At 65.2% G+C, this 56,384-nt stretch carries 55 protein-coding genes, 2 tRNA genes and 1 riboswitch (2 of these 58 cut by a window edge); of the genes, 30 read left to right on the top strand and 27 right to left on the bottom strand.

Features of this window, described 5'->3' with window-relative positions:
• Positions 1-340, bottom strand: partial view of a prolipoprotein diacylglyceryl transferase gene (gene lgt, locus KF857_01400; protein MBX3110638.1) — the beginning only. The gene continues 518 nt to the left of window position 1, outside the view; the window shows 340 of its 858 coding nt (coding positions 1-340); its start codon is at positions 338-340; its stop codon lies beyond the left edge, outside the window.
• A 72-nt stretch (positions 341-412) separates the two neighbouring features.
• On the opposite strand from lgt, the gene KF857_01405 reads away from it, so the two are divergent.
• A complete protein-coding gene (locus KF857_01405; GenBank protein MBX3110639.1) occupies positions 413-1,492 on the top strand; it encodes an Mrp/NBP35 family ATP-binding protein in 1,080 nt (359 codons plus the stop codon).
• On the opposite strand, the gene KF857_01410 is transcribed toward KF857_01405, so the two are convergent.
• Complete coding sequence (locus KF857_01410) at positions 1,489-2,295, bottom strand: M48 family metalloprotease (GenBank protein ID MBX3110640.1); 807 nt, start codon at positions 2,293-2,295, stop codon at positions 1,489-1,491. The genes KF857_01405 and KF857_01410 overlap by 4 nt on opposite strands.
• A gap of 157 nt (positions 2,296-2,452) precedes the next feature.
• On the opposite strand from KF857_01410, the gene KF857_01415 reads away from it, so the two are divergent.
• From KF857_01415 to KF857_01450, 8 genes are all read left to right on the top strand, one after another.
• Positions 2,453-2,845: a type II secretion system protein gene (locus KF857_01415; protein ID MBX3110641.1), complete on the top strand. Its 393-nt coding sequence runs from the start codon at positions 2,453-2,455 to the stop codon at positions 2,843-2,845.
• 162 nt (positions 2,846-3,007) lie between these two features.
• Positions 3,008-3,508: a hypothetical protein gene (locus KF857_01420; protein MBX3110642.1), complete on the top strand. Its 501-nt coding sequence runs from the start codon at positions 3,008-3,010 to the stop codon at positions 3,506-3,508.
• The gene (locus KF857_01425) at positions 3,505-4,110 is read left to right on the top strand and encodes a hypothetical protein (GenBank protein MBX3110643.1); all 606 of its coding nucleotides are present in this window, start codon (positions 3,505-3,507) and stop codon (positions 4,108-4,110) included. The genes KF857_01420 and KF857_01425 overlap by 4 nt, the downstream gene beginning before the upstream one ends.
• On the top strand, positions 4,107-6,053 hold the full coding sequence (locus KF857_01430; GenBank protein MBX3110644.1) for a hypothetical protein: 1,947 nt from the start codon (positions 4,107-4,109) through the stop codon (positions 6,051-6,053). Before KF857_01425 ends, KF857_01430 begins: the two co-directional genes overlap by 4 nt.
• 12 nt (positions 6,054-6,065) lie before the next feature.
• A complete protein-coding gene (locus tag KF857_01435; GenBank protein MBX3110645.1) occupies positions 6,066-6,476 on the top strand; it encodes a hypothetical protein in 411 nt (136 codons plus the stop codon).
• 57 nt (positions 6,477-6,533) lie between these two features.
• On the top strand, positions 6,534-6,782 hold the full coding sequence (locus KF857_01440; GenBank protein ID MBX3110646.1) for a hypothetical protein: 249 nt from the start codon (positions 6,534-6,536) through the stop codon (positions 6,780-6,782).
• A 31-nt stretch (positions 6,783-6,813) separates the two neighbouring features.
• Positions 6,814-7,992: a tryptophan synthase subunit beta gene (gene trpB / locus KF857_01445; protein ID MBX3110647.1), complete on the top strand. Its 1,179-nt coding sequence runs from the start codon at positions 6,814-6,816 to the stop codon at positions 7,990-7,992.
• A gap of 58 nt (positions 7,993-8,050) precedes the next feature.
• A complete protein-coding gene (locus tag KF857_01450; GenBank protein ID MBX3110648.1) occupies positions 8,051-9,064 on the top strand; it encodes an aspartate-semialdehyde dehydrogenase in 1,014 nt (337 codons plus the stop codon).
• Positions 9,065-9,074: 10 nt separating this feature from the next.
• Here the strand turns inward: KF857_01450 and KF857_01455 are convergent, their stop codons facing one another.
• Together KF857_01455 and KF857_01460 are read right to left on the bottom strand one after the other, a co-directional pair.
• A complete protein-coding gene (locus tag KF857_01455) occupies positions 9,075-10,331 on the bottom strand; it encodes a hypothetical protein (protein MBX3110649.1) in 1,257 nt (418 codons plus the stop codon).
• A gap of 26 nt (positions 10,332-10,357) precedes the next feature.
• The gene (locus KF857_01460; GenBank protein MBX3110650.1) at positions 10,358-11,539 is read right to left on the bottom strand and encodes an aminotransferase class I/II-fold pyridoxal phosphate-dependent enzyme; all 1,182 of its coding nucleotides are present in this window, start codon (positions 11,537-11,539) and stop codon (positions 10,358-10,360) included.
• 97 nt (positions 11,540-11,636) lie between these two features.
• Here KF857_01460 and KF857_01465 point away from each other — a divergent pair, with 97 nt between their 5' ends.
• The 5 genes from KF857_01465 to KF857_01485 all read left to right on the top strand — a co-directional run bounded on the left by KF857_01465 (position 11,637) and on the right by KF857_01485 (position 15,956).
• Positions 11,637-13,436 (top strand): cellulase family glycosylhydrolase, encoded by a 1,800-nt coding sequence (locus tag KF857_01465; protein ID MBX3110651.1) that lies wholly within the window; start codon positions 11,637-11,639, stop codon positions 13,434-13,436.
• A gap of 99 nt (positions 13,437-13,535) precedes the next feature.
• Positions 13,536-14,597 carry a LacI family DNA-binding transcriptional regulator gene (locus KF857_01470; GenBank protein MBX3110652.1) on the top strand — a complete coding sequence of 354 codons (1,062 nt, stop codon included), beginning with the start codon at positions 13,536-13,538 and terminating at the stop codon, positions 14,595-14,597.
• A 9-nt stretch (positions 14,598-14,606) separates the two neighbouring features.
• On the top strand, positions 14,607-15,542 hold the full coding sequence (locus KF857_01475) for a DUF1559 domain-containing protein (protein ID MBX3110653.1): 936 nt from the start codon (positions 14,607-14,609) through the stop codon (positions 15,540-15,542).
• Between the two features lie 4 nt (positions 15,543-15,546).
• Positions 15,547-15,780 carry a hypothetical protein gene (locus KF857_01480; GenBank protein ID MBX3110654.1) on the top strand — a complete coding sequence of 78 codons (234 nt, stop codon included), beginning with the start codon at positions 15,547-15,549 and terminating at the stop codon, positions 15,778-15,780.
• 99 nt (positions 15,781-15,879) lie between these two features.
• A tRNA-Pro gene (locus KF857_01485) sits at positions 15,880-15,956 on the top strand.
• Positions 15,957-15,960: 4 nt separating this feature from the next.
• Here the strand turns inward: KF857_01485 and KF857_01490 are convergent.
• The gene (locus KF857_01490; protein MBX3110655.1) at positions 15,961-16,929 is read right to left on the bottom strand and encodes a hypothetical protein; all 969 of its coding nucleotides are present in this window, start codon (positions 16,927-16,929) and stop codon (positions 15,961-15,963) included.
• Positions 16,930-17,247: 318 nt separating this feature from the next.
• On the opposite strand from KF857_01490, the gene KF857_01495 reads away from it, so the two are divergent.
• The 4 genes from KF857_01495 to rplT all read left to right on the top strand — a co-directional run bounded on the left by KF857_01495 (position 17,248) and on the right by rplT (position 20,196).
• Positions 17,248-18,864 carry a hypothetical protein gene (locus KF857_01495; protein ID MBX3110656.1) on the top strand — a complete coding sequence of 539 codons (1,617 nt, stop codon included), beginning with the start codon at positions 17,248-17,250 and terminating at the stop codon, positions 18,862-18,864.
• 155 nt (positions 18,865-19,019) lie between these two features.
• The gene (infC, locus tag KF857_01500; GenBank protein MBX3110657.1) at positions 19,020-19,604 is read left to right on the top strand and encodes a translation initiation factor IF-3; all 585 of its coding nucleotides are present in this window, start codon (positions 19,020-19,022) and stop codon (positions 19,602-19,604) included.
• Complete coding sequence (gene rpmI, locus KF857_01505) at positions 19,561-19,755, top strand: 50S ribosomal protein L35 (protein ID MBX3110658.1); 195 nt, start codon at positions 19,561-19,563, stop codon at positions 19,753-19,755. Before infC ends, rpmI begins: the two co-directional genes overlap by 44 nt.
• Positions 19,756-19,848: 93 nt before the next feature.
• A complete protein-coding gene (gene rplT, locus KF857_01510) occupies positions 19,849-20,196 on the top strand; it encodes a 50S ribosomal protein L20 (GenBank protein MBX3110659.1) in 348 nt (115 codons plus the stop codon).
• A 64-nt stretch (positions 20,197-20,260) separates the two neighbouring features.
• Here the strand turns inward: rplT and KF857_01515 are convergent, their stop codons facing one another.
• The 5 genes from KF857_01515 to KF857_01535 are packed head-to-tail and all read right to left on the bottom strand — an operon-like array spanning position 20,261 to position 26,223.
• On the bottom strand, positions 20,261-22,411 hold the full coding sequence (locus tag KF857_01515; GenBank protein ID MBX3110660.1) for a hypothetical protein: 2,151 nt from the start codon (positions 22,409-22,411) through the stop codon (positions 20,261-20,263).
• A 15-nt stretch (positions 22,412-22,426) separates the two neighbouring features.
• On the bottom strand, positions 22,427-23,407 hold the full coding sequence (gene corA, locus KF857_01520; GenBank protein MBX3110661.1) for a magnesium/cobalt transporter CorA: 981 nt from the start codon (positions 23,405-23,407) through the stop codon (positions 22,427-22,429).
• A complete protein-coding gene (locus KF857_01525) occupies positions 23,392-24,897 on the bottom strand; it encodes a family 20 glycosylhydrolase (GenBank protein MBX3110662.1) in 1,506 nt (501 codons plus the stop codon). The genes corA and KF857_01525 overlap by 16 nt, the downstream gene beginning before the upstream one ends.
• Positions 24,898-24,940: 43 nt before the next feature.
• Positions 24,941-26,050, bottom strand: coding sequence for a radical SAM family heme chaperone HemW (hemW, locus tag KF857_01530; protein MBX3110663.1), 1,110 nt, complete (start codon positions 26,048-26,050; stop codon positions 24,941-24,943).
• Positions 26,047-26,223, bottom strand: a complete 177-nt coding sequence (locus KF857_01535) for a hypothetical protein (GenBank protein MBX3110664.1) — start codon at positions 26,221-26,223, stop codon at positions 26,047-26,049. Before KF857_01535 ends, hemW begins: the two co-directional genes overlap by 4 nt.
• Positions 26,224-26,291: 68 nt before the next feature.
• Between KF857_01535 and KF857_01540 the strand changes: the two genes are divergently transcribed.
• Positions 26,292-28,643 carry a M1 family metallopeptidase gene (locus tag KF857_01540; protein ID MBX3110665.1) on the top strand — a complete coding sequence of 784 codons (2,352 nt, stop codon included), beginning with the start codon at positions 26,292-26,294 and terminating at the stop codon, positions 28,641-28,643.
• Positions 28,644-28,646: 3 nt separating this feature from the next.
• On the opposite strand, the gene KF857_01545 is transcribed toward KF857_01540, so the two are convergent.
• The 9 genes from KF857_01545 to KF857_01585 form a co-directional block, all read right to left on the bottom strand.
• The gene (locus KF857_01545) at positions 28,647-29,099 is read right to left on the bottom strand and encodes a J domain-containing protein (protein MBX3110666.1); all 453 of its coding nucleotides are present in this window, start codon (positions 29,097-29,099) and stop codon (positions 28,647-28,649) included.
• Positions 29,096-29,743, bottom strand: coding sequence for a hypothetical protein (locus KF857_01550; protein ID MBX3110667.1), 648 nt, complete (start codon positions 29,741-29,743; stop codon positions 29,096-29,098). The genes KF857_01545 and KF857_01550 overlap by 4 nt, the downstream gene beginning before the upstream one ends.
• Positions 29,744-29,755: 12 nt before the next feature.
• Positions 29,756-30,643 (bottom strand): hypothetical protein, encoded by an 888-nt coding sequence (locus KF857_01555; GenBank protein MBX3110668.1) that lies wholly within the window; start codon positions 30,641-30,643, stop codon positions 29,756-29,758.
• Positions 30,636-31,910, bottom strand: coding sequence for a histidine--tRNA ligase (gene hisS / locus KF857_01560; GenBank protein ID MBX3110669.1), 1,275 nt, complete (start codon positions 31,908-31,910; stop codon positions 30,636-30,638). The genes KF857_01555 and hisS overlap by 8 nt, the downstream gene beginning before the upstream one ends.
• The gene (locus tag KF857_01565) at positions 31,910-32,548 is read right to left on the bottom strand and encodes a class II aldolase/adducin family protein (protein ID MBX3110670.1); all 639 of its coding nucleotides are present in this window, start codon (positions 32,546-32,548) and stop codon (positions 31,910-31,912) included. The genes hisS and KF857_01565 overlap by 1 nt, the downstream gene beginning before the upstream one ends.
• A 37-nt stretch (positions 32,549-32,585) precedes the next feature.
• Positions 32,586-34,682, bottom strand: coding sequence for a flagellar biosynthesis protein FlhA (gene flhA / locus KF857_01570; GenBank protein MBX3110671.1), 2,097 nt, complete (start codon positions 34,680-34,682; stop codon positions 32,586-32,588).
• Positions 34,683-34,757: 75 nt separating this feature from the next.
• The gene (locus KF857_01575; protein MBX3110672.1) at positions 34,758-35,921 is read right to left on the bottom strand and encodes a CofH family radical SAM protein; all 1,164 of its coding nucleotides are present in this window, start codon (positions 35,919-35,921) and stop codon (positions 34,758-34,760) included.
• 94 nt (positions 35,922-36,015) lie between these two features.
• On the bottom strand, positions 36,016-37,233 hold the full coding sequence (locus KF857_01580; protein MBX3110673.1) for an insulinase family protein: 1,218 nt from the start codon (positions 37,231-37,233) through the stop codon (positions 36,016-36,018).
• Positions 37,230-38,372, bottom strand: coding sequence for an insulinase family protein (locus KF857_01585; GenBank protein MBX3110674.1), 1,143 nt, complete (start codon positions 38,370-38,372; stop codon positions 37,230-37,232). The genes KF857_01580 and KF857_01585 overlap by 4 nt, the downstream gene beginning before the upstream one ends.
• 212 nt (positions 38,373-38,584) lie before the next feature.
• Between KF857_01585 and glnA the strand changes: the two genes are divergently transcribed.
• Together glnA and KF857_01595 are read left to right on the top strand one after the other, a co-directional pair.
• Entirely contained in the window at positions 38,585-39,994 is a 1,410-nt protein-coding gene (gene glnA, locus KF857_01590) for a type I glutamate--ammonia ligase (GenBank protein MBX3110675.1), read from the top strand.
• A gap of 141 nt (positions 39,995-40,135) precedes the next feature.
• Entirely contained in the window at positions 40,136-40,933 is a 798-nt protein-coding gene (locus tag KF857_01595; GenBank protein MBX3110676.1) for a hypothetical protein, read from the top strand.
• Here KF857_01595 and KF857_01600 read toward each other — a convergent pair.
• The 6 genes from KF857_01600 to KF857_01625 all read right to left on the bottom strand — a co-directional run bounded on the left by KF857_01600 (position 40,930) and on the right by KF857_01625 (position 46,386).
• Complete coding sequence (locus KF857_01600; GenBank protein ID MBX3110677.1) at positions 40,930-41,958, bottom strand: aldo/keto reductase; 1,029 nt, start codon at positions 41,956-41,958, stop codon at positions 40,930-40,932. The two genes, KF857_01595 and KF857_01600, sit on opposite strands and share 4 nt — an antisense overlap.
• A 60-nt stretch (positions 41,959-42,018) precedes the next feature.
• Entirely contained in the window at positions 42,019-42,741 is a 723-nt protein-coding gene (locus KF857_01605) for a PEP-CTERM sorting domain-containing protein (GenBank protein ID MBX3110678.1), read from the bottom strand.
• 132 nt (positions 42,742-42,873) lie between these two features.
• Positions 42,874-44,013, bottom strand: a complete 1,140-nt coding sequence (locus KF857_01610) for a hypothetical protein (GenBank protein MBX3110679.1) — start codon at positions 44,011-44,013, stop codon at positions 42,874-42,876.
• 8 nt (positions 44,014-44,021) lie between these two features.
• Positions 44,022-45,479 (bottom strand): hypothetical protein, encoded by a 1,458-nt coding sequence (locus tag KF857_01615; GenBank protein ID MBX3110680.1) that lies wholly within the window; start codon positions 45,477-45,479, stop codon positions 44,022-44,024.
• Between the two features lie 41 nt (positions 45,480-45,520).
• Positions 45,521-46,261 carry a hypothetical protein gene (locus KF857_01620; GenBank protein ID MBX3110681.1) on the bottom strand — a complete coding sequence of 247 codons (741 nt, stop codon included), beginning with the start codon at positions 46,259-46,261 and terminating at the stop codon, positions 45,521-45,523.
• A 49-nt stretch (positions 46,262-46,310) separates the two neighbouring features.
• Positions 46,311-46,386: transfer RNA gene (locus KF857_01625), tRNA-Arg, on the bottom strand.
• 67 nt (positions 46,387-46,453) lie between these two features.
• Between KF857_01625 and KF857_01630 the strand changes: the two genes are divergently transcribed.
• Genes KF857_01630 through KF857_01640 form a run of 3 tightly spaced genes read left to right on the top strand, consistent with a single transcriptional unit; the run spans position 46,454 to position 49,792 of the window.
• Entirely contained in the window at positions 46,454-48,625 is a 2,172-nt protein-coding gene (locus KF857_01630; GenBank protein MBX3110682.1) for an enoyl-CoA hydratase/isomerase family protein, read from the top strand.
• Between the two features lie 17 nt (positions 48,626-48,642).
• Complete coding sequence (leuD, locus tag KF857_01635) at positions 48,643-49,239, top strand: 3-isopropylmalate dehydratase small subunit (protein MBX3110683.1); 597 nt, start codon at positions 48,643-48,645, stop codon at positions 49,237-49,239.
• A gap of 46 nt (positions 49,240-49,285) precedes the next feature.
• Entirely contained in the window at positions 49,286-49,792 is a 507-nt protein-coding gene (locus KF857_01640) for a DUF192 domain-containing protein (GenBank protein ID MBX3110684.1), read from the top strand.
• A gap of 41 nt (positions 49,793-49,833) precedes the next feature.
• Here the strand turns inward: KF857_01640 and KF857_01645 are convergent, their stop codons facing one another.
• Together KF857_01645 and KF857_01650 are read right to left on the bottom strand one after the other, a co-directional pair.
• Positions 49,834-50,592, bottom strand: a complete 759-nt coding sequence (locus KF857_01645; protein ID MBX3110685.1) for a prepilin-type N-terminal cleavage/methylation domain-containing protein — start codon at positions 50,590-50,592, stop codon at positions 49,834-49,836.
• 65 nt (positions 50,593-50,657) lie between these two features.
• Positions 50,658-50,771: riboswitch (TPP riboswitch) on the bottom strand.
• Positions 50,772-50,840: 69 nt separating this feature from the next.
• The gene (locus tag KF857_01650) at positions 50,841-51,695 is read right to left on the bottom strand and encodes an alpha/beta hydrolase (protein ID MBX3110686.1); all 855 of its coding nucleotides are present in this window, start codon (positions 51,693-51,695) and stop codon (positions 50,841-50,843) included.
• Positions 51,696-51,790: 95 nt separating this feature from the next.
• Here KF857_01650 and gspE point away from each other — a divergent pair, with 95 nt between their 5' ends.
• The 6 genes in view from gspE to KF857_01680 are tightly spaced (at most 3 nt apart) and all read left to right on the top strand, a layout consistent with a single transcriptional unit that may run on beyond the window.
• Positions 51,791-53,377 (top strand): type II secretion system ATPase GspE, encoded by a 1,587-nt coding sequence (gene gspE / locus KF857_01655; GenBank protein ID MBX3110687.1) that lies wholly within the window; start codon positions 51,791-51,793, stop codon positions 53,375-53,377.
• Positions 53,378-53,380: 3 nt separating this feature from the next.
• Positions 53,381-54,604 carry a type II secretion system F family protein gene (locus KF857_01660; protein MBX3110688.1) on the top strand — a complete coding sequence of 408 codons (1,224 nt, stop codon included), beginning with the start codon at positions 53,381-53,383 and terminating at the stop codon, positions 54,602-54,604.
• Entirely contained in the window at positions 54,601-55,038 is a 438-nt protein-coding gene (gene gspG / locus KF857_01665; GenBank protein ID MBX3110689.1) for a type II secretion system major pseudopilin GspG, read from the top strand. Before KF857_01660 ends, gspG begins: the two co-directional genes overlap by 4 nt.
• Positions 55,031-55,549 (top strand): type II secretion system protein, encoded by a 519-nt coding sequence (locus tag KF857_01670; protein MBX3110690.1) that lies wholly within the window; start codon positions 55,031-55,033, stop codon positions 55,547-55,549. Before gspG ends, KF857_01670 begins: the two co-directional genes overlap by 8 nt.
• Positions 55,527-55,925 (top strand): hypothetical protein, encoded by a 399-nt coding sequence (locus KF857_01675; protein MBX3110691.1) that lies wholly within the window; start codon positions 55,527-55,529, stop codon positions 55,923-55,925. Before KF857_01670 ends, KF857_01675 begins: the two co-directional genes overlap by 23 nt.
• On the top strand, positions 55,922-56,384 hold the 5' portion of the coding sequence (locus KF857_01680) for a hypothetical protein (GenBank protein ID MBX3110692.1). 236 nt of this gene lie beyond the right edge of the window; only the first 463 of its 699 coding nucleotides appear in the window; its start codon is at positions 55,922-55,924; its stop codon lies off the right edge, out of view. The genes KF857_01675 and KF857_01680 overlap by 4 nt, the downstream gene beginning before the upstream one ends.

Genomic DNA, 56,384 nt, shown 5'->3' on the forward strand with positions numbered 1-56,384 from the left:
CAATGACCCCGACCAATCCACCGAAGAACGCCATGCCGCCTTCTTGGAGGCGCAACGGGAATAGAGGGTCTTCGCGCCAGCGGTCCATGTTTTGCACGACGAACCCCATGCGCCCGCCGACGAGGACGCCAAGGATGATGCCGAACGTCAGGTTCTCCAGTCCCTTGGCGTCGAGCCCCCGGACCTTGCCCGCGTCCATCGCCTTTTTCAGGCCCAGGTAGGCAAAGACGAAGCCCAGCACGTACGCCATGCCGTACCACCGGATCCCGACCTCGCCAAGGCCGCCGACGTGGAAGGGGCCCAGCATGAACGGGTTGAACTTGTTGACGAACGGCTGCATGAGCCGGGGCAGTTTACTGATATCGCCGGGCCCGGCCGTGCCGGTCCGCGCCAGGTACCTTGGACACACCCCATGTCCGTGACCGTCGACCAGGTGCTCGAGGCGCTACGCGCCGTCCAAGACCCCGACCTCCATCGCGACATTGTCACCCTCGGCTTTGTCAAGGACGTCGACATCCAAGGCCCCCGGGTGGCGTTCACTGTCGAACTGACCACGCCCGCCTGCCCGGTCAAAGACCTCCTCAAGGCCCAAGCGGAGGACTGCGTCCTGGCCTTGGACGGCGTGGAAGAGGTCGCGGTCGAGATGAGCGCCCAAGTGCGGCCCCGCGCCGCCCAACCGGAAGACCTGCTCCCCAACGTCCGCCAAGTCATCGCCGTCGCCAGTGGCAAGGGCGGGGTCGGCAAGAGCACGGTGACGGTGAACCTGGCCGTCGCCCTCGCGCAGTCTGGAGCGAAGGTCGGCCTGCTGGACGCCGACGTCTATGGACCCAGCGTCCCGCTGATGATGGGCGTCGCCGACGAGCGCCCCATGAGCCGCAACGCCAAGATCATGCCGATCGAACGGCACGGCGTGAGGATGATGTCGCTCGGATTCCTGCTCGAAGAAGGCCAAGCCGTCCTGTGGCGCGGGCCGATGGTCCACAGCACGGTGCGCCAACTCCTCGCCGACGTCATGTGGGGCGAACTTGACTACCTCCTCGTCGACCTTCCCCCCGGAACCGGCGACGCACCGATGTCCCTCGCCCAGTTGGTGCCGCTCACCGGGGTCGTCCTCGTCACCACGCCCCACAATGTCGCCGCCAACATCGCCGGCAAAGCGGCCGCCCTCTTCAACCGGCTCAACACGAGGATCCTCGGCGTGGTGGAGAACATGGCCGCCTACGTGTGCCCGAACTGTGGGGACGAGACCCGGCTCTTCGCCGGGCTGAGCGGCGCCGAGTTGGCGGCAAGCCTGCAGACCGAGTTTCTCGGGTCCGTGCCGCTCGACGCCGCAGTGGGTGGCGCGGCCGACCAAGGGGTACCGAGTGTGCTGGCCTATCCGGACCGGCCCCAAGCCAAGGCGTTCCGGACGATCGCCGGCGCCGTGGCGGCCCGGACGAGCGTCCTCGCCCTGGGCAAGGACAAGCAAGAGGTCACGTTCTCGCCGGTTTAGCCGCCGCCCGTCATCGTCGCCCAACCCTTCTGCCACGTGAAGGAAGAAGCCGACAGTTTGCGGGGCCGTTGGGGCGGGAAGGTGACGCCACTGTCCTTGATCCGTTTTTCGATCGCCTTGACCCGGTTGCCGCTGTCGGGGTGGGTGCTCAAGAACTCGGGCCCACCGCTTCCCTGCTTGGCCAGAAGGGTGAAGACGTCGGCCATGCCTTGCGGGTTGTAACCCGCCTCCACCATCAGATCGTAGCCGACCGAGTCGGCCTCCGATTCGTGCTTGCGTGAATAGGGCAGGCTACCGAACACGGTGTCTGCCGCCCCGGCAAGGTCGGCGATGGAGTCGTTGGCCCGGATGATCGTCAGGAGGGCGAGGATGCCGATCTTGCGCTTGAGGTTGTCGGCATAAGCGCTCGCCCAATGCTGGTTGCGGATGTGGGTCATCTCGTGACCCAGGATGCCCACGACCTCGTCTTCGGTCTTGAGCTTGTCGAGGAGGCCCGTGTAAAAGAAGATCGGCCCGCCCGGCAAGGCGAACGCGTTGACCTCCTTGCTGTCGACCACGTCAAACGTGTACTCGAACGGCTTCTCCTTCTTCTCTTTGGCGGGGATGAGGTCGACAAGGATCTTGCCGAGGCGGCGCAGTTCCTTCACCCGGCCGTCCGTCGCGGGCAAGACCTTTTCTTTCTTGCGCACTTGGGCGGCGGCGTCCTTGCCGATCTTGATCTGGTCCGCGATGCTCGGCCGCAAGGGGTCGGCCATGGCACTGGACGCGGCCAAAGCGACGACAAAGACGGACAAGACCCTCATGTTGACTTCGACGGCCCTTGGCGTCGATGAGTTTCCTCGTCCCGGACGCCGAACCCAGCAATTTTGGCGTAGGAGCGCGCCGGGCGACTGTGGAACCGGAAGAGTGTTGGTGCTCCTTTCCCGCGCTACGTGGGAGGACACGCGGGGAAATACACAGATGTACAAGCGAAACAGCAAGCGCAAGGGTTTCACTCTCGTCGAGATCATGATCGTCGTCCTGATCATCGGCATCCTGTTGGCCATCGCCGTGCCGAACTTCATCAAGGCCCGGCAGAACAGCCGCCTCCAGTCGGTCGTCGGCAACCTCAAGCAGATCGACTCGGCCAAGCAGCAGTGGGCCATGGACCTGGGCAAGACGTCCGCCGACGTCCCTGTCGCCGCAGACCTCTCTCCCACCTACATGACCAAGTGGCCGAGCGGCCCGGTCGGCGTCGCCGCCGACTATGTCGCCAACGCCGTGAACGCCGACCCCACCTTCAAGGGCCAGACGCTCACCGCCTTCCAGGACCCGGCCACCAAGGACGCCGCCATCGCGGCCGCCGGCCTCTAAGGCCCGGCTTCACCCCGCGACAAGAGCCCAGGCCCACCGCCTGGGCTCTCATGCTTCCCCGAGCGGCTTGACCATGCCCTTGACCGCTCAGGAGGACATGAATCGCACCTAAACTATCATTTCTCTTAGTCCGACCATTTGGCATGGAGTGGAACCGCCCAAATGGTGAGAGAGCAAACCTATCCCCGCCGGAACAAGCAGAGGGGTCACACCCTGATCGAAGCCATGTTCGCCGCGATGCTGGCGTTGACGTGCTGTCTGCTCTTTGCCGCCACCGTCCCGGTGGCGAACCGGAGCCGGGGCCGGGCCGAGTTCACGTCGGTGGCGACGAGCCTCGCCCAAAAGCAACTTGAGATCATCAAGGGGCTCGGCTACGCCAAGCTCAGCAAGGACGCCCTCTACAGTGCCGGCGTCGTCCAGAGCCCGACCGCCGTCGACCTCCAGGCCGCGGGGCTCACCGACAAGACCGCCTTGGGCTACGAGACCACGAACCTAGACTCGGGCCAGAAGGACACCGCCGCCAACGCCCTCCCCTCCGGTCGGTCGTTTGTCCAGCTGTCCGACGTCGACATCGACCTGCGTCAAGCCACGGTCCTCGTCTTCTGGAAGGACAACGGCCAGAACCGGTCGACCTCCGTGACCAGCCTGGTGGCCAACCTATGAAACGCCGTACCCTCCGTGGCCTTTCCATCGTCGAGTCGCTGGTCGCCAGCGTCATCTCGTCCATGGTCCTCTTCGTCGCCATCAGCGCCTATCTGGCCGGTATGGGCAGTTGGGCGCGTGGCGAATCGTGGATCGACGTCCAGCAGCAGAGCCGGAACAGCGTGCGCGTCGTCTCCGACAAGCTGCGCGAAGCGATGGCCGTCCTTGTCGACCTTGACGGCATGGGCCTGACCTACAAGCTTCCGGCCAAGGACTCCTCCGGCGCGTTTGTCGTCCCCCTGACCTGGGACGGCGTCACCCGCCGCATCTACTACAGCAACGGCAACCTGTACACCCAGGACGGCCTGACCGTCAACCAGGTCGCCACCGGCATCATCACCATCGACCCGTTCCTTGGCGCGGACAACGCCCGGACCGTCGTCATCAAGAACGGCGCCTACAGCGCGCCGTCATACAAGATCTTCTCCACTGACGGCTCAGTGAACCCGCGCAGCGTCATCGTCTGCGTCGTCACCAAGAGCCGCGGCAAAGGGGCCGAGACGATCCATGCCCGCCACAGGGAGACGATCTTCCTGCGGAACCTCCCCTCGATCACGAAATGAAACACCGCAAAAGACTTTCCCGTCGGCGCGGAAGCGCCCTCCCTGTCGTCTTCGGTCTCTTGGCCATCTTGGCCGTCAGCGTCGCGGTCTACCTCGACCGGGCCACCTTCGCCTACCGGAGCGCCAAGAAGAACGAGCACGACGTCCAGACAAGCCACCTTTGCGAATCTGGCGTCCAATCGGTACTGCGCTCGTTGTGGCGTCAGTTCAAGTCGAGTCAGAACTTCACCACCATGGACCAGTCGGTGGACGGCGCGACCGCCGAGAACCCGATGGCCTCGCAGACTGGCGAACTGGCCGGGATCGGCCGTTACGCCGCCGGTGTCATCTCGTCCACCCAGCCCAACGGCAGCTCCTACGAGCGCCTGGTCGTCATCCGGGCTGTCGGCTGGATCGACACAAACGCCAACGGCCTGCAAGACAGCGGCGAGGCCCGGCGCACCGTGGACGTGACGGTGGACTTCACCCTCGACCGGTCGAAAGTCTTCGACTACACCTACTTCGTCAACAACTTCGGTTGGATGACGGGCTTCGGCCCCAACGACCTCTACATCAACGGCGACGCCCGCAGTAACGGGGACTTCACGTTCAGTAGCGGGTCGGGGACGGTCAACGGGTCCGTCATCGCCAGCTACAACGACCGCCTCGTCCCCGGCGCGGCCGGCGTGGTCAATCTGGCCCCCTACAAGTGGACGACCAGCAACTACGATAGCCAGATCAACGGAGGCATCTCGGGGGCCAGTCGCATGCGCCAACCCTACGACCCCGCCGTTCACGGGGCCATCGGCTCGGCTGAGTTTGAGAAGTGGCGCGGCCTCGTGTACTACGACACCGCCTCGATCCAGGGCAACGACGTCTTCGGCGCCGCCATGCAGGACGTGAACGGCACGAGGGCCTGGTCGAACACAAGCGGGACGCCGACCTTCAACACGATCGACTCGACCCCGACGTCCACCCTGACCCTGCCCGACCTCAGCGATTTCGGCAGCGTCACCGACGCCGCCGACCCGGACGGCAAGCGGTTCGCCAAGAGCAAGGCCTGGACGGACACCAAGGCGACGTATGGCGACGGCACACCGAACCCGAACTATGCCGGCTCGGGCGGCACCGCCGACGAATACAACGCCGACGGCACCCCGAACGTGAACTACACCGGGGCGTACCTCGATGTTTACAACAGCTCGACCGGCAAGTGGGTCCGCGTCTCGTCCGGCGGGGTCGTCAACAACTCGGCCCTCCTCATCGGCACGTCGACCAAACCGATCCGGATCCACGGCCCCGTGACGGTGAACGGCGACGTGGCGATCGCGGGCTACGTGCAGGGTCAGGGGACCATCTACACGAGCAGAAACGTCCACGTAATCGGCTCGATCAAGTACAAGAACCCGCCCGACTTCCGTGGCAACGACATGCAGGCGGTCGAGAACTCGATCGAGAAGAAGGACATGCTCGGCCTTGCCGCCAGCCAGTCCATCATCATGGGCGACACCACCTCCTTCGGCAGTTATCCGCTGAAGTACATGACGCCGCCCTTCACCAAGCCCCGTTACGACGACAACGGCAACCTGATCCCGGCCTATGACGCGACCCAGACCGACTCATGGGGGATCAAGAAGTACCAGTCGATCCTTCAGTCCGGTAGCACCGCGTCGGCCTACAAGAGCGCGGCGGCCGGCGGGGTCAACCAGATCGACGCCGTCCTCTACACGAACTTTGTCGGCGGAGGAAACGTCGGCGTGGCCGGCGGCGGCATGACCTTGAACGGCACGATCATCGCCAAGGACGAGGCCATCGTCACCTGGAGCCTTCCGATCCGGATGAACTACGACCACCGGATCAAAGAGCGGTCGCTGAACCAGAAGCCGCTGATCGACATCGACCTGCCCCGCAGCCCGACCCTGATCCGCTACAGCTGGCGCGACCTTGGCCTGAGGCTGGACTGACCTAGGAGACACATGAAACGAACCTTACTTGCCGTCGTCCTCCTCGCCTTGGCGCCCCTGTGCTTCGCGCCGATCGAGGACAAGCCCCAAGGAGCCCAGTTCCACGGTGAACTGACGGACGCGCAGATGGAGGCCGCCCAACGCGGTGAAGTCGTCTCCGCGACCCCGTCGGGAGGCTCATCGGTGCTTGAAGACCAGAAGGCCGACATCCCGGCCGCGACGACCGACGCCGACGCCAGCAAGATCATTGCCAACGCCTCTGCCACCGAGGTCCTCAAGAAGGCGGAGGCAGACGTCAAGGACCAGCAAGGCGCGAAGGTGAGGCCGTTCATCGTGGGCGGCTCGGCCCTGCTCTTGGTCGGAGGGCTGCTCTTCGGGGCCAAGGTCTGGCTCGACAAGTCCGTGCCCGGCGGCAACGGCTGATTCGATCCTGGCCCCGACTCGGCGGGGCCAGACTGCCGTTTGTGGAACAGTCTCACTATGGACAGGACGCAAAAGCTTATCGTCGGAATCGTCCTGACTGTCGTCCCCACCTTCTTCACCCCTCTTCTCAACATCCCCACCCCTAGCCCTGACGGAGGCAAGGACGTCTTACAGCAGAAGCACACCCCCGTTCCCCCCGCGGCTGTGGCCATAGGCGCGGTCCTCCTCGTCTGCGGCGTGCTCCTGGGGGGCAAGGCCCTGCTTGACCGGACCGTGCCGCCGAGCCAAAGCGGCCCTCCGACCTGAGCCAAAGCCCTCGGAGGCGTAGAATGGCCCCATGTCTGCCGTGCTCCCCGAGTCGGGCCGGTTCGGCGCCTTTGGCGGCCGCTATGTCCCGGAGACCCTCGTGCCCGCGCTCGACGAACTGGAGTCGACGTTCCGCGAGGCTTGGGCCTCACCGGAGTTCCATCGGGAGTTCGAGACTTACCTGCATGATTTCGTCGGCCGGCCGACACCGCTCACCGACTGCCGACGGGTCTCCGAACTGACCGGGTACATCGTCAGTGCCAAGCGCGAAGACCTCAACCACACCGGGGCCCACAAGATCAACAATGCCCTCGGCCAGGCCCTCCTCGCCCTGCGGATGGGCAAGAAGCGCATCATCGCCGAGACTGGTGCCGGGCAACACGGCGTCGCCACCGCCACTGTGTGCGCCCTTTTCGGCCTCAAGTGCGACGTCTATATGGGCGAGGAGGACTGCAAGCGCCAGGAGCTCAACGTCTTCCGGATGAAGCTGCTCGGCGCCCGGGTCGTCCCCGTGTCCAGCGGCACAAAGACCCTGAAAGACGCCTTGAACGAGGCGATGCGCGACTGGGTCACCAACGTGCGCGACACCCACTACATCATCGGCACGGCGGCCGGACCCCACCCGTACCCGGCCATGGTGCGCGAGTTCCAGTCCATGATCGGTACCGAGGCTCGCGCCCAGTATCTGGAGAGACACGGCGTCCTTCCCGACGTGGGCGTCGCGTGCGTCGGCGGCGGCTCCAACGCCATCGGCTTCTTCTCCGGCTTTCTGGGCGACCCCACCCGATTGATCGGGGTGGAAGCCGGCGGCCATGGCGTGGCGACCGGCAGACATGCCGCCCCGCTCACTGCCGGGTCGCCCGGGGTGCTCCACGGGTCGTACAGCTACCTGATGCAAGACGAGGACGGCCAAGTGCTGCCCACCGAGTCTGTCTCCGCCGGGCTGGACTACCCAGGCGTGGGAGCCGAACACAGCTTCCTCAAGGACACGGGGCGGGCCGAGTACACCGCCGCGACCGACGAGGAGGCCCTGACCGCCTTCCGCTGGCTGGCCGAAAACGAGGGGCTGATCCCCGCCTTCGAGTCGGCCCATGCCTTCGCCCTCCTCTTGCGGCCCGGGATGTTTGCCCCCGGCACAAGGGTCTTGGTCAACCTGAGCGGCCGTGGAGACAAGGACATGGAGCGGGCGAGCCAGTTGCTGAAGCTCTAGGCCCCTACCGCGGGTGTCCTATGCCCCGGGGTGCAAACCGGCCATCATCAGGCCCGCAATGTCCAAGCCCCTGAACGTGGCCGTGCTCGGCGCGACCGGCGCTGTCGGCCAGGAGTTTCTCCGCCTTTTCGTCGACCGGAAGTTTCCCGTCGGCAAACTCATTCTGCTGGCCAGCCCCCGGTCAGCCGGCGTCCAGATCGAGCACGCCGGGGAGAAACACACCGTCCAGGCCGTTTCGGCCGAGTCGTTCCAGGGCGTCGACGTCGCGTTCTTCTCCGCTGGCGCGGGCCGGAGCCGCGAATGGGCGCCGGTCGCCAATGAGGCGGGCGCCTTGGTCGTGGACAACTCCAGCGCGTTCCGCATGCACCCCGACGTGCCGCTGGTCGTGCCCGAGGTCAACTGGGACGCCGTCAAACCGTCCGACCGCCTCATCGCCAACCCCAACTGCTCCGCGATCATCATGCTGATGGCCGTCGCCCCCCTCCGCAAACTAGGCACGGTCAAGAGGATCATCGTCAGCACCTATCAAAGTGCCAGCGGTGCCGGCGCGGCGGCCATGCGCGAGCTGGAAGAACAGACCCGCACCGTGTTGGCAGGCGGCGAGGCCAAGCCCGAGGTCTTCCCCCACCGCTATGCGTTCAACCTCTTCAGCCACAACACCCCGGTCGGGGAGAACGGCTACAACGAGGAGGAGAACAAGGTCGTGGAGGAGTCGCGGAAGATCCTCGGGATGCCCGGGCTCCGCATCAACCCGACGTGCGTCAGGGTCCCCGTGCTCCGCGCCCACAGCGAGTCGGTCACGGTCGAGTTCGAGGACGAGGCCCCGTCCGTAGACCGTGTGCGCGAGACTCTGGCCGCCGCACCTGGTGTGCGGTTGGTCGACGACCGCGACAACAACGTGTTCCCCATGCCTCTGGACGCCAGCGGCATCGAGGACGTGCTCGTCGGGCGTGTCCGCCAGGACATCAGCGACCCCCACTCGATTTCCCTGTTCGTTGCCGGAGACCAGCTCCTCAAGGGCGCGGCCCTCAACGCGGTGCAAATCGCCGAGCGAGCGTTCGGACTCCGCTGACGGTTCCCGCCTAGAGGGAGAGCGACGCCTTGGCGGATCCGAGAAGGTAGAAACTGCCCGTGACGACCACGACCGGCGTGCCCAGCCAGGCCGCCGCCGTGGCCGCGTCCGGGAACACATCGACCGACGGAAACACCCGGCGGGCCGCGTCGGCCACCTCGCCGGGCTCCAAGCCACGCTCGTTGTCCACCGGCACGACCGCACACTTGGACCCGCGACTGGCCAACTCGGCCAGAAACGGTCCCGGCTCGTGCCCGCGCAACATGCCGACGACAAACCCGATGTCGCGGCCCTCGAACTCGTCCGTCAGGCTCTGGACCAAGGCCGCGGCCGAGGCGGGGTTGTGGGCCCCGTCCAAGACGTGCGTCCGCCCGCCCGCCTCGTGCACCTCGAACCGTCCGGGCAGGCGGGTCGCCGCCACGCCTTCAGCGGCGTCCCCCCGTTCACGCATCAAGCCGGCCGCTTCGACGGCCGCCCAAGCGAGGGCCATGTTGTGTGGTTGCACCGAACCCCTGATGCCGGGCCTGAGTCCACGGCACCGGCCCGCCGGCGTGGACACCGCCCAGGCACCACCGTCTTGCTCCACGACGACGTCTCGTCCAAAGCGCCAGACCGGCGCGTCGGCCTCCCTTGCCACTGCGTCGATTGACGCCCACGCCTCCTCCGCCAGGTCCCCCACCACGACTGGCCGCCCCGGCTTGATGATCCCCGCCTTTTCCCGCGCGATTTGTGCAAGCGTGTCGCCCAGAATGTGCATGTGGTCGTAGCCAATGCTGACGACCACCGAGCAGACGGGGTCCACGATGTTGGTCGCGTCCAGTCTCCCGCCCAAACCGACTTCCAGGGCCACCGCATCGCACCCGGCCTCCTGCCAAGCCATGAAGCCGAGAGCCGTCTTGGCCTCGAACTCCGTCGGCCCACCGAGGTCCGTGTCGACCATCGCGTCCCCGACCGCGACTATGCGGGCCATCAGCCGGGCAAACATATCCTTTTCAATCCAATCCAAGCCGATCTGGACGCGCTCACGCAGGTCGTAGACATAGGGGCTGTAGTAAGCCCCGGTCACGTAGCCCTGGGCGACCAGCATGTTTTGGACATACGCGGTGACCGACCCCTTGCCATTGGTGCCCGCGACATGGACGAACCGGGCCGAGCCGCCCTCGGCCACGCCAAGGCGCCGGCACAACTCTCGCATCCGGTCGAGCTCCAGGCGCCATCCTCGGGCCATCATCGCACCGAGGGCCGCCACCGCTTCCTCGTACGTCATCGTCCCCCCCTACCGCCGACCGGCAATCAGCCGACGAGGCCCGATTCCTTGATCCGCCGCACCGCCTCGGCGAACCTTTCGCCGTCGCGGTCACCAGGCAAGGTCAAGGCCATCCGGACAAATCCTTCGCCCGAGGGCCCCGCGCCCCCGCCCGGCACGGTGACGACCCCGGTCTTTTCAATTAGCGCAGCGACAAACTCGGCGCTGGACATGTCGGCGCGGGGCACCGGCGCCCAGACAAACAACGTCGCCTTCGGCTTGTCGATGTGCCAGCCGATTTCGGCCAGACCATCACAAAGCAAGTCGCGCCGGCGCTGGTAGACCTTCATGGTCGCGCTGTTGTCCACGGAGTCCAAGGCGACCATCCCGGCCCGCGAAACGGCGGCGAACTGCTTGCTGTCAATATTGCTCTTCAGCTTTTGGAGCGTGGCGACCACGTCGGGGTTGCCGATGGCAAAGCCCAGGCGCCAGCCGGTCATGTTGTACATCTTGCTCAGGGAGTGGAACTCCACCGTGACCTCCTTGCCACCGGGCACCTGGAGGGCGGTGGGGTTGACGTGCCCGTCAAACGTCACCGTGGCATAGGCCATGTCGTTGACCAGGACGATGTCGTGGTCCCGGCAGAACCGGACCGCGTCCTCGTAGAAACTCCTTGTCGCCACCCCTGCCGTCGGGTTCGACGGGTAGCACACGTAGAAAAGCTTGGCCCGCCGGGCCACGTCCGAGGGGATGTCGGCCAGGACAGGAAGGTAGCCGTTCTCCCGCTTCAAGGGAGTCTCGTACACCTCGCCACCGGCCATGAGAGTGTTCACCTTGTAGACGGGATAGCCGGGGTCGGGCGTGATGGAGTAGTCCCCTACGTCGATGTACGACCACGCCAGGTGGGCCAGCCCTTCTTTGCTCCCAATGACTTGGCACACGTCGGTAGACGGGTCGGTGTCGACACCGAACGTCCGGGCATACCATCGCGTCGCCGACTCCAGAAACGGCACGTAACCCCGCGCACTCTCGTCGTACCGGTGGGTGCTCGGGTCGTTGGCCGCTTCGGTCAAGGCGTCGATGATCGGCTGGGGGGTCGGCAAGTCGGGGTCGCCGATACCCAGGTCGATGACGTCCACACCACGCGCGGCTGCCTCGCGCTTGGCCCGGGCGACTTCGGCGAATAGGTACGGGGGGATCTTGTCAAGCCGCTTGGATGGGGACGCCATAGGCGCGCGAGTTTACCGACGGCCCTGTCATCCGGGGGACGCGGGTCCTTTCATGACCAAACCAGGTCAAAAATGATTTATCCTTGTATCACGAGCCATGGTCACCGTAGCCCTTGCCGCGTTCTCGATCGGATCCGCGTCCGCCCTGCCCCCGTTACTTCCCCACGGTAAGAATATGGTGGACCCAAGCGGGAGGAAGGTCGTGCTCAAAGGGTGCAACTTGGGCAACTGGTTCGTGATTGAACCTTGGATCATCAACATCTCCGACGGTCCTGGCGCGGTTTCTGACCAGTTCACCTTCGAAGAAGTCCTGTCCAAGCGGTTCGGCCCGGCGGAAAAGGACCGCCTGATGGAGCTGTACCGCTCCAACTGGATCACCGAGCAGGACTTCGCCACCATCAAGTCGTTCGGGTTCAACCTTGTCCGCCTGCCCCTCAACTACCGCCAGTTCGAGGACGACGCCCACCCGATGCGACTCCGTCCTGACGCATGGAAGTGGGTCGACCGGGCCGTCGACTGGGCTGAGAGGCAAGGCGTCTACACCATTCTCGACCTGCACGGTGCCCAGGGCGGGCAGACCGAAAACGACCACACCGGCCGCGCGGGGCAAAACAAGCTCTGGTCAAGCCCGGCCGACCAGGAACGGATGGCGTGGCTGTGGGGCGAGATCGCCAAACGCTACCGGGGGCGGAGCGCCGTCGTGGCCTACGACATCTTCAACGAGCCATGGGGCGGCAGCAAAGCAGACCAGGTCAAGGTCTTTTCCCGGTGCTACGACGCCGTCCGCCGCGTGGACCCCGCCAAGCTCGTCTTTGCCATGGGGCACTGGGACGACTTCGACCACTACGGCGACCCCAAGGCCCACTCCTGGACCAACGTCGGGTTTGAAATGCACTACTACCCGGGCATGTTCGGCAACGGCTCGCCCACCCTGGCCACCCAGGCGAAGCACATCGCCACCCTGCCAGCGGTGGCGGCCAAGATCGACCGGTTGGACGTCCCGTTCCTGGTCGGCGAGATGAACGTCGTCTTTGATTCTGCCGGGGGCGCGAAGATGATGCGGCGCTACTTTGACCTCCACGAGGGCTACGGCTGGATGACGACGCTCTGGACATACAAGGTGCTCAGCAAGGACGGAGGTTTTGGCGACGCAAGCTGGGGCATGGTCACCAACCCCAAGCCGCTTTGGCCGCTCAACGTCCACCAGGACAGCAAGGCCCAGATCGAGGCGTGGATGCGGTCTCTCCGCACCGGCTTCGAACCCTGGACCGCCCTCCGCCAGGCCCTGACCGCCCGCCACGTCGAGCAGCCACCTCTGCCCGAGGTCCCCAAGCCGAGGCGCACCGCCCCGGCCGACACGGCATGGCCGGGATGGGTCTCCACCGACATCGGCGGCGCCCTGAAGGGCGGGCTCGTCAAGACGTCCACCTCAGGGTTCGACCTGTACGGCGGCGGCAACGACATCTGGGGCGGCCAGGACGACTTCCGCTTCCTTCACCAGTCGGTGCAGGGTGACTTCAGCCTCAGCGTGACGATCGACGAGGTCGAGGACGTCGACACCTACACCAAGGCCGGACTCATGGTCAGGGCCGACACCACGTCGGGGGCGCCGATGGTGATGCTCACCAGCTTTCCAAGCGGCGAGGTGCAGTTCGTCGTCCGCCGACAGGCCGGCGGCCAGGCCGAGGTGGTCGCCCCCGGCACAGTGAAGCTTCCCGGGGCCAAGTTGCGCGTCGCCCGGTCCGGCGACAGGGTCACCGCCTGGGTGGACGACGCCAAGGTCGGCGAGGTGAAGTGGCAAGGCCCGCGGACCGTCCTTGCCGGGGCCCTGGCCCTCAGCCACGCGGGCGACCGGCTCGCAAGGGTCTCCTACCGCGACCTCAGGTTGGTCAAGTGACAAACATCCTTGGCCAAAACTAGGGCCGTGCGTGTATAGTGATGTAAGGTTCTATCACGGCGATGGAAATCCAGGACGACAAGCAAGGAGGACGGCCCGGTGAGCAGGCCTGGTGACAGCGGCAAGCGGTCGCCGTCGACCCTGCGTCAGATCGCCGAAGAGGCGGGGGTGTCGATCTCGGCGGTCTCCAAGGTCCTCAACGGTGGAGGCAAGAGCGTCCGGGTCAGCCCCGCGACAGCTGACCATATCCGCAGCGTCGCCCAACGGCTGAACTACGTCCCCAACGTCCTCGCCCAGTCGTTGCGCACGGCCCGGTCGCGCACGGTCGGCCTTGTCTTCGAAAACTTTGGCTCCATCGCCGACGGCCCGGAGTTCTACGTCCAGCTTCTCGACGGCCTGGCCAGCGAGGTCTTTAAGCGGCACTACCGTCTCACGATCCTGCCAGAGATCGACAGGGCCAACCCGATGCGGTCGATCGGCGACGGGCGGATGGACGGCGTGGTCTGGTGCAAGATGCCGCCCGAGATGACGACCATCGACAAGCTCCGCCACAGCCCTGTCCCCTTCGTCGCGCTCCATGCACCGCCGCCCGAGGCCCCGACGGGCACGGTCTTCATTTCGTGCGACAATTCGGGCGGCGCCCGACTGGCCGTCGACCACTTGGTCTCCCTGGGCCACCGCCGCCTCCTTTTCGTCCTCGAACGCCACGAAGAGACGACGCCGGACGCACAGGCGCGGCTCAGCGGCTTTCTTGAGGCCTGCACGAGCCACGGGATCGACGTCCACGACGAGGACGTCGTGATCTGGGGCCGGGAGGCCGAAGAGTTCGGCCACTGGTTGCGCCGGCGGTACGGACAGACCGCCGTCTTCGCGTGGAACGAGCAGGTCGCGTCGTCCATCCTCCGCCGGGCGGCGGAGCACAAGGTTTCTGTCCCCGGCGACCTCAGCGTCGTCGGATTCGACTCGACACGCTACTGCGAACTGACCACGCCCCGCCTGACCGCGGTGCGTCAACCGATCCGACTCATGGCCAGCCAAGCCGCCCACACATTGCTCGATCTGATCGAGGGGCGCAAGCCGAGCCAATACGACCAAGTCTTCGCGTGCACGCTCGACGTCCGCGACTCGACCGGGCCATGCCGGCCCAACTCTCACAGTTGAGAACCCACTATGCGAAAATCAGCATTCACGCTCATCGAGCTTCTGGTGGTCATCGCGATCATCGCGATCTTGGCCGCCATCCTCTTCCCCGTCTTCGCCCAGGCCAAAGAGGCCGCCAAGAAGACGCAATGCCTTTCGAACATGAAGCAGATCGGCCTGGCGTTACAGATGTACGCGAACGACTATGACGACGTGAACACACCGAGCCAGTACGGAAGCGGCGGTGACAACACCCAGTCGTTGATCGCGTGGACCACGACCGTGCATCCCTACATCAAGAACGGCGACCAGAAACTCGACGCCCACGGGACGGTCGTCAGCAAGGGCAAAGCCGGCATCTACACATGCCCGTCCGCCCCGCAGGTCGACCAGAACAACGTGGAGGTCGAGGGCTATCCCTACGGGCTCCACCACCAAATCTTCGCCGACAACATCTGGAGCTATGACCCGGCGTTCATGCCCGCGGGCCAGCTCGTGACCTCGATGTCCAACACCCAGATCGACGACGTCGCCAACAAGATCGGGCTGATGGAGAAGGGCGGCAACCCGGCGGCGAACTGGAACTACCCCTGGTTCATGGACTGGCAAGACCAGTGGATCGGCGACATCGCGACCGTCGACGGCGACACAAGCACGATCACCCGCGACGGCGACGACTCGGCCAACCCGAACTGGAGTGGCTACACCCCGGCGTTCGACACGGACTGCGGAGCGGCGACCAACGGCATGTGGGAGTGCGCCGCCCACGCCCGCTACCGCCACAGCCGCTCGGCCAACATGGGCTTCCTCGACGGCCACGCCAAGAGCATCACCAAGGGCGGTCTGAAGTGGTACGCGAACATCTTCGTCGTCAACGGGTCGGCCCGGGCGACCGTTTCGAACGGCTCCTGGAACTACGGCTACCTCGGCTACTGGGGCACCACGCCGTTCCCCTATCCTCACTAAGGACATGAGACGAGGCGTACTTCTGGCCTTGTCGCTGACCGTCGGTTGGGTGGCCGGGTGCAACCCGGCCACCGACGTCAGCCCCCAGCCGAGCAAGGCTGAACTGGAGGCGGCGGACCAGCGCCGCGCGGCCGAAGCCCAGAAACGGACCGGCCTGACCGCTGAGCAACAGGCCAACTTAGACAAGTACTACCGGGGCCGCGCCGGGGGTAGTCAGTCCACCAGCCAGGGCCGCTGACCGGCCGGCGCGGTGGGGCCGCCGAACCGGCGCCCCACCGCCGACCGTCCTCAGACTGGGCCGGCGGGGTGACATAATCCGAAACCTGCCCGTCGCCGTCGGGGCGTAGCTCAGCATGGTAGAGCGCGTGCTTTGGGAGCATGAGGCCGCAGGTTCAAGTCCTGTCGCCCCGACCAAGATTCAGTTCACGAACCGGGGCATCACCAGGGAAAACGTCTTGATCCCGCCTTGGCGCGTCGTCAAGGTCACCATCAGCACAAGCACCGGTTCGATCCGGTCGAACGTCGCGGCGGACAGGAACGCCCGGGCCTGGGCCGGGGCGTCGAACCCTGCCGAACGGTAAGAGTTGGCAAACGCCCCCGCCAGATAGAGCTGCGATTCCACGGACATGGCCCCCAGATTGGCCGCTTGGGTGTCGATGCGCTGGTCGTCGCCCGCGCCCTCGCTCAGAGCGAGAAAGGCGGCCCGGGCGCTGGTCGCCACGTCACCAGTGAGGCGGTCGATGTAGTGCTCCATCATCTCACTGGCCTGGCGCATCAGGACGGCCTGTTCGCGCGCGCCAAGGTCGGAGGAGAAGATCGTCATCGCGGTCTGGAGCCGCCCCGTCTTGACCACCGACGTGTTCACGAGTTGGCGTGGGCCGGCCGGGGCGTCCACCACGTCGGAAGCGTTCGGTTGGCTGGCGGTCGCGGGAAAAAAGTCGCGGGTGTTCTCACCCGCCCGCATCGTGACCCGGTAGTCGGGCAAGACGACGATCCGACTCGACTCAAGGTCGGCCTCGGTGACGCCTTCGCTCGCGAGTTCGGAGGCGATCTGGAGTCTGAGGGCGGTCCAGTTCGACGGGCTGAGCCCGCGCCGGTCGAGCAGGCCACGCTGCGACTTTGCCGAGCGGGCGACCTCGCCGTAGAGGGCCCGTTGGGCGAGGAGGTTTGACTCCCCCATCATGCCGACTTGGAAGCAATAGGCGTCGCCGCCCATAAACTCCAACCGGAACCCCGTTTCGCCAGCGACCTTACGCAGCGTGTCGGTGTCGAACCTTGAGTCGATACGCGTCAAGATCGGCGCTGATCGGGCGCCGTCCCACGCCACCACGACCGCCCGAGGTGTGGACGGGGCATTTGCCAACGCCGCCAGAGCGGCCACAGTCACAGAAACTCCCAACATATCCCAGATCAACCGGCTCTACGCCGCACCTTTCGTCCGCGACCTCCTGACTGCACTCCCTCACCTCGTTTACGGACCAATCGCATTCAATCGTTGCAAGATTTTCCGAAACTCAAACCAGGACTCGTGGTGCGCATCATTGGCCATTTCCGACAACCTACCGTCCGGTCGTTGTCCCAATACCTACGATACACCCTAGAGCCCACTTCTGGACAGGGGTGCGGTGTCATCTCAAGTGTCCTTGCTGGTGACAGCGACGCGGTGCGCGCCTCCGCATGACCTCCCGGTAACATCGCGTCGCCGATGGACGTTCTGACCAGCCAAGTCCGCCTCGACGACGAGGAGCACCGCGCTAACCGCCAAGCCATGACGGTGGTGATGGAAGATTTCCATTCCCGCCTGGCGGCGGTCGGGCAGGGCGGCGGCGAAGCCGCCGTCGCCAAGCACAAGGGCCGCGGCAAGATGCTCGTCCGCGAGCGTATCGACGCGTTGTCCGACCCCGGGTCTCCGTTCCTTGAGTTCTCTGCCCTTGCCGCGACGGACATGTACGGGGGCGGAGCCCCCGCGGCGGGCGTCGTCACCGGAATCGCCCAGGTCGCCGGTCGGCAGGTCGTCGTGGTCGCCAACGACGCGACGGTCAAGGGCGGCACCTACTTCCCTATGACGGTGAAGAAGCACCTCCGCGCCCAGGAAGTGGCGCTGGAGAACCACCTGCCTTGTGTCTATCTGGTCGATTCCGGCGGGGCGTTCCTCCCCCTCCAGAGCGAGGTTTTCCCCGACCGAGACCACTTCGGCCGCATTTTTTACAACCAGGCCCGGCTCAGCGCGGAGGGACACGCCCAGGTCGCCGCGGTCATGGGTTCGTGCACCGCCGGCGGGGCTTACGTGCCGGCGATGAGCGACGAGTCGGTGATCGTCAAAGGCCAAGGGACCATTTTTCTGGGCGGCCCCCCCCTCGTCAAGGCAGCGACAGGCGAGGAAGTGACGGCGGAAGACCTCGGCGGGGCAGACGTCCACACCCGACTCTCGGGTGTTGCCGACCACTTTGCCGAAGACGACGCCCATGCCTTGGAGATCGTCCGTTCGTCAATCGCCAGCCTGCCCCGCCCGACCAAGGGGGTCGGCTGGGGACAGCCCCCGGTCGAACCGGAAGAGCCTCTCTACCGAGCCGACGAACTCTATTCTTTGGTGCCGGCGGACAGCAAGACGCCGATGCGGATGCGCGAGGTCCTCGCCCGGGTGCTGGACGGGTCCCGCCTCCACGAGTTCAAGGCCAGGTTTGGGACGACCCTGGTGTGCGGGTTCGCGAACATCGCGGGTCACCAAGTCGGCGTCATTGCTAATGACGGCATCCTCTTCAGCGAGTCCGCCCAGAAGGGCGCCCATTTCATCGAGCTCTGCTGCCAGCGTCGCGTCCCCTTGGTGTTCTTCCAGAACATCACCGGGTTCATGGTGGGGCGTAGGTACGAAAACGAAGGCATCGCCAAGCACGGTGCCAAGCTCGTCACCGCCGTGAGCACCGCCAATGTGCCGAAGTTCACCGTCGTCGTCGGCGGGTCTTATGGCGCGGGCAACTACGGCATGTGCGGCCGGGCGTTCCAACCGCGCCAGTTGTGGATGTGGCCCAACGCCAGGATCTCGGTGATGGGCGGTGAGCAAGCCGCCAACGTGCTCCTGACCGTCAAGATGGACCAGCTCGCCGCCGAGGGCCGTGCGATGACCGAGGAGGAGCAGGCCGAGTTCAAAGCGCCCACGCTGGCCAAGTACGAGTCCGAGTCCTCCTGCTACTACGCGACCGCGCGGCTGTGGGACGACGGGGTCATCGACCCCGTGGACACAAGGCGTGTCCTCGCCCTGGGCATCGAGGCGGCCCGCAACGCCCCGGTCGGCCCGCCGGCAAGCCCGGTCTACCGGATGTGAGCCGGAGCGCGATGACCACTAATCCTGTCGGCTTGGCCGTCCAAGTTATAATAGTGGCTGCGAAATGATGAAGAACGCGCTGATCGAGGTGGACGACCATAGCAAGGTTTGACCGACGGCCCCGTCGGGAGCCGCCGCCGGACATTAACGAACGCTTGCTGCGCATCCGCGAGGTGCGCCTGATCGGCGAGGACGGAAAGCAATTTGGCGTCCTCTCGACCCGAGAGGCCTTGGACAAGGCCCAAGAAGTCGGCCTTGACCTCGTTCTGGTCGCCGCCCAGGCCGAACCGCCGGTGGCCCGCATCGTCAACTACGGCAAGTACAAGTACGAGCAGGCGAAGCAAAAGAAGGACCATAAGCCGAAGAAGCAGGAAGTCAAGGGTATAAAGATCAGCCCGAACATCGCGGAGCACGACCTGATGGTCCAGGCCAGGAAAGCCAAGCAGTTCCTGGGCGAAGGCCACAAAGTCAGGGTCGTCTGCCGGTTCAGGGCCCGCGAACTCGGCCACCCGGAGCTGGGCGTCAAGAAAATGGACGTCATCTCCCAAGTGGTGGAAGAGGTCGGCAAGAGGGAGAAAGACCCGATGCTGACCGGTCGCGAGATGGTCATGGTGATCAACCCGAAGGTCGGGGGGTCCACCAAGCCAAAACCGGCCTCCCCAGCGGAGTCCAAGAAGGAAGGAGACATCGAAACCGATGCCAAAGTTGAAGACAAGCAAGACAGCGGCGAAGAGGTTTAAGATCACCGGCACGGGGAAGATCATGCGGCGCAAGTCGTATAACAACCACATGTTCTTCCACAAGTCCGGGGCGCAGAAGAGGCGCCTGGATCTGGACACCGAACTGAGCCCAACCGAAACCAAGCGCGTGAAGCGCCTGCTGGCCCTGTAATCCGGGCCGGCCCGACCGTCGGGCACCTACCGCCACCGACCCCAGGTCTGGGAAGCGGTCCGACAATACGACAGGAAAGAAAAGGAAACACATATGGCACGCGTCAAACGTGGCCTCATGCGGCACAAACGCCACAAGAAGGTCATCGAAAAAGCATCCGGCTATTTCAGCCGTAAGAACAACGTCTTCAAGAACGCCAACGAGCAGGTGATGACTGCCGGGCGTTACGCCTTTCGCGACCGCCGCGCCCGCAAGCGCGACTTCCGTCGCCTGTGGATCGCCCGCATCTCGGCCGCATGCCGCGAGTGCGGGGTCAAGTACAGCGACCTCATCCACGGTCTCACGGAAAAGGGCCACGACGTCAACCGCAAGACCCTGAGCGAACTGGCCATCGCCGACATGGAGGCCTTCAAGGCCCTCGTCAAGTCGGTCACGGCCTGAGACCAGGCACCTGTCCATGAAGAGGGCCAGCCCGACCGGGCTGGCCCTCTTCACATTGACGCCGTCACCCCTGGACCACGACCCGGCCGGCCGGGTGCCGCCCCGTCTTCCCTCCCCAGACCGTCTCGAAGGGGACCGGGCATCTGACCTCAAGCCGTCCGTCGTCCAGAGTGACGACCAAATCACCGTCGGGATGGGCCAGCTTGGCCTCGAACCCGGTCAACGAACCTGGGTTGGGGGCGACCCGCGCCTCCGTCCAACCCGCCGCCGTGCTTGTCACCCCCGCCACCCGTTGCAGGAACCCGAGCAACGGGTGGGCCGACCACGCGTGGCAGTCCGACCGGGAAGGCTCGTTCATTTCCACAAAGGTGGTCAGCCCAAGGGCGATTTGGTCGCGCCAGGGAGCGATCAGCTTCCAATAGTCGACCTCTGGCTGGGCCTGGTGCCGGTAGTAGCTGAAGTAGTAGGTGGTCTTCGGTGCCTTGGCCTTCTCGACACCCTCGTACGGCCATGGCGACATCGGCAAGCCAAGTTCCCTCTGCGCCATCCGGTACATCGCTTCCCCATGCTCGGTCGGCACACCCGGGTCGCGGGGGTGCTTGACGAGGCCGTCATCGTCGACGACGAACTCCTTGAGGTACCGACGGACGGGGTCCAGCGACCTGCCCAAGAGCTTCGCCCAAACCGCCTCGGTCCATGCCAAGAGCGCCTGGTGCGGGGTGGCCAGTGCCCCGCCGGGCGGCTGGCCCCAACTCCAGTCCAGCCAGTCCAAGAAGCACCAGTACGATGATTCGGGATGCAGGAGCAGGTTCTCCCGCCACTCGCGCAGGATGTTGTCGCCGATCCGCTTGTACCGGTCGCTGAGGGGGACGCGGTCGTACAGGTGCTGGTCGGCCACCATATGGATCCACCACAGCGAGAACGGCGGGATCACCTCCTTTTCGCGGCACGGGTAGCGGCTGACGGTCAGGCCCCCGTCCGTCTGGTCCCACGTGAACTGGTCGACGGCGTTGCGCGCCATCTGACGGTCGTGGCCCAGCAACATGTGGAGCATCACCTGGATCCGGGTGTCTCCGGTGTACTGGAGCTGTTCGTAGTAGGGACAGTCGAAATAGGTCTCTCCCGCGCAACGCTGCGCGGTGCGGACCCCGACGTCCCAGATCTCACAGACCCCGGCGGTCGGCGAGGTGAAGGTGCTCAGCACCTCGTAGGGGTAGCCCGTCTCGTAGGACTCAAACGCCTCCACGGTGCAGGGGCCGTGAGCCTCCAGCTGGACGTACCGGTACGTCCGCCACCAGAGCGGCTCGAAGGTGTTCTCCCCACGGTGGAAGACAAGCTCGTCGCGGGGGCCGACGAAGTGCTTTCCCCTCGTCTCGTTGCGGTTGAACTTGTTGCCCTTGTCGTCATAAAGCGCTTCGGCGTAGCCGATCTCAAGCTGACCGTCGCCCTCGGCACGGACGGTGACCCGGGGGAACGCGCAGAGCAACTCTTGGGCGTCGAGGAGGACCTTGTCGCCCGCCTTCAGTTCAAGGGTCGTCCAGGCCTTTCTCGTGTCGTCCGCCTCGACGACACGGAGGGACTTGCCCGACCGGTCATAGCGCATCGGCGGCAGGGACCGCGGACGCAGCCACCAGCCGGACCCACCGTCGACGGCTCCTTCGGGCACGGCCGTGCCGTTTCCCCGCGTCTTGCGCCAGTCGTGGGCTTCCACTTGGGCGAGGTGCTCCCAACTCGGCACACCGGCGGAATCAACGCTCTCGCTCGGCCCGACCTCCCAGTAAAAGCGGTTCATGTCTGGATGCCGGGGACGCGCGTGGTGGGCGGTGACACGCCGCCACTCCCAGTCCCCGGGCGTGTTCAGGCCTTCCCCGTCCACCATCAGGCCGGTGCGTGAAAAGATCTGGGCCATGGGCGCGTCGGTGCCCCAGTTCCACACCACGACGTGGACCATGTTCTCACCGGACTTGAGCCATGGCGCCAGGTCCACCGTGTCGTAATGCCAGTGGTCACGGTCGCCGCGCTGAGGTCCCCAGGCGACCAAGTGCCCGTTCACATAGAGCCGGAAGCGCTGGTCGGCGGAGACACGGACTCGGCGCGACGACGGCACCTTGTCCAAGGTCAGGGCATGACGGAACAGAAAGACGCCGAACGACTCGCTGGCCATGACGTCGGGCCCGCACCACGACGCCTTGAACGGCTCCAAGGCCTCGCTCATCTCCTGACTGTACCGCTAGATAAACCCGCGCTTCTTGAAGAGGCCGTATGCGACCAGAGACAGCACCACCATCAGCCCGATGGCCAGGGGGTACCCGTACGCCCATTGCAACTCGGGCATCTTGGTGAAGTTCATCCCGTAGATACCGGCGACCAGAGAACTGATCATCAGAAGCGTCGAGACGACGGTCAATACCCGCATGACTTCGTTCAGTCGGTTGCTCACCACCGCGAGCTGAGCGTCCATGATCGACGTCAAAATGTCCCGGCCCAAGTCGATGTTGTCGCTGACCCGAAGGATGTGGTTGTAGACGTCTTGGAAATGCCGCTGCATGTCGCGCGGGACAAGCGGCGGCCCGTGGCGCATGATCGCGTCCACCGTGTCGCGCAAGGGCGAAACCTGCTTCCGCATGACGAGCAACCGGCGCTTGAGCGCCAATGCGGCCGAGTTGTCCAGCTTTGACGTGGCGTACACCTCGTCTTCCAGGTCTTCGATCTGGTCGTGCATGCCGTCAAGGACGGAGAAGTACTTGTCCAAGGCGGCGTCGACCAGGTAGTAGGCCACCTCCGCCGGAGTCTTGCCCAGGTCGTTGGACTCGCGTTGCCAGTGACCCCGGATGTTGGCGACGGTCGAACTCCGCTTGGGACACGCGGTCACGATTTCGGTCTTGCTCAGGAAGACGCCGACGTACAGATAGTCGGGTTCGTCGCACGTCCCTTCGATGAACGGCACCATGAACGCGGCCTGTTCCTCGCGCTCAAAGAGGCCGGCCTGCATGTGTGCCTTCACAACGTCCTCGACGACGAAGGCGTCGAAGTGAAGGCTTTCCGACAGGAACTTTTGCCCGTCCTCCTCGTCCGGGCAAAAGGCGTCCAGCCACCACAGCAGGCCCTCCTCCTTGCGCCGGGCAAGGTACTCGCCGTACTGGGCCGGGCGGATCTTGCCTCGTTCGAGGACGTGGACCTCGACCTCTGACTTGCCTACTGGTTCGCCCATTGGTTCACCAGCCACCAGCAGCCTTGGTCGTGCGGCATAAAGCGCGGGTTGGTGATGACTTCAAAGGCGGGCAGGTAGCCGAGCTCCCTCCTTCCGTACTTGCGCAGGCGGTCCACAACTTTCTCGACGTGCAAGCGGGCCGCCTTGCACCTCTCGATGTCGGCCAAACTGCCCCCGATGCGGGCGTGGGCCTGTTTGGCGGTCCGCTCCAGGGTCTCGAAGAGATACCGCGCCGGGGCCAGGTGGCCGATCGCGGCGTCAGGCTGGGCCGCGGCGTACTCCTTGTGGGCCAGGCCCGCCATGCGGACGAACTCGACCGAACTCCGCAGGAAGACGGCGGGGAGCTTGTACGCCTCGTCGTCGGTGGCCTGGAGTGCCTTGTTCGCGATCGTGAACGCCTCGTCCCCCGCCTCGCTGTTGATGAAATCGCCGTGGTGCATCCAGGCGAGGAACGGGTTGCTGTAGAGCAACATCCGGCACTTGAGGCCGTTGCGTATACGCGAGAACGCGAAGGGCCCGCCCAAGGCGGGGAGCTCGTCCGCCATCAGCCGGGCCCAAGTCCCCTGGCCCGCCTCGTCGTAGGCGTCGAAGAGGTCGCCGGTGTCGTGTCCCTGGAGTAACTTGCCCGCCCAGTCGACAGCGGGGAAAAGCGTGTCGTAGGCTCCAAACAGGCCCCCCTCCCATGTCGTCACGCAGGTGCCCGCCAGGCCTTTGCAGTCGGCGGCGACTTCGCGGATGTTGCGCTCGGTCTCCTTAAGGTGGCACCAAACCGCGTTGTAGGTATGGACGGTCGGACAGCCGATCACCTGATGGCCGAGCTCACCAAGCTTTTTGGCTGTTTCAGCCACACCACTGTTGTATTGCCAGTCAAAGAGGATCGTTTGTTGGGGCAAAGCGGACAGGGCGTCTGGGTGTTCCAGGAAGATGTCCCCCCAGACGGCGGGCGTCCGGCCCGCGGCCACGACCCGTCGGGCCAGCGCGCCGAAGTGTCGGGCGTAGAGCCATCCCTTGGGATCGGCCTGACCTTGGCTTTGCTCCTGGCACCGCGGGCACACGTTCAACTGCGCGGTCTCGTCACCCCCGATGTGCACGATCGGGCCGGAGAACGCCTGGAGGGTGTCGTCGAGGATCTTTCCGCAAAGCTCGACGAACTCCGGGCACGAGGGGCACGCCTGGAGCCCCTTGAACAACTCCTCCCTATACCGCTTCCCTTCCTCCGTGTAAATCAGGCCCTCGACGTGACCGAGCAGGTTGATGAACGGGACGATCTGAAGGCTGGGGAACTCGCTCGCCACGTCGCGCACCATCGCCGGCGTGACGGCCCCTTTCCCATGCGCCCAAGGCAAGGACGGATAGGCGAACCGGTGCTCCAGATATAGGCCGAGATGGGTGTAGCCGGCTTCCTGGGCGACACTCGCGTATTGGTAGAGGTGGTCGCGGGTGGGAGCCTGTTCACGCGCCAAGTCAAGCATCCACATCCGGATCGCCATAGGAACCCAGCGTACCTACGGGCAGCCGGAGGGCTCGGACCCTTTACCGTGCGGGGGCCAACTCCGCCGTCACCGTCGAGCACCAGTGACGCCCTTTCGGGGTGAGCCGGAGCACCTTCTCGTTGTCCTCCAGCCAACCCTGGGCGACCATCTTGGCGCGGCCATCGGCGTCGTGGGGCACGTCGCTCGCCACCCCCTCGTTGAGGCGCAGGCCCAACATGAGGCGCTCAAAATCGTGGGTCGGGCCGTCCAGAGTCTCCTCGTCGCACCAGAGCCGGGCCTCCTCCGTGACCGCCTGGCAATACCGCTCGGGGTGCTTCATGTTGGTGTAGCGGCGGCGATGGCCGCCTTCCCGGACGCAACCGACCGCCCCCGGACCGTAGGCCAGGTACTCCTCACCCCGCCAGTAGCAGAGGTTGTGCTGGCAAGGGTGTCCGAAGTTCGATATCTCGTATTGAGGCAGGCCCGCCTCCGCGGTCGCGGCGACCGCCTCGTCGTACATCTCCACGACGGTGTCGTCGTCAGGTAGGTCCAACATGCCGCGCAGGTGGAGCCGGTAGTAGCGCGTGTTGGGCTCGATTGTCAGGCCGTAGAGGCTCAGGTGGTCGGGGTGGAGGGAGAGCGCGGTCGCAAGGTTGCTCCGCCAGCCCCGGGCAGACTGCCCCGGCAAACCGAACATGAGGTCGAGGTTGAGGTTGTCGAAGCCCGCCTGACGGGCCGCCCCGACTGCCCGGGCGATGTGGTCGGCGTCGTGGACCCGGCCCAAGCGCAGGAGGTCGGCGGCGGCGAAACTCTGCGCGCCAAGGCTGATCCGGTTGAACCCCGCCGCCCGCATCGCGGCGAACTTCGGCATGTCCACCGTCCCCGGGTTTGCTTCGCTGGTGACCTCGCCGCCCTCTACCAGCGGGTGGGCGGCAAGCACCGCTTCGAGCAGGCGGCATATCTGCGACTCGCTCAAGAATGTCGGCGTGCCCCCACCAAAGAAGACCGTCTTGGCCGGACGGCCCCGCCATGGGGAGCGCTCCGTCTCCCTGATCGTCGCGGCGACGGTGCGTTCCACGACGTCGCCCGACATCGCGTAGCTATTGAAGTCGCAATAGCCGCATTTCGAAGGGCAGAACGGGGTGTGGACGTAAACCGCGACGGGCGTCATTCACGAGAAGTCAACCCGACGAACAGGCCGAACAAGGCGCCGAACGCCTCAGGATAGACCGGCCCCTTGCACCAGACACAGTTGCCCGGCGCCGCCATCATGAGGAAACGATAGCCCAGACCGAGCAAAGTGCCGGACAAGACAGGAAGGGCCAGGCGTTTCAACACGTCCACCCTTTCCCGAACGCCAAACTCGCCGTCGAGGTTCCATCGGCCCCACCGTGGTGTAACCTTGCGCGGTTGTGCCCAGCCGACGCGCCCTTTCATCGACCATCGTCCTTGCTTCTGCGTCCCTCAGCCTGGCCCAGTTGCCCGTCCAGGCCAAAGACCGCCACGAATACGACCTCCTCGACGTCGCCTGGGACATCTCGTTCGACTTCGCCAAGGGCACAGTCAAGGGGGATGTCACCAACACCCTCAAGACGACGAAGGACGGCGCGCTACTCGTCTTTGACCGCCCCAAGCTGACGATCGACTCGGTGAAGGTCGATGGCAAGACAGTCGCCTTCGAGCAAAACGACACGGTCATGGCGGTGAGGGTGAAGGGGCGGGCAGGTCGGGTTATGAAAGTCCGCGTCCAGTACCATGGCGCGCCCGAGGCGGGCATCTACTTCGTCCCTGCCAAGTACGCCTTCCCCGCCAAGACCCCGGTTGTCTACACCCAGGGCGAAATGGTCGACAACCGCTACTGGCTCCCCACTTACGACTGGCCCGACGACAAGGCGACCAGCCAGGGAACCGTCCACCTTCCCAAGGGTTGGAAAGCCCTCTCCAACGGGCAGTTGCGCGGGGTCACCCATGGGAAGACCGAAGACGTTTGGCGTTGGCGGATCAGCCGCCCCCATTCGACATACCTCATTTCCTTGGTCGCGGGGCCTTACGACATCGTCGACGACGGCCACGCCAACGTCCCGGTGAGCACTTGGGTGCCCCAAGGCCTCGCCGACTGGGGCAAGGTGACCTTTGGCGGCACCGACAAGGTCATCGCCTTCTACAACAAGCTGACCGGTTTCGATTATCCGTGGGAGAAGTACAGCCAGTCGGCCGTGCCCGACTTCATGTTCGGGGGCATGGAGAACGTGACCTGCACCACGCAGACGATCGGAGCGCTGTTCCCGCCCTCGTACGTCGGTTTCAGCGACGCGACCGGCCTCGTGGCCCACGAACTGGCCCACCAGTGGTTCGGCGACACGGTCACGTGCCCCGATTGGCCGCATGCCTGGATCAACGAAGGATGGGCGTCGTTCCTCCCGTCTTTCTGGACCAGAGAGAAGGAAGGCGAAGCCGCCTACACCATGGCCCGCCAGGGCACCCTGGACGGGGCCGCCTCGACCTCGATCTTCCAGTCCGACCGCGCGATGATCCACACGAAGTACAAGGACCCGTTCGACCTCTTCGACGGATTTGCCTACGGCGGCGGCGCGGCGCGCATGTTCATGCTGATGCACGAGGTCGGCGAGGACAAGTTCTGGCCGGCGGTCAAGGCCTATCTCAACGAGCGCAAGTTTGAGAACGTCACGACCGAGCAGTTCTTCGCCTCGTTCTCCAAGTCGGTCGGCCGCGACCTCGACGCCTTCCGTCGCCAATGGTTCTACACCAAGGGTGCGCCGTCCCTGACCCTTGTGCGGAACGGTCAGCAGACGGTCGTCAAGCAAGCCAAGTACCCCTTGGCGTACCCGGTGCCGCTCGACGTCCTTCTTGTCGACCATGACGGGAAGGTCGAGAAGCGGAGCCTCCACCTGACCGAGGACGCTGCGATCGACATCCCGGGCGCAGACGGTCGCCTGGTGGTCCTCGACCCCGATTGCTGGCTGATGGCCCGTCTGGACTACGACGCCGGATACACCGCAGAGGATTGGAAACTGCTCTACCGCGTCGCCCCGAACGACGGCTGCCGGGACCGGCTGCTCAACGGGCCGATGGCCAAGGCCCTCACCAGCCCCGACTGGGTGGAGTTGGCGCGAAGGGAACGCAACCCCCGGCTCCTCCGGAACATGGTGGGCCGGATCGACAACGCCGACATCGTCCTCGAACTGACGAACCACGCCGACAAGCAGGTCGCCACCACCGCTCTCGGCAGTTTGGGCCGGTTCAAGGGCAACGACGCCGTCCGGGCCAAGCTCGAACGAGTCTGGAAGTCCCCTGACTTCCCGGAGTACATGAAGAACTCCGCCCTCCAGGCGCTCTTCCAAATCGAGCCCTCGGACGCCCTCGCCGACGAGGCTTGGGCCAAACCCAGCCAGATGCTCGGGTACCAAGGCCAGGCCCTCGGCTATTGGACCGGGAAGGCCGACGACAAGGCGCGTCGCTTGTGCCTCACTCTGGTCACCTCGGACGCCACCGCCGAACCCCTCCGTATCAGCGCGCTCCGGGCACTGGGCCACATCAAAGACAAGCCGGGGAGCCGTGAAGTTTACGACACCCTGGTCGGCTATCTGAAGGAGCGGAGCAACTCACCGCTCCGGACGGCGATCAATGCCCTCGCGGACTATGGCGACCCCGCCGCGGCGCCCCTCATCGAAGCTCACCGGAACCACAGCCTCTTCTTCGTCCGTCAAGACGTCGAACGGGCGCTCAACCGGCTGAAACGGTGACGGTCAGTCGATTTCGAGGGACTTGAACCGCTTTTCCGACTGGGTCATGTCGGCGGTGAGGACGGTGTAGGCCCACTGCACGCGCGCCCGCAATGCTGTCGCACTCTTGGCCTCGTCCGATCCGGGCGTGAAGTTGTCTGGTTGCGTCCGTCGGTTGAGTTTTTCAAAGGCCCGGCGGACGGCGTCAAAGTCGTCTTGAGGCCCGACTCCGAGGATCTGGCGGGCCTGCGCTTTCAGGTCTCCCTCGGTCGGCGTCGCCCGGGGGGCTGGTGCGGCCTGCCCGGAAACCGAATCCACCGCCGACACCTCGCCTTCGGCAAGGTCGCTGGCCGAGGGCGTGCGGGTGGCCGCGTTGAGTTCCTTCCACGCGTCGTCCCATTCGATGCCCTTGATCCTGTCCCATTCGCGGTTGACATAGCCGCGCAGCAGGTCGTAAGCGCGCTGGAACTCGCTCAATGCCGGACTCCCATCGTCGCCTCGACCTCCTCGATCGACGAGCTCAGGCTCTGAAGATGGCTCAGGTTGTCGCGGAGGTCGTCGGCGGTGCCGCGCGCCCCCATGGCCGTCATCATCGACATGCGGCTGTGCAGCTCGCTGAGAGCAGCCTCGGCTTCCCGGACCTGCTGGTCAAAACCGGCGAGTTGTCCGTCCGCCTGCTCCAGGGTCTCCTTGGCCTGCCGGTAGTTCGCCAAGGTGCGCTCGATGGAAGCCTTCTCCTCGACCGAGGCCGCCTGGGCGGACTTGAGTTCAAGCCTGGCCTCCTCGTCCTCGCTGATCCGGGCGTTGCGGTGGGCGCGGCGGATGTTGTCCCGCTGAAGGGCCACCTGGGTGATCTTGGCGATGAGCTGGGCCGACGCCTCCATGGCCTCCTTGCCGACCACCTGCAGCTCAGGCAAATTCCGGTTGGCCTTCATCGTGCGCTCGATCTCGTCACGTAACCGGCGGAGCCCAGCGGTCTGGTGACGGACTTCCGACGGCAGTTCCGTCGGGTGGGGCACCCCGGTGAGCGCCTGGTGCCGGCGAACCGACCACTTGAGGCCGACAATGAAGGCGACCACAACGAGAAGGAACAGACCAAAGATCGCGCCGAGAAACTCCATGCCTCACCCACCTTACAGTTTAACGTGGCTGACCAACCCGAAGTCCTTGACCTTAGTCCCTTCGAAGCGGACAAACGGCATCCATGTCAGCATGCGGCTGACCGGCACCACGCCGGTCAGACGATAGTAATCCTTTTGCCCCGACCAGTTGCGCGCCCACTCACCCGTCAGCCGCCAGGTTGTCGGCAGGATCGGCGCGGTGACCCTCAAGACACTCAGGTCAAGGTCACGGTCCTCCACCGTCTCGCCGTTGCGCAGCGCGACGTACTCGCCGACCACCGTCACGCCGCGCCAGAACACCGTCGTGTCGGCCCCTAGGGCCAACTGGTAACCCCGGTCGCGGCCGAGGGCCTCTTTTGGCAATTGGAAGGCGGTCAAGTCGGTGGCTTGGTTGGCCCACCCGTCTCCATAGGCAAAGCTGAGTCCGAAGAGGTTGCCCCCCACCCGGCCGATCACGCCCCTCGACCGGCCACGACCTCCGTCGGCCAAAGCGACCTTGATCGGGGCGTCTTCGTAAAGCAAAGTCGTGTCGATCCGCGCCGCCACCACCGTCGGCCTGAGTACCGCTCCGGTGCCAAACGGCAGGTACTGCTTCCCCAACCGCCAAAAACCGCGGTTCTCGATGTAGTACTCGTCCAGGGCCTCGGTGTCTGCGTCGGTGTCGACGCGGTGGAGGCGCTGGGACACCGTGACCCGGTTGCCCGATTCCAAGATGAGCCGGAACCCGACGACGCTCGGACGCCCCTCGATGTCGTACCAGCGGTACACCACCCGACGGTCGTTCTCCTTGGCCAAGGTCGGCCACAAATCGGCGAAGAAGGCGACATCCGGTGTTTGGGCCCGGGCCATCGGCCCGACAAGCAAAGCCAAAGCGAGCGCCGGCAGGCACCGCCTAGTCATCGGCGATCCTCAACACGACGTCGTGGGGGAGGGTCTTCTGCTCGCCCGTGACCAGGTCTTTCACCGACACCGTCCCGGCGGCAAGCTCGTCGTCACCGATGACGGCGGCGAGGACGGCCCCGTTGCGGTCGGCCTGCTTGAACTGAGCTTTCACCGACCGCCCGTCCAGGTCCAGCGAACATCCTGCCCCCCGGGCCCGCAGTTCCCGGGCCAGCCCGCGGGCCGCGTCACGGGCCGCCTCGGTGGCGGCGACGACATACCACCGGGTCGCGACCTTGGGCTTGGCCGCTTGCCCGGCGAGCTCGGCGACGTGGAGGGCGCGCTCCACCCCGATACCCACCCCGACGCTGGGTGTCGACGGGCCGCCCAGTTGTTCGACCAAGCCGTCGTACCGCCCGCCGCCACAGAGGGCGCCGAACTCCGCACTGACCACCTCGAAGACGGTATCCGTGTAGTAGTCCAGGCCGCGGACGATGCTGTCGTCGACCTCGAAGGCCGTACCTTGTTCGCGCAGGTGCCCCTGCAGCGCCTCGAACGAAACCTTGCTCTCGTCACCGAGGAAGCCAAGGATCGACGGCAAGCCGTCGAGGACCCGGCGGAGGTCGGGGTCTTTGGTGTCCAGCAGTCTCAGCGGGTTCTTCTCCGCTTTCGCCCGGGTTTCGCCGTCTTGGTCGGCCATCCACCCGCCCACGTGCTGGAGCACCGCCCTTTCGTAGTCGGCCCGGGTCTCGCCTCGGCCGATGGAGTTGACTTTCACAACAACGTCCGCGAGCCCCATCAGGTGGAAGAACCGTACCGTCACGTCGATGATCTCGGCGTCCGCCAACGGCGATGGGCTACCGATCAACTCATAGCCCGCCTGGTGGAACTGGCGGTACCGCCCCTTCTGCGGTCGGTTGTAGCGGAAGACGGGGCCGAAGTAACCCAACCGGGTGACGACGCCCTGCCCGCCCATCGGGTGCTCGATGTAGGCGCGCATCGCCGGTGCGGTGCCCTCTGGACGCAGGGCGACGTGCCGCCCCCCCTTGTCCGTGAAGTCGTACATCTCCTTGCTGACGATGTCGCTGGTCTCGCCGCTCGTGCGCAAGAACAGGTCGAGGTCCTCAAAGATCGGTGTCCGAACTTCTTGGTACCCGTATAAACCTGCCACTTGACGGAACACCTGTTCGGCCGCCTGCCACCGGTGGACCTCGAAGACCGGTTCCTTGGCGTAGGGGGCGGGAACGATGTCCGCCGTGCCACGGGGAGCCTGGTACTTGCCCGCCACTACTCGAGCCTCCCGTTTAAGGAAACCTTGAGGAGGTGGTCAAACGCGTCGTCAGGCATCGGACGCGGGGTGCCGACCATCCGCGCGTTGGCGATCACTTGGCACACACGCTCTAAGGTTTCCATACGGTTATAGGCGTCGGTCAGGCAATTTCCCATGACCACCGCGCCATGGTGGGAGAGCAGGAACGTCTTGTGGTCCTCAAGAAAGGGCCGGATCGCCGCAGGCAACTCTTCCGTGCCTGGCATGCCAAACGGGACGTTGGCGACGCTGCCCAAGACGATCGCCGCCTCGGGGAGCCAGTTGTCGGGCACCGTCTCACCGGCCAAGGCGAAACCGGTCGCCATCGCGGGGTGGGCGTGGACCACCGCCTGGCAGTCCGGACGGCCCGCATAGACCGCCAAGTGCAGTTTGACCTCGCTGCTCGGGGCGTTCCCCTTGACCACGCCGCCCTTGTAGTCCATGACGACGATGTCGTCTGGGCGCAGATGCCCCTTGCTGAGCCCGCTCGGCGTGCAGAGAAGGCGCTTGTCGTCCAGGCGCGCGCTGATGTTGCCTTCAGCGGCACCGACTAGCCCACGCTGCCACAAGCGTCGTCCGGTCTCACAGATGGCGGCCCGTAGTTCGAGTTCGGTCATGAAAGTGACCTGATTATGATGGACGGCGACCCGCAACTTAGGCCACGGCGGCGGCGACCGCCACTTGGCCGCAGAACTCCACCTCGGCCTGGGCGGAGACCTCGTTGTAGGCCATCACCGGCACGGTGACGCCGGTCCGCTCCATCAGCTTACGCAGGGCGAGCCGCACTTGGGTGCCGCACAAGAGGACCACTTGCCGGCTTTGGGCCGTCGCCGTCTCCACCTGCTGGGACACTTCCTGGACGAAGGCCTGCTGCTGGGTGGGTTCCAGGGACACCATCACCCCTCCGGCCGTCGACTGCACCGCCTCCTGCATGGCCCGTTCGGTGGCGGCGTCCATCGTCAGGCACCACAGCTTGCCGGCCTCGTCGATGTATTGTCGGGTGATGGTGCGTGCGATGCTCGCCCGCACCAGTTCGCCCATCTGCTCCATGTCTTTGACCCGGCCGGCAAAGTCGGCCATGGTCTCCAGGATGGTGATGACGTCGCGGATCGGGACCCGCTCGCGAAGCAGGTGCTGGAACACCTTTTGGACGTCGCCCAGACCCACCCCGGCAGGTTGGAGTTCGTTGACGACGGCTTCGTTGGTGTTCTTCGTGGTCTCAAGGAGTTGTTGGACTTCCTGGCGGCTCAGGAGCTCGGCGGCATGGGTCTTGACGACCTCGGCCAGGTGCGTCGTCATCATCGCGGTCGGTTCGACGACGGTGTAGCCGCTTCTTTCTGCCTGCTCCCGCATCGGCGGTTCGACCCACACGGCGTCCAGCTTGAACACCGGTTCGACCGTCGGCGTGCCGATGACCGGGTTCAGGACGTTGCCGCTGTCAATCGCCAACAGGCAGTCCGGCTGAGCCTCTCCCTTGGCGACGTCTTCCCCCCGGACCTTGATGACGTACTCGTAGGGGCCGAGCATCGCGTTGTCGCGGATGCGGACGCTGGGCATGACATAGCCGATCTCCAGGGCGATCTGGCGGCGGGTGGCCGTGACACGCTCGGAGAGGTCGCCACCGACCCGAGTGTCGGCGAGTTTGGTCAGGCCGTAGCCGATTTCGATCTCCAGTGCGTCGACATTGACCAGCGGCAAGACGGCCTCCGGGCCCGTCGGGACGACAGGGACCACCGGCTTGGGCGCCTTCTCGACGGGCGGGGACAAGAGCCCTTTCGAGATGTCCGGGTTGCTCTTGGCGATGCGGCTGATGGCGAACATCAGCCCCCCGACGGCGAGGAAGATCACGCTCGGAAACCCAGGGACCAGGGCGAAGCACCCGATCGCGACACCGGCGGTAGCGAGGGCCCGAGGCTGGCCCAGCACTTGGCCGAACATCGTGCCCGCCATCCCGGTCTCTTGACCGGCGCGGGTGACAAGGAGGCCGCTTGCGGTGGAGATGAGCAGGGCCGGAATCTGGCTGACCAGACCTTCGCCGACGGACAGGATGGCGTAGGTGCTGAGGATCGCCATGGGGTCGCCTTCGCCGCGCATGAAGCCCGTGGCAAAGCCACCCAGAATGTTGATCGCGATGATGAGCAGGCTGGCGACCGCGTCGCCCTTCACGAACTTGCTCGCGCCGTCCATCGCGCCGTAGAAGTCGGCCTCCTGCTTGACCTGTTTGCGGCGGGCCCGGGCTCCTTCTTCGTCGATCAGACCGGCGGCCAAGTCGGCGTCGATCGCCATCTGTTTGCCGGGCATGGCGTCGAGGGTGAACCGGGCGACGACCTCGGAGACGCGTGTCGAACCGTTCGTGATGACCACGAACTGCACGATCATGAGGATGAGGAAGCTGATGAAACCGACGACGAAGTTACCGCCCAGCACGAACTGGCCGAACGTGCCGATGACGTTGCCGGCATGGCCGTTCCCAAGGATCAGCTTGGTGGCCGCGATGCTCAAGGCCAGGCGCATCAGCGTGGTGACAAGGAGGAGCGACGGGAAAACGCTGAACTGGAGGGGGTCCTTGACATTGACGCTGGTGAGCAAGATGACCAGCGACCCGGCGAGGGTGGTGACCAGACCCAGGTCAAGGATGATGTCGGGCAACGGCATGACCAGCATGGCCACGACGACGAGCACGCCCAAGCCAAGCAAGAGGTCGGTGTGCTTCAGGACTTGTTGCAGCTGGCGCATGGCGTCGAGGTTCACGCGGGTCCACTACGGGCCCATTGGTGTTCTCGGTGTTTTTGCCGGGAAATGGAGGCCAGCAACCGGTCCGAAAGGCTAACCGACGACGCTGAGCGGCGTCAGATTCCGCGCCCGCGGTGAGGCGGACCCGCCCTCGCGCTGGATCGGCCGGTACAGAGAGTCCCGCTCGACCGGCTCGCGCCCCGCCTCCTCGATCATCGCGCACATGTTCGCAAAGGTCAGGACCTGCTTTTTGTTGCCAAAGTCACCCTCGTTGTAGGTGATCTCGTACTCGTGGACCAGCCCGTCGGTGTCGTTGGCGCCGTACCAGAGGGCGGCCTGGGTGACTTCCGGCGTGTTCATGATCCAGAAGCTCTTGATGTGGTCGAAATTGTCGAGCATCAGCCGGGCGACCGCGATGTTCCGCAGGTCGACGTAGGCGGACGGCATCTTGCGGTCGGCGAGCTCGGTGTTCTCCGGGTGGAAGCACAGCGGCGTGAACGAGACGAAGTGACCGGTCTCGTCCTGCAACTCGCGCAACTGGACGAGGTGCTGGACACGCTCCTCGTTCGTCTCGATGTGCCCGTAAAGCATCGTCGCGTACTGCTTCAGACCGAGCTTGGCGGCCGAACGGGCCACCGCCTTCCACTCCTCGCCTCCGAGTTTCCGGCCGAACAACTCGCGGTGCACGCGGTCGCTGAGGACTTCGATACCGCCGCCCGGCAACGAGTCCAGACCGGCCTCGATCAAGTCCTTCAGGGCCTGGTCGATGGAGACGTTGCCCTTTCGGGCGATCTGTTCGATCTCAATGGCGGTGAACGCTTTGACATGCACCCCCGGCAGGGTCTCCTTGACGACCCGCACCATGTCCATGTAATAGCTGTACGGCAACCTTGGGTTGATGCCCCCCACCATGTGGATCTCGGTGAGGTCGACCTCCTTGTGCCACTGCGCCCGCTTGCGGACCTCTTCGATGGACATTTCGTAGGGGTCCGGGCCGCCCTTCTTGGCGTAAAACGAACAGAACTTACAGAACTTGTTACAGATGTTCGTGTAGTTGATGTGCTGGTTGCGGACAAAGTAGGTGGTCTTGCCGTGCCGCCGCTCTCGCACCAGGTTGGCCATGAAACCGACACCGGTCAAGTTCGGGGAGTCGAAGAGGGCCACGCCGTCCTCGGCGGTCAACCGCTCGCCCGCCTCGACCTTCAAGTAGACCGGGTAAAGCTCTTCACCGACGACACGCTTCGGGTCGATTCCCATTGTCCTGTTGTCCCGAACTTTCAATTTTCATTGAAAGTTCCACGTGCATTGTATACCAGGTGCCCCCGGCTGGTCGGGCCGAAAGAGGTCGGAATCAGGGCGCCACACCAGCGGGGACCGTCACCAGACTGCCCTCGTCGACGAGTTGGAGCGCCGCCTTCTTCAAATCCTCGAGCTCGATGTTGTCAAATGTCCGGACCAGGGTCTCGCGGCTGATGACGCTGCCGTTGACCAGGGTCCAGTAGCCCTCCCAGTCGCACCGGTCGGCCAGGCCGTCGCTCAGTGGACGGTCGGGCACGAGCCGGAACGGAGACGGGGAGAACTGGCCGTAGAGGGCAAGGCGCGCGACCAACTTGGCCCGGGCCAAGGTCGCGTCGTCCCACTTCGCCGAGTCGTCGCGGACGGCGGCGGCGACCTCGGCGGTCATCGCGAGGCCCTTCGGGTCGGTGTCGGCGGCCCGGAACGCGACGAGGCGGGGCGACCACCCTTTGGAGGTCGGCCAAAACACCGAACCCAGTTCGTAGCTGAGCCCCTTCTCCTCACGCAGGACGCGGTAGAGCGAACAGTCTTTGCCCACCCCGGCCGCGACGGTGGCGAGGAGCTTGGCCGAGCCACCGGGGGTGGATGGGGTGAGCGGCTTGCCGAACAAGCCATGGACGGCAAACTTCGCCCCGGTGGAGGCCAGCGGCTTGTCGCTGACGTCGATCCGTGGCTTGGCGCCCACCGGCGGGATCCGATAGGTCCGGAATCGGTCGAAGACCTCTTTCTGCCCTGCCCCGGGCTGGACGGCCCCGCCCACGACGACGACCATCTTCTCGGGACGGAACACCCGGTGGTACAGCGCGACGACCTCGTCGTTGCGCAGGGACGACTTGTCGGTGCGCCAGAGGTCCATGGCAAGACGCCACGGGTCGTCCGGCCCGTCCAGACCCGCCCGTGCCGCGTCCAAGTCTGCGTCCCTCAGGTTGGCCTCGACGGCCAACGAGGTCGCGATGAAGACAGCAAGGCCGAGCGAGTCGGCCGGCATCCACACCTCGATCTTGACGAGGTCTTCCGTCGCCGTGACCCGAGGGCTGACACCGCCTTGCGAGCCGTACTTGACCAAAGTCAGGTCATTGAAGCTGGACGTGCCCTTCAGCAAGGAAGCCGTCAGTATCTTCCACGCCGCTCGTTCCCGCGGCCCGGTCAAGTCGGCCCGCGCCCACACTTGAACCACGACCCGGTCCGCACCGGCGTCCGGCACTTCGACGACCCGAGGCGAAACGACCTGCTGGGCGGCGAGAAGGGCGACGGTCGTGGCGACAAGGCTCACCGCGTGGCCTCCCCGACGACTTTGTCAAGCATGGCGAGGAAGGCGTCGTCGCTCACTCCCGCGGCTTGCTGGAGGAGGAGGTCGGCACTCGCCGAGCCCGACGTCTGCATGAGCAAGGCCCGTGTCCGTGCCCCGACCAGCGGGTCTTCCGAGACCCCGCGCGCCCATCCTCGGACGGCCGTCCGCCCCACGACGGCAAGAGTCCCGCGATCGTCTTTGGCGGCCTGGCGGGCCCGGGCAAGGGCGTCGTCGGTGCGGAACGCCACCACAACCAGGCAAGTGTGCGCGGAAGGCGTGAACACGGCTTGTACCCCCGGGACCCGGTCCTGGAGTGCGAAGGCGACCGCCATGGCGGTCATGGTCGACGAGAACCCGAGTCCGGGGACGACGACGGCGCGGACCGTGGCGTCCCCGCCCGCGGTGACGACGTCCTGGGTGGAGTCTCGGGACACTGCGGCCCCCTCACCCTTGGGCAAGACCCCGACGGCCCGTGCCGCCTCTTTGGCCATCGCATCGGTGTCCAGGTCGGCGACAAGCGACATGGTCGTCCGGCTCCCGACCAGGGTGCGCGACAGGAGTTCGGCACACTCACCCGGCGTGACCTTGGCGACGTCCTCTGCTTGAGGGAAGAGTGTCGCGCCGCCTGCGCCGAACGCTTCTGTCCAAGCTGCGTCGGTGGACGAAGCCCACCAAGGCCGAAGCGCCGCCTCTTCGGCCAAGACGGCGCCTTCACGGACGATCTGTTCCTGGGTGACCTTCAGAGGCGACATAAAGAGCCCCCGCAGCACCGTGACCGCGTCGTTCAGCGCCGCGGTCGGGCCATTGACCTCGATGTACATCGTGTCGCGCGTCGTGGACGCCGACAACGTACAACCTTTCGCTTCCAAAGTCTTGTCAAGCGTCCCGTCGCCGCGGGCGAACATATGCTCGAGGAGATGACGTCGCCCCTGTACCGCCCCCTCCGTTTTGTCGTCGGCCTCGAAGGCGACGCACAGGGCGAACCGGTCCATGCCCTTCCTCCGCTCGGTGTAGAGGCGTGCCCCGTTGCCCAGGTCTTTGCGCAGGCGCGGCTGGTCGACTTGCGGTGCGGAGAGGTGCCCCATGGCGAGGGCGACAAGAAGGGGGGCGGCGATCGCCACGCAACCAGGATACCAGCGGCCCACCCCCACCGGAGTCCCACGGTCTGTGTGCCTAGGTGGCGGGCGAACTGCCTATTTGTGTGACGGACCTGGTAAAACGCCGCAATCCGCAAGCGACGGGGCGGGCGGGACGGGCACCGGGGCCAGCAGGCGGTAAAGCGTCTGCTGGCCCTTCGCTTATCCCGACCTCGGCCTAGTCGAGGATCGACCTTATGACATCAAAAGAAGCCCTCAAATTTATCGCTGAGAATGAAGCCCAGTTCCTCGACATACGGTTCACCGACCTCTTCGGGATGTGGCACCACTTCACGATCCCGACGACGATGGTCAATGAAGGTGTGTTTGAAGACGGTTTGATGTTTGACGGGTCGTCGATCCGCGGCTTCCAAACGATCAACGAGTCCGATATGCTCCTCCTGCTCGACCCGGCGGGAATGTTCATGGACCCCTTCACCGAGCACCCGACCGCGGTCATCTTCACCGACGTCCGCGACCCGTTCACCCGCGAGGAGTACAGCCGCGACCCACGCAACGTCGCCGCTAAGGCGGAGAAGTACCTTCAGAGCACCGGCATCGCCGACACTTGCTTCTTCGGCCCCGAGGCGGAGTTCTTCATCTTCGACAAGCTGGCCTACCGCAACGACCCGCAGTCGGCCGGCTTCACCATCGACAGCGTCGAGGCGCACTGGAACAGCAACGCGGACGACGCGGTGGGATACACGATGCGCAACAAGGGCGGCTACTTCCCCGTCGCGCCCAGTGACAAGCTCAACGACCTCCGCAGCGAGATGTGCCTCTTGCTGGAGGAAGTCGGCGTCACCGTCGAACTCCACCACCACGAGGTCGCCGCTCCCGGACAGTGCGAGATCGACGTCCGGTTCGACACCCTCAAGACCATGGCCGACAAGCAGCAGAAGTACAAGTACGTGGTCAAGAACGTCGCCGCCCGCTACGGCTATGCCGTGACGTTTATGCCCAAGCCGGTCTTTGCCGACAACGGCAGCGGCATGCATTGCCACCAGTCGTTGTGGAAGAACGGCGAGAACATCTTCTTCGACGCGAACGGCTACGCCGGTCTTAGCGACACGGCCCGCTGGTACATCGGCGGCCTCCTCAAGCACGCCCCGTCACTCCTCGCCTTCACCAACCCCTCGACGAACTCCTACCGCCGGCTCGTGCCCGGCTACGAGGCCCCGATCAACCTCGTCTACTCGGCCCGGAACCGCTCGGCGTGTATCCGCATCCCGGTCAGCGGCAGTTCGCCGAAGGCCAAGCGGATCGAGTTCCGCGCCCCAGACCCGACGGCGAACCCGTACCTCGCCTTTGCCGCGATGATGATGGCCGGCATCGACGGCATCCAGAACCGCATCGAGCCGCGCGCCCCGGTCGACAAAGACCTCTACGAGTTGGCCCCCGAGGAGAAGGCGGACATCCCGCAGACCCCCGGCTCGCTCCGCGCCGTCCTGGAGAACCTCAAGGCCGACCACTCCTACCTGACCAAGGGCGACGTCTTCACGCCCGACCTCATCGAAGCGTACATCGACTACAAAATCAAAGCGGAGTGCGACGCCGTCGACCTGCGGCCGCACCCGTACGAGTTCTATCTGTACAGCGACGTCTAAGTTCCATTCGCCCAAACGGCCGGTGCCCGGTGCTTCACGCCCGGGCACCGGCCGTTTTTGGGCAGTCATATTTGGCGGATTTCATCACGAAGCGGAACGCCCCGCCATGCGCCAACGAGGAGTTTTGTTACACTCCTAGGCATGAAATGTCAATGGATTTCATTGCCTGTCTTGCTTGTCGTTGTCGTCACACAGGCCCACGCCGTCGGCCCGACCAGCCGCCTCTACATCATGAACTACGGCGAGTTCGGCGCAAACACCGGAATGGACATGGTCCAAGGGGCGACGGTGAGTTCGATCGACACGGGTTTTGGCGTCGACATCTGCATCGGTGTCGCGGCGGGAGACGTCCGCACCATGGGCTACTCCGGCGGCGACCAGGGTGAACGGTTTGACCTCAACGGCGTGTTTATCGGCGGCGGCCCCTACACCAACTCGATTCAATCCTCCCAACTGCACGACGGCACGTCGGACGGCAGACACAACTACAGTGTCAACTACACCACAGGCGACGTCATCGAGTTCGACCGCGACTGGGCGAACCCGGTCGTCCTCTTTAACGCCGCACCCCTTATGAGCGACGCCGGCTGGATCACCATGGACGCCAGCGACGGTAGTTTTTGGCTTTCCCAATGGGGTGGGCCCGACCTTGTCCAGCACCGCAGCCACACGGGCGCCCTCCTCGGCAGCTTCAACTCGGGGATCGTGGGGAGCGCGGGCCTGGCCTTCGACCGCGTCGACGGCACCCTCTGGACGGGAGACTACAACCTCAATCTCTACCAGTTCGACCAAGCGGGCAACCTGCTGCAGACCCAAGCGTGGGGCGGCAAGCTGACCGGCCAGTGGTACGGCATGGAGTTCGAGACAAACCCCGTGCCCGAGCCGACCTCCCTTGCGTTCGGGCTCCTTGCGTTGCCCCTGCTTAAAAGGCGACGCTAGGCCAAGATCGCTTCGATGTCGGCGATCTCGTCGCTGGTCAGGGGCCCCGAGTCGAGGACTTTGACATTCTCCAGCACTTGTTGGGGCCGGCTGGCCCCGATGAGGGCGGATGTGACGCGTGGGTCGCGCACCGTCCAGAGCAGCGCCAACTGGGCGAGGGTCTGCCCGCGCCGCTTGGCGACCGCATCAAGCTTTTGCGCCTTGGCCACGGCCTCGGGAGTGACCGCCTCCTCCTTCAGAAACCCTTTCTCGTGGGCCGCGCGTGAGTCCTCAGGAATGCCGTTCAGATACTTCTTCGTCAACAGCCCCTGGGCGAGCGGGCAGAACGCGATGACGCCGGTCCCCGTCCGGGACACCGAGCCCAAAAGGTCCTTCTCGATCCATCGGTTGAACATCGAGTAGCTCGGCTGGTTGATGACCGGCTTGTAGAAGCCGTTTTTCTCGCAGGCGGCCAAGGCCAGTTCCAGCTGGACGCCGTTGTAGTTGCTGAGGCCCGCATACAGCGCCTTGCCGCTCCGGACGGCGGTGTCGAGAGCCGACATCGTCTCTTCGATGGGGGTCTCGGAGTCGGGCCGGTGGTGGTAGAAGATGTCGACGTAGTCGAGCTGAAGCCGCCTCAAGCTCTGGTCCAGCGAGGCCAAGAGGTACTTGCGCGAGCCGCGGTCGCCGTAGGGCCCCTCCCACATCCAGTAGCCCGCCTTGGTGCTGATGACCAGCTCGTCCCGGTGTCCCTGGAAGTCGCTGGCGAGGATACGGCCCACGCGGCTCTCGGCGGCACCGGGCTTGGGCCCGTAGTTGTTGGCGAGGTCAAAGTGGGTGACGCCGTTGTCAAACGCGGTGACCAGCATCTGCCTGGCGTTGTCGTGGATGCCTTCCTCGGTCGTGTGGCGGGCCGCGTCGGTGCCGGGGTCGCCGAAGTTGTGCCAGCACCCCAGACTGACCGCCGGCAACTTCAGTCCCGAGCGTCCGCAGTGGCGGAACCAGTCCGCATGGACTTGATAACGGTCTTTGTTGAAGGTCGGCATGGCTGCGGCGTAGGCTACCTGGGGGAGTCAACCGGGATCCCTCCAGGCGGCGCCAGTCGCTTAGGACGCCGACCGGCGGCGGCGCGACAGGGCGAGGGCGAATGCCCCGCCGAAGGCCAGAGACGCCGGCTCCGGCACCGATTCGGTCGTGATGGTCAGCTCGGGGAAGGGCACCAGGCCCCCCACGTCAGAAAAGCCGAACAGGAGCTCGTCCATTTCCAGCCACTCTCCCGAGTCGTCCGTCCGGGCGTCGTAAGACCATGTCGGCATCCAGCCGGACAAGACGAGGTCGCCGTCCTCGTGGGCGCCCACCCAGGAGACACCGTCGGCGTTCAGGTGCACCAACACCGCGAACGGGAAGGCGTACGACTCGGACATTGAGAACGTGTAGGGGTCGGCGGCGGGATGGTCGTCCAGCGACTCGAAGATCGCCTCGGCCTCGGCCTCGGTGATGCCGGGGTCGATGACCTTGTCCTTCGGCGCGACGGTGTAGCCCAGTTGAAAGTCTTCGGTCGGATCGTGGACGCCGGGATCGTCGGTGATACCGAAGATCAGGCTCGTCGGCACAAGCATCTTCAGCTTCAGCGTGACGTCGATGATCGGGCCGTCGAGGGTGGGCACGTGGAACCAGAAGAAGCTCCGTCGCTCCAGAGTGCGCGAGTGCGGCCCGGCCGACGTGCCGTAGCCGACGTAGTAGTTTTGGAAGGCGGGGTCGTTGTCCTTCCCGCCTTCATCATAGAAAGCGCCGACCTGGAGGCTCGACACGGTGTACACCGTGCCCATGGCCGGACCAGCCAAGCACATTAGGCCAACCAGGGTTGAGCGTCGGAGAAATGTTGAGCCTCCCATGCCAACCTTTATACAACTGGTTGGTGTCAAGACAATGTCAAGCTGGCATTTATACGGGGCACGCTTCTAGCCTTTGTACATGCGGTCGAACGTCTGGTGGGCGTCCATGAGCGCCGACCTCATGATGTCCTCGGCGGCACCCGTCCGCCGGTCGGACAACGCGGCCAGCAAGGCCCCCTTGTCGAGCCGTGACGCGGCCTGCTCGCAGGCGTCCCAGCTGAGCACCGACCGGACGACGCGGTCGATCCCCTGGGCCTCGTCGTCATAGGGACGGGCCTGCATGTCGTGGCCCATCCACCTGCCGTACCCGGCGTCGAGCATCACCCCGGCCATCGCGATGTTCATCGCAGTGATCTGGGTGCCGAAGTCGATATCGTACTTGCCAGGGCCGCCCAGGTGAAGTCCGTCGTTGTAGCCCTGGCTGTTCAGGTGGGTGTGGTGGAGCGTGCCCGCCTCGATCTCCTCCACGGTGTCGTACACGTGGTCCAGACCGACCATCTCGGAATGGCCGATCTCCTTGTTCACCCCCTTCTTGGCCCGGCTGACTCCATGTTCTTCCTCCACGAGCCGCCACACGAGGATCGCGCTCGCGACAGTGGGCAGCAACATCGCGGGATGCCCCTCGTTAGGCTTAGGTTCAATGACTATGTACAGCTCCTCGCCAAGAGACTTCTCATATTTGCAAAACTCGGCCAGTCCCGTGCGCATGTGCCGGTGCATCTCGCGGACCGCGACCGTCGCGAGATCATAGCCCCATGAGCCGTTCCACAGCACGACCGAGGGGGCCAGGGCCTTGTCGGCGTGCCACACCGGACGCAACGGCCCATAGGTGAGGTCAAGCACCTTCTTGCCGAGGTCTCCCGCCGCAGCCCTTTCCCGAGGGTCCATGGAACAGATGCCGCCATAGGCGAAGTGGGCATGGGCGCCCGGCGTCGACATCGCCAGGGCCAACCCGGCCTCGCCCATCGCGTCGACAACCGCCGCGACGTTGCCTTCGTTCACCTCCGCGTCGTAGTGGAGTTCGAATCCAAGCTGGATGTGGTCCGGCAACCTTGGGGCGATCTCTCGGCGGATCAGCCCAGGCACCTTGGCGGTGGGCAGGTTCTCACCGCTCCAAGAAGGACGCATGTCGCCAGGGACAAATCCGCCCTTGCCTGCGTTAAAGGTCCAGCGGCAAATGCTGTGGTTGCGCTTAGTCGTGGCCATCGTCGTGCTCAGGTCAGATTATCCTGAAGAGCCGCCTGCCACTGCTTGTATGGGCCGTCGTAGGCGCCTGGGTCACGGGGGGTGTGCCGTCCGACCTCGGACAGAGCGTGAAAGGCGTCGGCCGGCTCGCGCCACACGCCCAGGCCGATCCCCGCGCCGCGCGCCGCTCCGACCGCGCCGTCAGTGTCGTAGAGTCTGACCTCGCATTGGGTCACGTCGGCGAACACCTGGGCGAAGAGCGGGCTGAGGAACATGTTGGCCCGTCCGGCCCGAACACTGGTGACCTGGCTTCCCAGGCCCGCCATCGCCTCGACACCATGCCGGAACGCAAAGGCGACACCCTCCATGCCGGCACGGACGATGTGGGGCCGCCCGTGCCGGGCGAAGTCGAGTCCGGTAAACGCGGCCCCCGGAGCGACGTTGCCTAGCGACCTTTCCGCCCCGTTGCCATAGGGCAAGGCCACCAGGCCGTCTGCCCCGGCCGGGGCCTCAGCGGCGAGTCTGTTCATGTCGTCAAAGGCCATGCCCGGACAGACCGTGCGCCTGACCCAACTGTAGAAGGACCCCGCGCCATTGACACAGAGGAGGGTGCCCGTCTTGCCGTTCACGTGGAGGAACGGATTGACGCGCTCCCGCGGGTCGGGCCGTGCCTGGTCACTGACGACATAGACGACGCCGCTGGTGCCCGCCGTCGCGGCCGCCTCGCCCGCCTGAAGGACCCCAAGAGAGAGTGCGTTGTTGGGTTGGTCGCCCGCGCGGTAAGTCACCGGGGTCCCCGTGGGGACGCCGGTCACGGCCGACGCGTCCGGGGTCACGTGCCCCTGGTCGCCAAAGGTCGGCACGACCTCGGGGACCAGATGGGCCACACCTGCCGCCTCCAGCAGCCCGGCGAACGGTCGGCCCGACGCAAACGACCAAGCCGCCATTTCGCTCAGGCCGCCTGGTGTGGTGGCCGCCCGACCGGTGAGCCGCCGGGCCACGTCGTCGCCGGGCAAGACCATGTGCTTGGCCCGGGCGAAGGTCTCCGGCTCGTTGTCCCGGACCCACGCCGCCTTGGCGACGGTGAAGTTGCCCGGCGTGTTCAGCGCCTCACGCAGGCATTCGTCACGGCCGACCCGTTCGGCCAAGGCCGCTCCGGTCTCGACCGCCCGGCCGTCGCACCAGATGACCGCGGGCCGTACCACCTGCCCGGCACCGTCGAGCAGCACCAAGCCGTGCATCTGGTACGCGACCCCGACCGCCACCACCTCGCGTACCCGCCCGCCGAGCCCGGTGACAGCCTCGACAAAGTGCCGCCACCAATGGTCGGGGTCCTGCTCGGCCCACCCAGGCCGTGGTGACGACAACGGGACCTCGCCGGTCTGCGGAGACTGGCCGGTGGCGACCACCGCCCCGGTCTCGGCGTCGACAAGGGCCACCTTCACCGCAGACGTGCCGACGTCGACCCCGAGAAGATATGCGGCCATGAGCGAGGTGATTGTGCGCCAAATGCGGACGGCGCGACGCGCTACCCGAAGACGAGCATGCCGCCAAGATGCCCGGCCAATGCGACAAGCCCCGCCCCGACGACCAAGGCGACCCAATAGCCCGGTGAATCCAAGTGGGCGGTCCTTCGCCGCGCGACCACGGCCAACATGCAACCCGAGGCGGCGAGGGCAAGGAGCATATGGGTCTCAGCCTTGCCGTTCAGCCCATAGCCCAGCCTGATCGCGGCGGTGAAACCCAGCGCGACCGTCGGGACACTGACCAACGCCCCGCCGAGAAGGCACGGCCAGGCCGCGTCTCGTAGGCCTGACTTGCGCTTGAGTTTGCCGAGAACCTCAAGGAAAGCGCCGAACAGGAACAAGGCGATGGGAAAGTGGACGATGGTCGGGTGAAAGGAGTGGGCGGGGACAAGGGGCCGTGCGCTTTCTGTCTTTGGAGAAGAGGTCTCGGCCGTGGCCGGGCGTCCGGTCCGGGCAGGCATCTCGGACCCAAATGTCATGCCGTCGTCTCCGGTCATTTTTTCGACGGCAGCAAAGACCGCGGCGTCGGGCTCGTCCTTTCCCGACTCGTGCATCACCTGCATCACCGCTTTCCCATATGCGTTGTGTTCGGGAGGCGATGTGTGGCAGTTACGGCACTGGGCCTCGGCCGCCGGTGAGCCCGGCGCGGGTTTGTAGTGGTCGTCAAAAGCGACCAAGAATTCGGGCTTGGCCGAGGCCATCGTCGCCAGGACAAAGACGAGGATGGGAATGACCCGGCGCATTGAGGGAATAAACTCGCCTTTGACGGCTAGAGTTCCACCAATTTGGAGATGGCGCGCTCGAGAGGACTCGAACCTCCGACCCTCAGCTCCGCAAGCTGATGCTCTATCCACTGAGCTACGAGCGCGCTCGTGAGAAGGGCATTATATCCGGTCGGACTGATAGACCAGAGGCCATAGGTAATCTCGCGACCAATGTCACCAGACAGCCGCAAGGTCTGCGTCCTCGGTGCCGGAACGATGGGATCGGGGATTGCCGCCCACCTCGCCAACATCGGCTTCGACGTGACGCTTCTCGACGCGACCGCCGAGTCGGCCCGGGCCGCCTATGAGCGGGCCCTCGCCGTCCGCCCGCCCCACTTCTATTTGTCCGGCACCGCCGACCTCGTCCGACTGGGGTCGGTGGAAAACGACTTGGCGTGGGTCGGCGAGGCGGACTGGGTCTGCGAGGCGATCGTGGAAAAGCTGGAGGCCAAACGGGCGATGTACCGGGCCATCGAACCTCACCTGAAACCGGGGGCGATGGTGAGCACGAACACCAGCGGCCTGCAAATCTCGTTGCTCAAGGAAGGGATGGGCGAGAGCTTCCGCCGTGTCTTTTTGGGCACCCACTTTTTCAACCCGCCCCGCTATCTGAAGCTCTTGGAACTGATCCCGACCGACGAGACGGACCCGGCGGTCGTGGCGGGCATGACCGAGTTCCTGGAGTCCCGGGTGGCCCGTCGGGTGGTCGTGGCCAAGGACACCCCGGGGTTCATCGCGAACCGGTTCGGGATGTGGTCGATGTTCATGGCGGTGCACGCGGCGGAAAAGCTGGGGTTGACGATCGAAGAGGTCGACGCCATCACGGGGCCGTTCCTCGGCCGTCCACGCAGCGGCAGTTTTCGGCTCAACGACCTTGTCGGCCTCGACATCATGGGCGACATCGCCGCCAACCTGGTCGAACGTTGCCCTCACGACCCGGGCACCGCGCACCTGGCCACGCCGCGCTCGATGCAGGTGCTGGTCGAGCGCGGCTGGACCGGGTCGAAGGCCGGCCAGGGCTACTACCGAAAGGAAGGCAAGGAGTTTGTCAGCTTCGACCTGAACACGCTGGCCTACCGCGAGAGGCGGGAGCCCGACCTGCCCGCCCTGGCCGAACTAGGCCGTCGTCCCCTTGCCGAGAGGTTGAGCGGAGGATTGCAGGCCCGCGACCAAGTCGGCGAGTTCCTGCGGACGTACCTCGTGCCGACCCTTCGTTATGCGAACGAGATCAGAGAGGAGATCAGCCACGACGTCCGCGACTTCGACCGCGTCATGAAGTGGGGGTTTGGCTGGGAGGCTGGGCCGTTCGAGATGATCGACATGGTCGGCGCCGAACACCTAGGGTTGGCCACCCGCAAGTTTTACGAAGGTGCGGAGGTCCTCAGCCACGCGGGGTCTTACTTCCTTCCCAAACCAGAGCCCCTCTTCAAGCCCCTTACCGATTTTCCCGTCGCGCAGACCTGGGCCAAGTTCCGTACCCGCGACATGGGGGACGGCGTGACGGCGGTGGCGCTCACCACCAAGATGGGGGTCTATGACCCGGAAGTCGTCCGCGACTTGACGACCCTCCTTGAGAGCGGGCAGATCGACCGGCTGGTCTTGACCAGCGAGGCCAAGTCGTATTCCGCCGGGTTCGACGTCCGGTTCTTTGTCGAAAAGATGGAGGCTAAGGACTACGGCGCGATCGACGACGCGATCGCCGCGTTCCAGCGCCTCGGCGTCCTGCTCGGCAAGGTGCCCAGCGTGGCGGCAGTCTGGGGACACTGCTTGGGGGGAGGGTTCGAGATGGCGGCGTCGTGTTCCCTGATCGCTGCCGCGGCCGAAACCCAGATCGGCCTGCCCGAAGCAAAGGTCGGCGTGATCCCCGGGGGAGGAGGCACCGCGCTGATGCGCACCCGCTGCCAATCCGGCGGAGCCAAGGGCCTCACCGAGGCGGTCAAGACACTGGCGACGGCCACAGTCAGCGACAACGCCGACCACGCCCGCAAACTCGGGTTCATGAGGAACGAGGACGTCACCGTCTATCACCCGGACATGCTCTTCACCGAAGCTAAGCGGCTGGCCCTCACTGCAACGGCACGAGGGAGCAGCCCGTGGGCCAGCGTGGAGGGGCCGGTGACCGGCATGGTGGACCGGGCCCTCCAGGAACTGAAGGCCAAGGGCCAGTTGAGCGACCATGACGTCTTCATTGCCGAGCAGGCCAAACCGGTCTTCGGCAAAGCGACCTCATACGAAGACGCTCTGGACAAAGAGCGGGCTGGGTTTGTGGCCTGTTGCAAGGAAGGACTGAGCTTGGCCCGGGCCCGACACATGCTCGAGTCCGGAAAGCCGTTGCGCAACTGAAGCAGAATCATAAGGCGATGGCAGGATTCACCCAGCACACGGGCACCACGGCGGTCTACGACGCCGACCACGTGGACACCGACCGGATCATCCCGGCCCGGTTCCTCAGCATGGTCACCCGGTCCGGCTACGGCCGATTGCTCTTCAACGACGTGCGCCGACAGGAGTCCTGCTTCCCGCTTGACCAAGCGGACGCGGAAGGGGCCAGTGTGCTGGTCGTCGGCACGAACTTTGGTTGCGGGTCCAGCCGCGAGCATGCGGTCTGGGCGATCCAGCAGGCCGGCTTCGTCGCTGTCGTCGCCCGCCGGGACCCCGACTCGCCGGGATACAGCGACATCTTTCGAAGCAACGCCGGCAACTGTGGCCTGCTCTTGGTCGAGTTGCCGCCCGAGAGCCACCGCCGTCTCGTCGAAGCTGGTTCGGGGGCCCGGGTCACCGTCGACCTCGTCCGGCAGGTGGTCGTGCTGGACGGCCATGAACTGCCGTTTGACATCAACCCCGCCGTCCGCGAGCAACTGCTGGCCGGCCTCGACCTCGTGGGCACGACGCTCGTCCACGAAGGCGACATCGCCCAGTTCGAGGAGAAATGGGACGCGTTCGCGCCGAAAGTGTGATGCGCCTCCGTGATAAGAGCGTCAGAATGGACAAGGACGCAATCTGATGATGGTCAGCCTCACCGCACTCGCCCTCTTCGCCCACGGCGTGCTCACCGCCCCAGTGCAGGGTCAACCCAAGTCGCAGGACAAGCCAAACCCCTTCCGCCGGTTCCAACTGAAGGACTTGGCCAAGGCGACCATCAAGGTCGACGGGAAGCACGAGTTCACCGCGTGGATCATGGACACCGACGCCAAGCGGATGGAAGGCATGATGTTCCTGGAGGACAGCGACTTCACCGAAAAGCAGGCGATGGTCTTTGTCTTCAAAGAGGCCGAACCACTTAGCTTCTGGATGAAGAACACGAAGGTGCCGTTGGACATCGCCTACTGCGGCAAGGACAAGGTGATCAACACTGTCTACACGATGAGCGCCTTCGACACGACGTCCAACTACTCGTCGCGGCAGGCGTCGATGTACGCCATCGAGTTCAAGGCCGGCGTCTTCAAAAAGCTCGGCATCCGCCCGGGCGCGAAGGTCGACATCCCCTCGACGGTCAAAGCAAAGGACTGACCAAGACCGTGCCCCCGCCGGTGACGGGGGCACAGCCAGCCTTAGTCACAAACGCCGTACCACGTCCCCGACCAGGAGTCGGGGTTAGCCTCTCCCGACCGGTGCCCCAGGACATCGACGACCTGCTGGTCAAAGGCTCCGGCCGAGACGATCCACTTGGCGTGGCCGTCGGCAAAGATCGTCGTACCGCCAAGGTCGCTCCATGTCTTGTAGTAGTCGGCCGGTGGTGGGCAGTCGTAGCCGTACCGCGCGCATCCGGTGTCGAACTTGTGGTCGAACCACGGCAGCATCTCCGACCTCATGACCCGTGACTCGGCGGGCCATTCGATGGCCGTCTCGCTCACGGTGCGGTTGAACGTCATCGGGGTGTTGTTTTGGCTGGACTCGCCGGCCGCCACCGAATAGAGGCACTGGGTGAACCGGTACGACGACCCGTAAGCCTTCCAATAGGAGTCCGCACCGGGGACGTCGACCGCGGTGTACGGCCCCCCGTTGTCCCAGGGCGAGCGAAAGATGTCCTTACTCTTGGTGTAGGGGAACAGCAGGACTTCGACGCCCTTGTGGCCCGGAGCCCCCGCGGGGGGCACGGAGTTGTAGGCATAGAAGAGCGGCATGGTGTCGTCGTAGTCGCTCAGGTACAGCTTGACCGCGACCCCGATCTGGCGGCCGTTGCTCAGGCATTGGGTGTTCTTGGCCGCCGCCTTGGCCCGCGCGAAAACGGGAAACAGGATCGCGGCCAGGATCGCGATGATCGCGATGACGACGAGGAGCTCGATGAGCGTGAAGGCTCGGTTTCGCATGGTTGTCCCGGCTCGTCCCCGACGGCGCGACAGCCTGGTTGGCCGTCACGCCCCGGTCATGACCCGAGACCCGTCGGCCGCAATCCCTCCGCCGGCATGACCCGGATCAGGTTCAAGGGGACAACTCTCGCTCGTTCGAGAGAATCTCAGCCCATCGTCGGGCACCCCCTGCGGTCGCGCGCCAGATGACTGACGCCACCCTTGAGGATACGCCATCGGCGCCGTGCCGGGAGGAGGAGGCCCAGTCACTACCGCTTGGCCGGGAACAGGTACTGGAGGACCAGGGGGAACCGCTTGGCCCAGGCCGTTTCGTTATGCGCTGACCCGATCTCCTCGTAGTAGGTGAAGTCAGACGGTTGCTTCCAGCCTTTCGCAGCCATGACGTCGCGCAGGGCCCGCGTGTCGGTCGAGGCGCCGATCTCCAGGGTCCCGACGTCCAGCCACAACCGCCGCCATGGGCGCGACCGCAACGCCTCGACCCGCTTCACCATGACCTTCTGGTCCCACCACAAGCTGGGAGAAAGCACGGCGAGCTTGCCAAAGACCTCGGGCCTGGTCAGCCCCATGTGAAGGGTGACGATGCCGCCGAAGGAAGACCCGCACAGACCGGTGTCGTCTGGGCCGGTCTTGACGCGGTAGTTTTTGGCGACGAAGGGCATCAGTTCGTCGGTGACGAACTTGGTGTACTGGTCTGCCTTGCCGCCGACGTCCTCCTTCCCGAGCCTGGCCCGCGTGGGCAGGTACTCGTCGCCCCGGGCTGTCCCGGCGTTGTCGACGCCCACGATGACCACTGGTTCGACAAGCCCCGCCTCGACTCCCGCTTTCAGGGCTTCGTCGGCCTGCCATTCTTGGTTCGGGATGAACGACGTGAACCCGTCGAAGACGTTCTGGCCGTCATGCATGTAGAGCACGGGGTACTTGCGGTCGGGCTCGCTCCGGTAGCCCGGCGGGAGGCACACCCAGACGGTGCGCTTGTTGCCAAGCACCTGGCTCGAAAAGTTTTCGTGGCGCACGACCTCGAGGGACAACGAGTGCCGACGGACGACGGGTTTTTGTCCTTGGCCAAGGAGAATCGAAGCGGCCCAGGCGGCGGCGATGCTCATCAATGAAGTAAGACTACCGGAATGCCCAAGATTGTCGGCGTTTGGCATGTCCCGCTGAACAACCGGGCCGGAATTGCGTCAATTGACTCGTTGTCATGAGGGTGGCCGCCACAGTGGATGCGCATGAAGAATTGAACGGCAAGGCCACGCTGGGCCTTGAGCACGTCGATCTGGACGAGGTCAAGCCCGAAACATCGGCACTTCAGGCGATACCCAGCGAGTACGTCCTGCGCTACCAAGTCCTGCCCGTCCGGCTGGAGAGGGACACCCTGGTCGTCGCCGTCGGCGGCGTCGACCACTTGGCCAAGGTCGACGAACTCAGTGTCCTCGTCGGCAAAGACCTGAGGCCCGTGCTCGCCGACCCCGGCCAGATCCGCGACAAGATCGAAGAGCGGTTCCTGGAGGGGATGATGGAGGGCATCTCCCAGGATGACGACGGGCCGACCGCCAACGTCGACATCGACGACACCACCGACCTCGCCGACCTTCAGCGGATGGCGGGCGAAGCGGCCGTCGTCCAGATGGTGAACCTGATGTTCGCCCAGGCCGTCCGCGACCGGGTCAGCGACATCCACATCGAGCCATATGAGAAGGAGGTCAAAGTCCGGTTCCGGGTGGACGGCATCCTCCATGAGGTCGCCAGCCCGCCCAAGCGCATGCAAGCGGCGATCGCCAGCCGCATCAAAATCCTTGCCGAGCTGAACATCGCCGAACGGCGCCTCCCTCAGGACGGCCGCATCAAGCTCAACATCGCCGGTCGCCAAGTCGACGTCCGGGTCTCGCTCGTCCCCACCGTCCACGGTGAGCGGGTCGTCATGCGCATCCTCGACAAGGGCACCGCGACCCTGACGATGACCCAGTTGGGCATGCGCGAAGACCAGATCGCCCTGTTCCGCAAGCTCATCAACATCCCTTACGGGATGATCCTCGTCACCGGTCCGACCGGTGCCGGTAAGTCGACGACCCTTTACGCCGCGCTTCAGGAGATCTATTCGCCCAAGCGCAACATCCTCACGATCGAGGACCCCGTCGAATACCAGCTGCCCGGCATCGGCCAGATCCAGGTGCGGTCGAGTATCGGCCTGACCTTTGCCAACGGCCTCCGCAGCATCGTCCGCCAAGACCCCGACGTCATCATGGTCGGTGAGATCCGCGACCATGAGACGGCGGAGATCGCCATCCACGCCGCCCTGACCGGGCACCTTGTTTTCAGCACCCTGCACACCAACGACGCGCCGAGCGCCATCACCCGGTTGCTCGACATGGGGGTGGAGCCGTTCCTTGCCGCCAGTTCGATCGTCGGCGTCTTGGCCCAGCGGCTCGTCCGGGTCAACTGCCCCAACTGCAGCGTCAAAGAGATGGAGTCGCCCGAGGCACTGGCCAGCGTCGGGATCACCGCTTCCGACTACGACCCCGCCAACCCTCCGTTCCGCCGCGGCCGAGGTTGCGACAAGTGCGGCGGGACGGGGTTCAAGGGAAGGCGCGGCGTCTACGAACTGCTGACCATCGACGAGCCGGTGCGCCGGATGACCGTCGAGCACGCTCCGGCGAGCACCATCCGCGACCACGCCCTCGCCAACCAGGGCATGCGGACCCTGCTTGGGGACGGACGTCTGACCATCCTCCAGGGCATCACGACCTGTGACGAGGTGCTCAGGGTCTGCCAGAGGGAGGACTTCTAGCCCGTGCCGACCTATACCTACGCCGCGGTGGACGTCCAGGGCCGCCAGCGGGGCGGGACGGTCGAAGCCAGCGACCCCAAGTCGGCGGTCGCCATCCTCACCCGCGAAGGGCGGTTCGTCATCGAGATCCACGAGACCAAGGAAGGCGAGGCCCACGTCGACCCGCCCAAGGGCGAGTCGCGCCGGAGGGGCCGCACCAGCCGGAGCGACCTGGCCCTCTTCACCCGTCGCATGGCCGACCTGACCACGGCAGGCCTGCCCCTTGACCGTGTCCTCCAGGTCCTTGCCGAACAAACCGAAAACCAGCAGCTCTCCGACGCCGTCGCCGACTGCCTGGTCGAGGTGCGCGGGGGCATGTCCGTCTCTGCCGCCATTGAAATGCACCCGAAGGTCTTCCCGACGGTCTACGTCCAGACATTGAAGTCCGGTGAGGCGAGCGGTCAGTTCGCGGAAAGTTGCGAGCGCATGGCCGAACTCCTGGAGAACGAAGTCGAGCGCCGGTCCCTGGTCATCTCGTCGCTCATCTACCCCGCTGTCCTGATCTGTGTCGCGACGTTTGTCGTCATCTTCATGCTGACCTTTGTCGTGCCGCGCCTGTCCGACGTCTTCAAGGGGTTCGGCGCCGACCTTCCCGTGCCCACCAAGATCCTCCTTGCCATCACCGGGTTCCTGACCAACCAATGGTACATCGTGGTGGGCGGGGTCGTGGCCGTGGTCGTCGGCTACCGGGCGTGGGTCGCCACCGAGGCGGGCGCGACCGTGCGCGACCGGTTTTTCCTGAACGCCCCGATCATGGGCCCGGTGGTCAAGAAGGGCACGGTCAGCCGCTACGCCCGCGTCCTGGGCACCCTCGTCTATGGCGGCGTCCCGATTCTGGAAGCGATCGGCCTGGCAGGCAAGTCGACCGGCAACAAAGTGTTCGAGCACTCCAACGACAAGATCGTCCAGGACGTGCGCGAAGGCGTCCCCTTGGCCGACGCGATGCGCTACGCGGGGGTGTTCCCTCCCGTCCTGACCCACATGGTCGCCATCGGCGAAGAGACCGGCGACCTGCCCAAGATGCTTGGCCGCGTGGCCAACAGCCTGGACTTCGAGGTCGAACAGGGTCTTCGCCGCATGACTGCCGCGCTCGAACCCGCCATCCTCCTCGTCATGGGCGGTGTCGTCGCCTTTGTCGTCCTCAGTGTCATGCTCCCGATTTTCGAAGCCCAACAAATGGTGAAATGATGATTAACCTCCGACCCCGACATGGCCGCAAGGCGTTCACTTTGATTGAACTCCTCGTGGTCATCACGATCCTCGCCGTCCTCGCGGCGATGATCTTGCCTCGGCTTATCGGCCGGGCCGAGGACGCGAAGGTCGCCAAGGCGCTGGCCGACTTGTCCGAGCTCAACAAGGAACTCCAGACGTTCCGGCTCGACAACGGTCGCTTTCCGACGACCGACGAAGGCCTGAACGCCCTGTGGGAGCAGCCCGCCGACCTCACGGGTTGGAAAGGGCCGTACTCACAAAAGCCCGTGACCAACGACCCTTGGGGCAACGCCTACCACTATGAGTGGCCCGGTTCCGGCGGTGACGACAGCTTCGTGCTGTTGAGCTACGGGTCCGACGGCCAGACCGGAGGCGACGGATACGCCGAAGACCTCGTCGAGAGTGAGTAGACGGGCCTTCACCTTCGTCGAGATGACCATCGTCATCGTCTTGGTCGCGTTGTTTGCCACGCTGATCTTGCCGAGGGCGTTTGTCGTCAGGGACAGCGTCAAGGCGCGGGCCCTGCTGGTCGACATGCGCCGGACCGTCGATGACGCGGTGAACCGGGCGGCCAGCCTACGGCAACCCGTCGTCCTGCGCGTCAGCACGACCGAACTGACTTTGGCCACCAGCGACGAAGAAGGCACCGAGTCCGTGTTCAAGCGGACCCAACTGGGAGCGGGGACCACCGTGACGGCGTCTCAAGTCAACGGCACCGACGTCTCAACCGACGCTTGGTCAATGAAGGTCTTCCCTGACGGGCAGTGCTCGTCTGCGGCCCTGGAAGTCCATACCGCGACAGGCGACCTCACCCTCAAACGTGACGTCGACGGCACGCCGGTCTGGAAGACCGGCCGCATCGACGACCAACCCGTGGACCGATGGGAGGCGGGCTCGATTGAACAGCGCATCGCGAACTAGAGGTTTCTCGGTCGTCGAGGTCGTCATCGCCACCGTCCTCATCGTGGTCGGGGTCACCGCCTTGATGCGGGCGATGGGCGGGCTCGACAAAGCCACCGCCGCGCTCATGGAGAAAGACAAGGTCACCCGCCTGGCGAACCAAAAGCTGGACGAGATCATCGCGACCGAGGAATACAAGACGGCGACCCAAGGCACCTTTGACGTTCCTGACGACAAGTACACGTGGACGCTGGAAAACGTCGCGACCGGCGTGGAGAGTCTTGTCGGGCTTCGCATCACCGTCGCCGACTCGACCCGTCCCAACGGCCGGACGGGCGTGGCGGAGACCCTCAAGTACGAACCACCCACCACGACCGACGCGGGGGCCGCGCCATGAGACGACGAGGCTTCACCGTCATCGAGCTTCTGATGGTGATGGTCATGACGGCGACCCTGATGATCGGCCTGACCACCGTGTTCAGCAGCGCCTTGGCGACCTTGCGGAGGGCTCCCGACCTCGACCAGAAATTGGAGCAAGGCCGCCGGTTTGAGAAGCGGGTGACCCAGTTTCTCAGGGGCGCCTACGTCACCGCGGACAACGCGGACACGCTGACTTATTTTGTCGCGTCGAACCAGAGCGGCTCGACGTCGAAGCCGGACACGATCGTCTTCACCACCACCTCGGCCCCGCTGAACATGGCCGCGATCGACGACACCGAGCACGACTGGCAACAAAAGAACGAAGAGTACGGGCCCCAGGGCGGGCTCACCGAGGTCTCTTTGTCGCTGACCGCAGTCGGGTCGGACGCCACGGGCTCGGGGCTCTACCTCCGCACCCAGAGGCCGGCGGACGGCG

The organism is Fimbriimonadaceae bacterium, assembly GCA_019638795.1.
Classification (GTDB): domain Bacteria; phylum Armatimonadota; class Fimbriimonadia; order Fimbriimonadales; family Fimbriimonadaceae; genus JAHBTB01.

What these genes read in the sequence shown, in the direction of transcription:
- KF857_01405 (MBX3110639.1), top strand. Translation starts at nt 413, where the DNA reads ATGTCCGTGACCGTCGACCAGGTGCTCGAGGCGCTACGCGCCGTCCAA.
- KF857_01410 (MBX3110640.1), bottom strand. Translation starts at nt 2,295, where the DNA reads ATGAGGGTCTTGTCCGTCTTTGTCGTCGCTTTGGCCGCGTCCAGTGCC.
- KF857_01415 (MBX3110641.1), top strand. Translation starts at nt 2,453, where the DNA reads ATGTACAAGCGAAACAGCAAGCGCAAGGGTTTCACTCTCGTCGAGATC.
- KF857_01420 (MBX3110642.1), top strand. Translation starts at nt 3,008, where the DNA reads ATGGTGAGAGAGCAAACCTATCCCCGCCGGAACAAGCAGAGGGGTCAC.
- KF857_01425 (MBX3110643.1), top strand. Translation starts at nt 3,505, where the DNA reads ATGAAACGCCGTACCCTCCGTGGCCTTTCCATCGTCGAGTCGCTGGTC.
- KF857_01430 (MBX3110644.1), top strand. Translation starts at nt 4,107, where the DNA reads ATGAAACACCGCAAAAGACTTTCCCGTCGGCGCGGAAGCGCCCTCCCT.
- KF857_01435 (MBX3110645.1), top strand. Translation starts at nt 6,066, where the DNA reads ATGAAACGAACCTTACTTGCCGTCGTCCTCCTCGCCTTGGCGCCCCTG.
- KF857_01440 (MBX3110646.1), top strand. Translation starts at nt 6,534, where the DNA reads ATGGACAGGACGCAAAAGCTTATCGTCGGAATCGTCCTGACTGTCGTC.
- trpB (MBX3110647.1), top strand. Translation starts at nt 6,814, where the DNA reads ATGTCTGCCGTGCTCCCCGAGTCGGGCCGGTTCGGCGCCTTTGGCGGC.
- KF857_01450 (MBX3110648.1), top strand. Translation starts at nt 8,051, where the DNA reads ATGTCCAAGCCCCTGAACGTGGCCGTGCTCGGCGCGACCGGCGCTGTC.
- KF857_01455 (MBX3110649.1), bottom strand. Translation starts at nt 10,331, where the DNA reads ATGACGTACGAGGAAGCGGTGGCGGCCCTCGGTGCGATGATGGCCCGA.
- KF857_01460 (MBX3110650.1), bottom strand. Translation starts at nt 11,539, where the DNA reads ATGGCGTCCCCATCCAAGCGGCTTGACAAGATCCCCCCGTACCTATTC.
- KF857_01465 (MBX3110651.1), top strand. Translation starts at nt 11,637, where the DNA reads ATGGTCACCGTAGCCCTTGCCGCGTTCTCGATCGGATCCGCGTCCGCC.
- KF857_01475 (MBX3110653.1), top strand. Translation starts at nt 14,607, where the DNA reads ATGCGAAAATCAGCATTCACGCTCATCGAGCTTCTGGTGGTCATCGCG.
- KF857_01480 (MBX3110654.1), top strand. Translation starts at nt 15,547, where the DNA reads ATGAGACGAGGCGTACTTCTGGCCTTGTCGCTGACCGTCGGTTGGGTG.
- KF857_01495 (MBX3110656.1), top strand. Translation starts at nt 17,248, where the DNA reads ATGGACGTTCTGACCAGCCAAGTCCGCCTCGACGACGAGGAGCACCGC.
- rpmI (MBX3110658.1), top strand. Translation starts at nt 19,561, where the DNA reads ATGCCAAAGTTGAAGACAAGCAAGACAGCGGCGAAGAGGTTTAAGATC.
- rplT (MBX3110659.1), top strand. Translation starts at nt 19,849, where the DNA reads ATGGCACGCGTCAAACGTGGCCTCATGCGGCACAAACGCCACAAGAAG.
- KF857_01515 (MBX3110660.1), bottom strand. Translation starts at nt 22,411, where the DNA reads ATGAGCGAGGCCTTGGAGCCGTTCAAGGCGTCGTGGTGCGGGCCCGAC.
- corA (MBX3110661.1), bottom strand. Translation starts at nt 23,407, where the DNA reads ATGGGCGAACCAGTAGGCAAGTCAGAGGTCGAGGTCCACGTCCTCGAA.
- KF857_01525 (MBX3110662.1), bottom strand. Translation starts at nt 24,897, where the DNA reads ATGGCGATCCGGATGTGGATGCTTGACTTGGCGCGTGAACAGGCTCCC.
- hemW (MBX3110663.1), bottom strand. Translation starts at nt 26,050, where the DNA reads ATGACGCCCGTCGCGGTTTACGTCCACACCCCGTTCTGCCCTTCGAAA.
- KF857_01550 (MBX3110667.1), bottom strand. Translation starts at nt 29,743, where the DNA reads ATGGAGTTTCTCGGCGCGATCTTTGGTCTGTTCCTTCTCGTTGTGGTC.
- KF857_01555 (MBX3110668.1), bottom strand. Translation starts at nt 30,643, where the DNA reads ATGACTAGGCGGTGCCTGCCGGCGCTCGCTTTGGCTTTGCTTGTCGGG.
- KF857_01565 (MBX3110670.1), bottom strand. Translation starts at nt 32,548, where the DNA reads ATGACCGAACTCGAACTACGGGCCGCCATCTGTGAGACCGGACGACGC.
- KF857_01575 (MBX3110672.1), bottom strand. Translation starts at nt 35,921, where the DNA reads ATGGGAATCGACCCGAAGCGTGTCGTCGGTGAAGAGCTTTACCCGGTC.
- glnA (MBX3110675.1), top strand. Translation starts at nt 38,585, where the DNA reads ATGACATCAAAAGAAGCCCTCAAATTTATCGCTGAGAATGAAGCCCAG.
- KF857_01595 (MBX3110676.1), top strand. Translation starts at nt 40,136, where the DNA reads ATGAAATGTCAATGGATTTCATTGCCTGTCTTGCTTGTCGTTGTCGTC.
- KF857_01600 (MBX3110677.1), bottom strand. Translation starts at nt 41,958, where the DNA reads ATGCCGACCTTCAACAAAGACCGTTATCAAGTCCATGCGGACTGGTTC.
- KF857_01605 (MBX3110678.1), bottom strand. Translation starts at nt 42,741, where the DNA reads ATGGGCACGGTGTACACCGTGTCGAGCCTCCAGGTCGGCGCTTTCTAT.
- KF857_01610 (MBX3110679.1), bottom strand. Translation starts at nt 44,013, where the DNA reads ATGGCCACGACTAAGCGCAACCACAGCATTTGCCGCTGGACCTTTAAC.
- KF857_01615 (MBX3110680.1), bottom strand. Translation starts at nt 45,479, where the DNA reads ATGGCCGCATATCTTCTCGGGGTCGACGTCGGCACGTCTGCGGTGAAG.
- KF857_01620 (MBX3110681.1), bottom strand. Translation starts at nt 46,261, where the DNA reads ATGCGCCGGGTCATTCCCATCCTCGTCTTTGTCCTGGCGACGATGGCC.
- KF857_01630 (MBX3110682.1), top strand. Translation starts at nt 46,454, where the DNA reads ATGTCACCAGACAGCCGCAAGGTCTGCGTCCTCGGTGCCGGAACGATG.
- leuD (MBX3110683.1), top strand. Translation starts at nt 48,643, where the DNA reads ATGGCAGGATTCACCCAGCACACGGGCACCACGGCGGTCTACGACGCC.
- KF857_01640 (MBX3110684.1), top strand. Translation starts at nt 49,286, where the DNA reads ATGATGGTCAGCCTCACCGCACTCGCCCTCTTCGCCCACGGCGTGCTC.
- KF857_01645 (MBX3110685.1), bottom strand. Translation starts at nt 50,592, where the DNA reads ATGCGAAACCGAGCCTTCACGCTCATCGAGCTCCTCGTCGTCATCGCG.
- KF857_01650 (MBX3110686.1), bottom strand. Translation starts at nt 51,695, where the DNA reads ATGAGCATCGCCGCCGCCTGGGCCGCTTCGATTCTCCTTGGCCAAGGA.
- gspE (MBX3110687.1), top strand. Translation starts at nt 51,791, where the DNA reads ATGAGGGTGGCCGCCACAGTGGATGCGCATGAAGAATTGAACGGCAAG.
- gspG (MBX3110689.1), top strand. Translation starts at nt 54,601, where the DNA reads ATGATGATTAACCTCCGACCCCGACATGGCCGCAAGGCGTTCACTTTG.